49 protein-coding genes and 8 tRNA genes (2 of these 57 cut by a window edge) are annotated in these 57,671 nt (G+C 39.8%); 12 read left to right on the top strand and 45 right to left on the bottom strand.

What is annotated here, in order from left to right:
* Nucleotides 1-841 carry the 5' end (the start) of a penicillin acylase family protein gene (locus ACOB80_RS13065; RefSeq protein ID WP_473166274.1) on the bottom strand. The gene continues 1,607 nt to the left of window position 1, outside the view, so 841 of the gene's 2,448 nt are visible here — the first part of the coding sequence; its start codon is at nucleotides 839-841; its stop codon lies off the left edge, out of view.
* 1,008 nt (nucleotides 842-1,849) lie between these two features.
* Here ACOB80_RS13065 and ACOB80_RS13060 point away from each other — a divergent pair.
* Both ACOB80_RS13060 and ACOB80_RS13055 read left to right on the top strand, forming a co-directional pair.
* Nucleotides 1,850-3,106: an AAA family ATPase gene (locus tag ACOB80_RS13060; protein WP_473166273.1), complete on the top strand. Its 1,257-nt coding sequence runs from the start codon at nucleotides 1,850-1,852 to the stop codon at nucleotides 3,104-3,106.
* A complete protein-coding gene (locus ACOB80_RS13055; RefSeq protein ID WP_473166272.1) occupies nucleotides 3,099-3,941 on the top strand; it encodes a DUF4435 domain-containing protein in 843 nt (280 codons plus the stop codon). Before ACOB80_RS13060 ends, ACOB80_RS13055 begins: the two co-directional genes overlap by 8 nt.
* A gap of 197 nt (nucleotides 3,942-4,138) precedes the next feature.
* Here the strand turns inward: ACOB80_RS13055 and ACOB80_RS13050 are convergent, their stop codons facing one another.
* The 18 genes from ACOB80_RS13050 to ACOB80_RS12965 all read right to left on the bottom strand — a co-directional run bounded on the left by ACOB80_RS13050 (nucleotide 4,139) and on the right by ACOB80_RS12965 (nucleotide 20,235).
* Entirely contained in the window at nucleotides 4,139-4,468 is a 330-nt protein-coding gene (locus ACOB80_RS13050) for a hypothetical protein (RefSeq protein ID WP_473166271.1), read from the bottom strand.
* A gap of 605 nt (nucleotides 4,469-5,073) precedes the next feature.
* Nucleotides 5,074-5,161: transfer RNA gene (locus tag ACOB80_RS13045), tRNA-Ser, on the bottom strand.
* A gap of 280 nt (nucleotides 5,162-5,441) precedes the next feature.
* Nucleotides 5,442-6,482 carry a quinolinate synthase NadA gene (gene nadA, locus ACOB80_RS13040; protein WP_473166270.1) on the bottom strand — a complete coding sequence of 347 codons (1,041 nt, stop codon included), beginning with the start codon at nucleotides 6,480-6,482 and terminating at the stop codon, nucleotides 5,442-5,444.
* A 439-nt stretch (nucleotides 6,483-6,921) separates the two neighbouring features.
* A tRNA-Lys gene (locus ACOB80_RS13035) sits at nucleotides 6,922-6,997 on the bottom strand.
* A gap of 67 nt (nucleotides 6,998-7,064) precedes the next feature.
* Nucleotides 7,065-7,140 (bottom strand) — tRNA-Lys (locus ACOB80_RS13030).
* Nucleotides 7,141-7,190: 50 nt separating this feature from the next.
* Nucleotides 7,191-7,266 (bottom strand) — tRNA-Lys (locus ACOB80_RS13025).
* 145 nt (nucleotides 7,267-7,411) lie between these two features.
* On the bottom strand, nucleotides 7,412-8,194 hold the full coding sequence (gene ybgF / locus ACOB80_RS13020) for a tol-pal system protein YbgF (protein WP_473166269.1): 783 nt from the start codon (nucleotides 8,192-8,194) through the stop codon (nucleotides 7,412-7,414).
* A gap of 12 nt (nucleotides 8,195-8,206) precedes the next feature.
* Complete coding sequence (gene pal, locus ACOB80_RS13015; protein ID WP_473166268.1) at nucleotides 8,207-8,752, bottom strand: peptidoglycan-associated lipoprotein Pal; 546 nt, start codon at nucleotides 8,750-8,752, stop codon at nucleotides 8,207-8,209.
* A gap of 45 nt (nucleotides 8,753-8,797) precedes the next feature.
* Nucleotides 8,798-10,144, bottom strand: a complete 1,347-nt coding sequence (gene tolB / locus ACOB80_RS13010; RefSeq protein WP_473166267.1) for a Tol-Pal system beta propeller repeat protein TolB — start codon at nucleotides 10,142-10,144, stop codon at nucleotides 8,798-8,800.
* Nucleotides 10,145-10,175: 31 nt separating this feature from the next.
* Nucleotides 10,176-11,018 carry a cell envelope integrity protein TolA gene (gene tolA, locus ACOB80_RS13005; protein ID WP_473166266.1) on the bottom strand — a complete coding sequence of 281 codons (843 nt, stop codon included), beginning with the start codon at nucleotides 11,016-11,018 and terminating at the stop codon, nucleotides 10,176-10,178.
* A 7-nt stretch (nucleotides 11,019-11,025) separates the two neighbouring features.
* A complete protein-coding gene (tolR, locus tag ACOB80_RS13000) occupies nucleotides 11,026-11,448 on the bottom strand; it encodes a protein TolR (RefSeq protein WP_473166265.1) in 423 nt (140 codons plus the stop codon).
* Between the two features lie 11 nt (nucleotides 11,449-11,459).
* Entirely contained in the window at nucleotides 11,460-12,143 is a 684-nt protein-coding gene (tolQ, locus tag ACOB80_RS12995) for a protein TolQ (protein ID WP_473166264.1), read from the bottom strand.
* The gene (gene ybgC / locus ACOB80_RS12990) at nucleotides 12,133-12,543 is read right to left on the bottom strand and encodes a tol-pal system-associated acyl-CoA thioesterase (protein ID WP_473166263.1); all 411 of its coding nucleotides are present in this window, start codon (nucleotides 12,541-12,543) and stop codon (nucleotides 12,133-12,135) included. Before ybgC ends, tolQ begins: the two co-directional genes overlap by 11 nt.
* Nucleotides 12,544-13,079: 536 nt before the next feature.
* On the bottom strand, nucleotides 13,080-14,087 hold the full coding sequence (gene ruvB, locus ACOB80_RS12985) for a Holliday junction branch migration DNA helicase RuvB (protein ID WP_473166262.1): 1,008 nt from the start codon (nucleotides 14,085-14,087) through the stop codon (nucleotides 13,080-13,082).
* 10 nt (nucleotides 14,088-14,097) lie between these two features.
* A complete protein-coding gene (gene ruvA / locus ACOB80_RS12980) occupies nucleotides 14,098-14,721 on the bottom strand; it encodes a Holliday junction branch migration protein RuvA (protein WP_473166261.1) in 624 nt (207 codons plus the stop codon).
* Between the two features lie 67 nt (nucleotides 14,722-14,788).
* A complete protein-coding gene (gene ruvC / locus ACOB80_RS12975) occupies nucleotides 14,789-15,316 on the bottom strand; it encodes a crossover junction endodeoxyribonuclease RuvC (protein ID WP_473166260.1) in 528 nt (175 codons plus the stop codon).
* A 114-nt stretch (nucleotides 15,317-15,430) separates the two neighbouring features.
* A complete protein-coding gene (gene aspS / locus ACOB80_RS12970) occupies nucleotides 15,431-17,203 on the bottom strand; it encodes an aspartate--tRNA ligase (RefSeq protein ID WP_473166259.1) in 1,773 nt (590 codons plus the stop codon).
* 179 nt (nucleotides 17,204-17,382) lie between these two features.
* Entirely contained in the window at nucleotides 17,383-20,235 is a 2,853-nt protein-coding gene (locus tag ACOB80_RS12965) for a transporter substrate-binding domain-containing protein (protein WP_473166258.1), read from the bottom strand.
* Nucleotides 20,236-20,379: 144 nt separating this feature from the next.
* Here ACOB80_RS12965 and cmoA point away from each other — a divergent pair, with 144 nt between their 5' ends.
* Both cmoA and cmoB read left to right on the top strand, forming a co-directional pair.
* Nucleotides 20,380-21,108: a carboxy-S-adenosyl-L-methionine synthase CmoA gene (gene cmoA / locus ACOB80_RS12960; protein ID WP_473166257.1), complete on the top strand. Its 729-nt coding sequence runs from the start codon at nucleotides 20,380-20,382 to the stop codon at nucleotides 21,106-21,108.
* A gap of 4 nt (nucleotides 21,109-21,112) precedes the next feature.
* On the top strand, nucleotides 21,113-22,078 hold the full coding sequence (gene cmoB, locus ACOB80_RS12955; RefSeq protein ID WP_473166256.1) for a tRNA 5-methoxyuridine(34)/uridine 5-oxyacetic acid(34) synthase CmoB: 966 nt from the start codon (nucleotides 21,113-21,115) through the stop codon (nucleotides 22,076-22,078).
* Nucleotides 22,079-22,089: 11 nt separating this feature from the next.
* Here the strand turns inward: cmoB and ACOB80_RS12950 are convergent, their stop codons facing one another.
* Nucleotides 22,090-22,854: a substrate-binding periplasmic protein gene (locus ACOB80_RS12950; protein ID WP_473166255.1), complete on the bottom strand. Its 765-nt coding sequence runs from the start codon at nucleotides 22,852-22,854 to the stop codon at nucleotides 22,090-22,092.
* 127 nt (nucleotides 22,855-22,981) lie between these two features.
* Here ACOB80_RS12950 and ACOB80_RS12945 point away from each other — a divergent pair, with 127 nt between their 5' ends.
* Together ACOB80_RS12945 and ACOB80_RS12940 are read left to right on the top strand one after the other, a co-directional pair.
* Nucleotides 22,982-24,304 carry an anti-phage deoxyguanosine triphosphatase gene (locus ACOB80_RS12945; protein ID WP_473166254.1) on the top strand — a complete coding sequence of 441 codons (1,323 nt, stop codon included), beginning with the start codon at nucleotides 22,982-22,984 and terminating at the stop codon, nucleotides 24,302-24,304.
* 103 nt (nucleotides 24,305-24,407) lie between these two features.
* Nucleotides 24,408-25,484, top strand: coding sequence for a patatin-like phospholipase family protein (locus tag ACOB80_RS12940; RefSeq protein ID WP_473166253.1), 1,077 nt, complete (start codon nucleotides 24,408-24,410; stop codon nucleotides 25,482-25,484).
* Between the two features lies 1 nt (nucleotide 25,485).
* On the opposite strand, the gene ACOB80_RS12935 is transcribed toward ACOB80_RS12940, so the two are convergent.
* The 7 genes from ACOB80_RS12935 to ACOB80_RS12905 form a co-directional block, all read right to left on the bottom strand.
* On the bottom strand, nucleotides 25,486-25,863 hold the full coding sequence (locus tag ACOB80_RS12935) for a VOC family protein (protein WP_473166252.1): 378 nt from the start codon (nucleotides 25,861-25,863) through the stop codon (nucleotides 25,486-25,488).
* Nucleotides 25,860-27,710 carry a protein kinase domain-containing protein gene (locus tag ACOB80_RS12930; RefSeq protein ID WP_473166251.1) on the bottom strand — a complete coding sequence of 617 codons (1,851 nt, stop codon included), beginning with the start codon at nucleotides 27,708-27,710 and terminating at the stop codon, nucleotides 25,860-25,862. Before ACOB80_RS12930 ends, ACOB80_RS12935 begins: the two co-directional genes overlap by 4 nt.
* A gap of 203 nt (nucleotides 27,711-27,913) precedes the next feature.
* On the bottom strand, nucleotides 27,914-29,284 hold the full coding sequence (locus ACOB80_RS12925) for an SLC13 family permease (RefSeq protein ID WP_473166250.1): 1,371 nt from the start codon (nucleotides 29,282-29,284) through the stop codon (nucleotides 27,914-27,916).
* A 40-nt stretch (nucleotides 29,285-29,324) separates the two neighbouring features.
* Nucleotides 29,325-30,338: a beta-N-acetylhexosaminidase gene (gene nagZ / locus ACOB80_RS12920; RefSeq protein WP_473166249.1), complete on the bottom strand. Its 1,014-nt coding sequence runs from the start codon at nucleotides 30,336-30,338 to the stop codon at nucleotides 29,325-29,327.
* A 94-nt stretch (nucleotides 30,339-30,432) separates the two neighbouring features.
* Nucleotides 30,433-31,059: a TetR family transcriptional repressor PsrA gene (gene psrA / locus ACOB80_RS12915; RefSeq protein ID WP_473166248.1), complete on the bottom strand. Its 627-nt coding sequence runs from the start codon at nucleotides 31,057-31,059 to the stop codon at nucleotides 30,433-30,435.
* A 1,025-nt stretch (nucleotides 31,060-32,084) separates the two neighbouring features.
* Nucleotides 32,085-33,050: a sensor domain-containing diguanylate cyclase gene (locus ACOB80_RS12910; protein WP_473166247.1), complete on the bottom strand. Its 966-nt coding sequence runs from the start codon at nucleotides 33,048-33,050 to the stop codon at nucleotides 32,085-32,087.
* A gap of 3 nt (nucleotides 33,051-33,053) precedes the next feature.
* On the bottom strand, nucleotides 33,054-34,178 hold the full coding sequence (locus ACOB80_RS12905; RefSeq protein WP_473166246.1) for a response regulator: 1,125 nt from the start codon (nucleotides 34,176-34,178) through the stop codon (nucleotides 33,054-33,056).
* A gap of 167 nt (nucleotides 34,179-34,345) precedes the next feature.
* On the opposite strand from ACOB80_RS12905, the gene tpx reads away from it, so the two are divergent.
* Together tpx and ACOB80_RS12895 are read left to right on the top strand one after the other, a co-directional pair.
* On the top strand, nucleotides 34,346-34,969 hold the full coding sequence (gene tpx / locus ACOB80_RS12900; protein ID WP_473166245.1) for a thiol peroxidase: 624 nt from the start codon (nucleotides 34,346-34,348) through the stop codon (nucleotides 34,967-34,969).
* Nucleotides 34,970-35,172: 203 nt separating this feature from the next.
* Entirely contained in the window at nucleotides 35,173-35,631 is a 459-nt protein-coding gene (locus ACOB80_RS12895; RefSeq protein ID WP_473166244.1) for an Hsp20 family protein, read from the top strand.
* A gap of 61 nt (nucleotides 35,632-35,692) precedes the next feature.
* Here ACOB80_RS12895 and ACOB80_RS12890 read toward each other — a convergent pair whose 3' ends face one another.
* The gene (locus ACOB80_RS12890; protein ID WP_473166243.1) at nucleotides 35,693-36,493 is read right to left on the bottom strand and encodes an alpha/beta fold hydrolase; all 801 of its coding nucleotides are present in this window, start codon (nucleotides 36,491-36,493) and stop codon (nucleotides 35,693-35,695) included.
* Nucleotides 36,494-36,589: 96 nt separating this feature from the next.
* Between ACOB80_RS12890 and ACOB80_RS12885 the strand changes: the two genes are divergently transcribed.
* On the top strand, nucleotides 36,590-37,378 hold the full coding sequence (locus ACOB80_RS12885) for an SDR family oxidoreductase (protein WP_473166242.1): 789 nt from the start codon (nucleotides 36,590-36,592) through the stop codon (nucleotides 37,376-37,378).
* A 10-nt stretch (nucleotides 37,379-37,388) separates the two neighbouring features.
* Here the strand turns inward: ACOB80_RS12885 and ACOB80_RS12880 are convergent, their stop codons facing one another.
* The 14 genes from ACOB80_RS12880 to ACOB80_RS12815 all read right to left on the bottom strand — a co-directional run bounded on the left by ACOB80_RS12880 (nucleotide 37,389) and on the right by ACOB80_RS12815 (nucleotide 49,664).
* Nucleotides 37,389-37,745, bottom strand: coding sequence for an MGMT family protein (locus tag ACOB80_RS12880; RefSeq protein ID WP_473166241.1), 357 nt, complete (start codon nucleotides 37,743-37,745; stop codon nucleotides 37,389-37,391).
* Between the two features lie 31 nt (nucleotides 37,746-37,776).
* Nucleotides 37,777-38,436 (bottom strand): SDR family oxidoreductase, encoded by a 660-nt coding sequence (locus tag ACOB80_RS12875; RefSeq protein WP_473166240.1) that lies wholly within the window; start codon nucleotides 38,434-38,436, stop codon nucleotides 37,777-37,779.
* Between the two features lie 116 nt (nucleotides 38,437-38,552).
* Nucleotides 38,553-39,272 carry an SIMPL domain-containing protein gene (locus tag ACOB80_RS12870; protein ID WP_473166239.1) on the bottom strand — a complete coding sequence of 240 codons (720 nt, stop codon included), beginning with the start codon at nucleotides 39,270-39,272 and terminating at the stop codon, nucleotides 38,553-38,555.
* Between the two features lie 96 nt (nucleotides 39,273-39,368).
* Nucleotides 39,369-39,683 carry a cupin domain-containing protein gene (locus ACOB80_RS12865; RefSeq protein WP_473166238.1) on the bottom strand — a complete coding sequence of 105 codons (315 nt, stop codon included), beginning with the start codon at nucleotides 39,681-39,683 and terminating at the stop codon, nucleotides 39,369-39,371.
* 133 nt (nucleotides 39,684-39,816) lie between these two features.
* On the bottom strand, nucleotides 39,817-41,721 hold the full coding sequence (locus ACOB80_RS12860) for a SurA N-terminal domain-containing protein (RefSeq protein ID WP_473166237.1): 1,905 nt from the start codon (nucleotides 41,719-41,721) through the stop codon (nucleotides 39,817-39,819).
* Between the two features lie 186 nt (nucleotides 41,722-41,907).
* Nucleotides 41,908-42,180 carry a nucleoid-associated protein HU-beta gene (gene hupB / locus ACOB80_RS12855; protein ID WP_044832489.1) on the bottom strand — a complete coding sequence of 91 codons (273 nt, stop codon included), beginning with the start codon at nucleotides 42,178-42,180 and terminating at the stop codon, nucleotides 41,908-41,910.
* Between the two features lie 293 nt (nucleotides 42,181-42,473).
* On the bottom strand, nucleotides 42,474-44,831 hold the full coding sequence (lon, locus tag ACOB80_RS12850; RefSeq protein WP_473166236.1) for an endopeptidase La: 2,358 nt from the start codon (nucleotides 44,829-44,831) through the stop codon (nucleotides 42,474-42,476).
* A gap of 169 nt (nucleotides 44,832-45,000) precedes the next feature.
* Nucleotides 45,001-46,281, bottom strand: coding sequence for an ATP-dependent protease ATP-binding subunit ClpX (gene clpX, locus ACOB80_RS12845; protein WP_473166235.1), 1,281 nt, complete (start codon nucleotides 46,279-46,281; stop codon nucleotides 45,001-45,003).
* A gap of 83 nt (nucleotides 46,282-46,364) precedes the next feature.
* Nucleotides 46,365-47,000 carry an ATP-dependent Clp endopeptidase proteolytic subunit ClpP gene (gene clpP, locus ACOB80_RS12840; protein WP_473166293.1) on the bottom strand — a complete coding sequence of 212 codons (636 nt, stop codon included), beginning with the start codon at nucleotides 46,998-47,000 and terminating at the stop codon, nucleotides 46,365-46,367.
* Nucleotides 47,001-47,085: 85 nt separating this feature from the next.
* Nucleotides 47,086-48,393, bottom strand: a complete 1,308-nt coding sequence (gene tig / locus ACOB80_RS12835) for a trigger factor (protein ID WP_473166234.1) — start codon at nucleotides 48,391-48,393, stop codon at nucleotides 47,086-47,088.
* Between the two features lie 381 nt (nucleotides 48,394-48,774).
* Nucleotides 48,775-48,851 (bottom strand) — tRNA-Pro (locus tag ACOB80_RS12830).
* Between the two features lie 9 nt (nucleotides 48,852-48,860).
* Nucleotides 48,861-48,936: transfer RNA gene (locus ACOB80_RS12825), tRNA-His, on the bottom strand.
* A gap of 533 nt (nucleotides 48,937-49,469) precedes the next feature.
* A tRNA-Arg gene (locus ACOB80_RS12820) sits at nucleotides 49,470-49,546 on the bottom strand.
* 41 nt (nucleotides 49,547-49,587) lie between these two features.
* Nucleotides 49,588-49,664: transfer RNA gene (locus tag ACOB80_RS12815), tRNA-Pro, on the bottom strand.
* A gap of 292 nt (nucleotides 49,665-49,956) precedes the next feature.
* Here ACOB80_RS12815 and folD point away from each other — a divergent pair.
* Entirely contained in the window at nucleotides 49,957-50,814 is an 858-nt protein-coding gene (gene folD, locus ACOB80_RS12810; RefSeq protein ID WP_473166233.1) for a bifunctional methylenetetrahydrofolate dehydrogenase/methenyltetrahydrofolate cyclohydrolase FolD, read from the top strand.
* Between the two features lie 91 nt (nucleotides 50,815-50,905).
* On the opposite strand, the gene ACOB80_RS12805 is transcribed toward folD, so the two are convergent.
* Both ACOB80_RS12805 and cysS read right to left on the bottom strand, forming a co-directional pair.
* Entirely contained in the window at nucleotides 50,906-51,745 is an 840-nt protein-coding gene (locus ACOB80_RS12805; protein ID WP_473166232.1) for a PEP-CTERM sorting domain-containing protein, read from the bottom strand.
* Between the two features lie 240 nt (nucleotides 51,746-51,985).
* Nucleotides 51,986-53,371, bottom strand: coding sequence for a cysteine--tRNA ligase (cysS, locus tag ACOB80_RS12800; protein WP_473166231.1), 1,386 nt, complete (start codon nucleotides 53,369-53,371; stop codon nucleotides 51,986-51,988).
* 136 nt (nucleotides 53,372-53,507) lie between these two features.
* Here cysS and ACOB80_RS12795 point away from each other — a divergent pair, with 136 nt between their 5' ends.
* Nucleotides 53,508-53,999, top strand: a complete 492-nt coding sequence (locus tag ACOB80_RS12795) for a peptidylprolyl isomerase (protein ID WP_473166230.1) — start codon at nucleotides 53,508-53,510, stop codon at nucleotides 53,997-53,999.
* Between the two features lie 37 nt (nucleotides 54,000-54,036).
* On the top strand, nucleotides 54,037-54,768 hold the full coding sequence (locus tag ACOB80_RS12790) for a UDP-2,3-diacylglucosamine diphosphatase (protein ID WP_473166229.1): 732 nt from the start codon (nucleotides 54,037-54,039) through the stop codon (nucleotides 54,766-54,768).
* Nucleotides 54,769-55,065: 297 nt separating this feature from the next.
* Here ACOB80_RS12790 and ACOB80_RS12785 read toward each other — a convergent pair whose 3' ends face one another.
* Nucleotides 55,066-57,671, bottom strand: partial view of a TonB-dependent receptor gene (locus tag ACOB80_RS12785; RefSeq protein ID WP_473166228.1) — the 3' portion only. It continues 370 nt past the right edge of the window; only the last 2,606 of its 2,976 coding nucleotides appear in the window; its start codon lies off the right edge, out of view; the stop codon is at nucleotides 55,066-55,068.

Below are 57,671 nucleotides of genomic sequence, written 5' to 3'. Positions count from 1 at the left end.
GCGTTGATAAATGAGGATCGCTGGCTAGTATCGGCATGCCTGTTTTCGTGTGTTCACCAGAGACAACCCAGGCGTTGCTTCCTACACCTTTTATGCCTGTACCAAATTCTCGTTGTAACTGTTGGTCTTGGCGTAGTAAACCGTTGATAACATCTGAGTCAACCATGTTTGCTAATTGTGTATCAGGCTTGTTTGTAGCGTTTAGATTCGGGATAAGCTCATTTGCCTTTGCAACCCCTAACTCTTTCACCAGCATATCCAACATCAACTCTTGGTTAAAACCCGAACCTAAGTTAAATGCAGATAACTTCATTAACAACAGAGAGTCTTGAGGTCTCCATTTTTCTGGCCGAGTATCGAGTAAGTAAAATTCAACCGGTAAAACATGTGATTGTTCAAGCCATGCATTAACACCATTGGCGTAAGCCACAAGGCTTTCATAAGATGCCTCATCTAAGGCTTTAAGGTCATTCTCAACTGCGCGATATAGTCCTATTGTTCTCATCAATTGATCAACACTTAACGAGCTTTTTCCAAGTATTTCACTCAGCCGCCCTTGTGCTAAACGCCGATAATAGTTCATTTGCCACAGCCGATCTTGCGCATGAACATACCCCAATGAAAACAAAGCGTCATGGTCAGTTGAAGCGACAATATGTGGTATCGAATGTTCATCATGGGTGATAGTGACTACGCTTTTTAGCCCATTTACCTCCAAAACACCTTCTTTTTTTGGAAGGCTTTGCCGTAAATAGAAAAAGGCAACCATTAACAAAACGACGACAGGCAAAACGACCCAAATAAGCAGCCGAGCCAGTATTGGATGGGAGCGCATTAACATTTGAGAAAATTCCTAAAACTGATCCAATTCATATAACTAATCCATTTGTTGTCTAGTAAGGACTAAAAGTTATGATTAACAAATTCCATACTAAGTACGGAATCAAAAAATAACGGTAATTCCAAAAGTGAATTACTTTTAGAATAATTTAGAAGATCGACTATCCTCTATCTCTTTTTAGACACGGTGAAACCATGTGCGTAAAACTATTTTATTATTTTTGTCTCACACGTGAGATTTTTAACATCTGGTCACATGATCCTATTAAACACGTGACAAAGTTTTTTGAGTTGATGTTGAGTAGCGATTTTCAACATATTTTTAACATAGTCAGTTTGCGATTGTCCATGACTCGTTAAAAATTTACTCCCTCTATTGCATGATTATAAAATCTGATTTTGTACATATTTCCATACAAACTGAAATAAAAAAACACACTTAATACTTTGTTTTTTATAACCTTAACGAATATGAGATTTTATATTAACAGCACATTAACACAATAAAGTTACGACATAATGACGTAAACCAATATGTTTGCTAACGTTCACAAAACCATCATCTAATTAGTTATTTGCGACAGCTTTCACTTATTAAATCACGTTTATTATAATTGAAATTTTACTTAGTGGCGCCCAAATAAAGGCTCAAACGACATTGCTCAATCACCTAAGTATTACCAATTAACCCTTATCTAGTTAGAAAAGCACCAGTCAAAAAGAATTGAGTAAATAAAGTAAGCACAATTAAAGGTCATATAGAAAAATAAAAAAATAGCGCCGAAAAACGCAAAAAACTGACAATGCAGGTTTTTAGATGGCGGTGACGGAGAGCTCTTCCGCCACAAACCACAAAGTCACATAAAGTTTTTGAATGTATAGATATTATACTACCATCCTTAAAAATCCTGTGATTGGGCTATGTGAAAGAAACTATTAAATTCACAAAAGTGAACTGATAGTTTAGAATATTAACCAGCCTAACAAATTGAAGAGAAAAGGAATTTCAGTGTTTCGAATAGATGAAATTATAATTGATGACTTTTGGCATAGAGCTAACGCAAAATGCAAATTTAAGCGTGATGTAAATATAATTATCGGTAAAAACGGCTCTGGTAAAACTACTTTTATGAATATAGTTCAAGCAGCGCTAACCGTTGATTTAGATGGAATTGTAGAAAATGATTTCAAATCAATAATAATTAAGCTCTCTAATAAAGGCACAAAACGAACGGTTCAGCTAACTAAAGTTGAAACTGACAAACCACCATTCCAGTTCATTAAATATAGAATTTCACAGAAAACATACAATTTACGGGCATTTACTTCGGACGATAGAGTACCGCCGAGCTATAGAAGAAGGTTAATAGAAGAGGCAAATGAAGTAAAAATAAAACTTTCTGAAATTGTTAATATATCTACCCTATCTGTTAACCGGTTGAGAAGCGGTGAAGATTACGAAATCAAAGATAGATCCGGCAAACGGTTAATGTCTCCTATCGATTTTCGACTGGATCAATTAATGAATGATTTTACTCAATACCAATATGAATTATCAGAAAAAATTAACCAAATATCTTCTGCTTTGCAAAAACAGGTACTTTCCTCACTTCTATATTCAGGCTCTCAAATAGAGGATATAAGAGTTCCAAGTAACTTTAATCGTATCAGAGACCGAAGACAGCTCGTATCTGCATATCAAAGATTAAAAGCATATGATGGTGATATTAGAAGCAGTATTAGTAAGCACATAGATGCAATAGACTCTGGTGTCAATAAGTTGAAAGAAGGTCAAGAGCTATCTGAGAATGACTGGGCTGCATTCCAATCATATTATAGAACACAAGAAGTTATCGAAATGTCTCTAAAGGCAGAAAAAGAGATTAGAGAAATTAATGCGCCCATTTATAATTTTTTTGACAGGCTAAATGATTTTATGCCCGAAAAAGAATTCTATTTAGAATCAGGAAAAATTATCGCATATAGTTTTGAAGCTGACGATATTCCAGTAGAGCGACTTTCTTCTGGGGAAAAACAGCTACTAATTCTGTTAATCGAAACATTGTTACAGAAAAATAAGAATTGTATTTATTTAACAGACGAACCAGAGCTATCTCTGCATATCGAGTGGCAAAGAAAAATATTACCATCTATTAAAAAACTTAATCCTAATGCTCAGATAATTGCTGCAACACACTCACCAGAAGTAGCTTCAAAATATAAAGACAACATAATTAATATGAAGCAGGTGATCACTAATGGATAGTATTGATTATTCTGACGGCGCTCTTAATGTATATAGCCAATTTTTTGATGCCGAAAAAATGCTCTATGTTGAAGGAGACGACGACAGAGCATTCTGGGAAATAATTCTAAATAAGTTTGGCGTTAATAATATTGAAATACAAGAAGTTGGTGGAATCCAGGAATTAAAAAAACTTATTGAAAAAATTAAAAATCAAGAAGTAAACGCGATAGCGGCAAAAGACATAGACTTCTCTACTTTGGAGGACGATTTTCAGGAAGATGTTAATGTAATAACAACATACGGTCATTCTATTGAAAACACATTAATATGCCCTGTTGTCCTAAGAAAAGTAATAAGATCTCACGGTCGAGTCGCTTTGAGTCCAGAAGAACAACAAGAGTGTATAGATTGGTTAGAAAATTTCTCTACAGCTATTTCACCTTTGGTCATATTCGATGCAATAAACGAGCTTACGGAAGCAGGTATAAAAGTCCTTTATAAAGATTGTACGAGTCTCATGAGATCACGCACTTCGCCTCAATTATGTGAAAATAAAATTAACGACCATATTGACTCAAAAGAGCTTGAAGCTAATTTCGCTAATTATGTTGAAGAAACCGAAAGTAAAATAATGGATATTAATAGAACCGTACAAGATTTTATTAGGGGACACTTTCTATTCTCAGCAGCGGTTAAATTTGTGAATCAAATGATTAAAAATAAAGGCTCCAGTAAAACAGCTTCGAATGATGCCTTTTTTAGCAGTTCAACGTTAGCATTTGAAGGTATTTTTAATGAGCATCATCCACATTATCAGCATTATCAAAGTGAGGTTAATCGACTTCAAATATAAAGCTCAGATTGTAAGATGCTCTCATCATTTGTGGGGTTTTAATTTATTGTGCAAATAGTATTTGTTCTTCCCTTTACAAGTTTAGGCTTGTAGAGGGAACAAAGGATATTCAGTAGGACTGACGTTAAATAGCCCTCCATGAAAACAAGTTTACACTTTATTTTGTACTCAAAAACAAAAAATAAAACGTCATAAGATTAATAGCCTAATACCAAGTATTCTCTCAGACCATAATCTTTTATTTCATCAATATCTTCGCTTGGATTTAGATTTAGCTTCAATTCGTAAAACTTAGATTCTTCTTTCTCGTAAATGAAGAAGGAAATGGCAGCAGCTAATGGCAATAGAGGACAGTTATCCTTAATGTGATACAACAATTCAGAGCCACATTCTTGAGCAAATAAGCCAAGCTCATTAATCAAATCAATAGGTAAATGCCCTTTGTTTAATAAAAACTTATAACCTACCGCCCAAACAGCCCTTGCTGGTGCTTTATAATGACAAGATAGCCATTGGGCGTCGTTCATTACAAATTGTGTTTTCTATATCTTTTACAAGCTGTTTCTGTTTATTTAATGAAAAGAAAGAGATCGGTGACACCTCCGTATCATTGATATTTGATGAAACCTAGAAAGTTAGGTGTACCAAAACACAAAAACCTGCTTACGCAGGTTTCTTTAAATGGCGGTGACGGAGAGATTATAAAATACCTCCTTGTATTTTACCCTGCGGGTCGCTGAAGCGCTCAACTTGGTTCCAGACCAAGTTGTCGAACTCTCTCGTTCTCATCTCTCCTTAACGCAAAAAACCTGCTTACGCAGGTTTCTTTAAATGGCGGTGACGGAGAGATTATAAAATACTTCCTTGTATTTTACCCTGCGGGTCGCTTACGCGTTCAACTTGGTTCCAGACCAAGTTGTCGAACTCTCTCTTTCTCTTCTCTCCTTAACGCAAAAAACCTGCTTACGCAGGTTTCTTTAAATGGCGGTGACGGAGAGATTATAAAATACTTCCTTGTATTTTACCCTGCGGGTCGCTTGCGCGTTCAACTTGGTTCCAGACCAAGTTGTCGAACTCTCTCGTTCTCATCTATCCTTAACGCAAAAAACCTGCTTACGCAGGTTTCTTTAAATGGCGGTGACGGAGAGATTCGAACTCTCGAAAGGTTTCCCTTTACACACTTTCCAGGCGTGCTCCTTCAGCCACTCGGACACGTCACCTTATAACTTTTCAATTCTCTACTTGGCATAAACACATCCATGATGATCGGCACCCAAGCCATTCTTCCATGAATGTCTGCCCTTACCTGAAAAAGCAGCGCTTTTTCCTGGCGGTAACGCCCCACTCGGACACGTCACCTTTTAACTTTTCAATTCTCTACTTGGCATTAGCTAATTATCGCTAAAACAGCCAAGTCGAAAAGCTGCGCTATGGTAGAAAAAAAGCCCTGCATTGGCAAGGCTTTCTTGGGATTTATTAATAGTTTGGCGGATTTTTAGCTTATCGCTTCATTGCCGCAGTAAACTCAAGCATCTTGTTTGTTGATTTAAGCGCGCCGATACGTACTTCTTCATCTACAAATACTTCTTTGCCTGTTGGGTCGATTAACGCTTCTTCAATAGCTTTAAGACCGTTCATCGCCATCCAAGGGCAATGTGCACAGCTTCTACATGTAGCACCTTCGCCAGCAGTAGGTGCTTCGAAGAATTCTTTGTCTGGGCAAAGTTGCTGCATCTTGTAGAAAATACCGCGGTCTGTTGCAACAACAAACTTTTTATTTGGCATTTCTTGGGCTGCTTTAATAAGTTGGCTGGTTGAGCCAACTGCATCTGCTAATTCAACGATTTCAGCTGGAGATTCAGGATGAACCAAGATTGCCGCATCTGGGTGCAACGCTTTCATGTCTTTAAGCGCTTTAGTTTTAAATTCGTCATGAACAATACAAGCACCCTGCCACATTAGCATATCAGCACCTGTTTGCTTCTGAATATAGTTACCTAAATGACGATCTGGACCCCAAAGGATTTTTTCATCGTTGTCATCTAAGTGCTCAACAATTTCTAGTGCACAAGAAGACGTTACAATCCAGTCTGCGCGAGCTTTAACCGCAGGAGACGTGTTTGCGTAAACTACCACTGTGCGATCTGGGTGTTGTTCACAAAACGCATTGAACTCTTCGATTGGGCAACCAAGGTCTAACGAACAGGTTGCTTCAAGCGTAGGCATAACCACTGTTTTTTCAGGCGTTAGTACTTTTGCTGTTTCACCCATAAACTTAACACCAGCAATAATTAACGTATCTGCTGGGTGCTCATTACCAAAACGCGCCATTTCAAGCGAGTCTGCTACACAGCCGCCGGTTTCTTCGGCTAGCGCTTGGATTTCTGGGTCACAGTAGTAATGTGCAATTAATACAGCATTTTTTTCAACAAGAAGCTTTTTGATCCTTTCTTTGTATTCCACTTTCTCGTCTGCAGAAAGCTTCGCCGGCTTTGCCGGAAAGGTAAAATCAAATTCAACTGCTAAATTGCTCTGTACCATATTAAAAACTACCACTTAAAAATTTGGGCGGGAATTATACGTGAAAACGCAATAAAAGTGTACTAGCGCAAATTACGGTAGTAAGTCTTTCTTGTGATTAGCTAAAACCAAAATAGCTATTAACTTAGAGCAAGCAATGTAAAGCGAGAAAGAAATTAAGATAATTCTAAATTTTGATAATGAAGATAAAAGGAACTTGAAAAGGTGGTCGGTCGTGAAGGAATTACTACGTACATCGTGTACTTCGCCCTTCGGGTCGCTTCGCGTTCAAAATTGTTCCAGACAATTTTGTATTCCATAAATCCCTTTATTCCATCCTTCGGATCGCTTCGCGTTCAAAATTGTTCCAGACAATTTTGTGAACCTTCGACGGTTAAAATCGCCATAGCAAATTCTAATAACAGGATTAAATTATTTAGATAAAAGGAACTTGAAAAGGTGGTCGGTCGTGAAGGATTTGAACCTTCGACAAATTGGTTAAAAGCCAACTGCTCTACCAACTGAGCTAACGACCGATATATAGATTGTAACCGTAATTTTAAAAGTTTGCTTTGTTAGCAATTAACTCACACCTTAAAAAGGTGGTCGGTCGTGAAGGATTTGAACCTTCGACAAATTGGTTAAAAGCCAACTGCTCTACCAACTGAGCTAACGACCGATATATAAAATTACTAGGTAAATGCCGAACCACTACTGTTGGAAAGAAAGTGGTCGGTCGTGAAGGATTTGAACCTTCGACAAATTGGTTAAAAGCCAACTGCTCTACCAACTGAGCTAACGACCGACATTTACCGCGCGTTGAGCGTGTCGTTCAACGCGCCGCATATAATACTCATAATTTTTATGAGTGCAACAACTAAATGAAGTTTTTTTGATATCTTTGTTCGTTTGCTCAAAAAGACCACACAATGAACAAGATATCTACAAAACTATTGCATTGAGTCTAGACGTGACTGCGCTAACCGTGCCGCGCTAGAGTCTGGGTACTCACTAATAAGCTGTTGGAACAAAGTTCTTGCTTGCGAAGCGTTATTTTGTTTCTGCTCAACGGTTGCTAATTTTAGCATAGCATCGCTGCGTTTGCTCGAATCAGGGTAGTTAGCCACTACCACGTTAAACGCTTGCTTCGCTTCGGCAAGGCTACCTTTGTTAAACAATAACTGCCCTAACCAATAATTCGCGTTCGCAATGTAACCCGATTGAGGGTATTGCTGAATGAAGCGACGAAACTCTGGAATAGCTTCATCATACTTCTTCTCTTTTAATACAAGGTTAACCGCTTTATCGTACGCTTCGTTTTCTGATAGGGAAACCGTAGGCGTAGTGTTAATTTGATTAACAGGAGCCTGAATGGTTGCTGGTACAGATTTCTTGCTAGACGATAATGCTTGATTAACTCGGCGATCTAACTCTTGGTATAGTTCGCGTTGTCGTTCGAGTATTTGCGTTAATTGGTGAGTATGTAGCTCAGTAACACCACGTAACTCATCAACTTCAGTTTGAAGTTCATCAAGTTGTGTTTGAACTTTTACTTGGTTTTTATTTTGAACGCTTAAGCGACGCTCAAGATTGGCAATTTGATCTTGAATGGATTGACCAGATGCCGTGCTGGCACCTGCACGAGAAATATCTACTACAGGTGCAGCATCTGCCGCTATCGCTAGTTGGCTAACAGCGGCAAAAACACCTAAAACCGTAAGTTTTAGTTTCATCTAATCACCTGATTAGTAAACTAATACTGCGCGACGGTTTTTAGCAAATGCAGCTTCAGTGCGATCTTTAACTTGAGGCTTTTCTTCACCGTAGCTTACGATTGAGATTTGAGAAGAAGAAACACCCATGTTTTCTAAGTAAGTAGCAACTGCTTTTGCACGACGCTCGCCTAATGCGATGTTGTAATCAGGAGTACCACGCTCATCGGCATGACCTTCGATTAACACTGACTTGTCGCTATTGCTGTTAAGGAATTTAGCATGCATGTCTAATACGTTAGAGAACTGAGAGCTTACTGTAGACTTGTCGAAGTCGAAGTAAACGATATGTTGTGAACGAACGTACTCTTCAACTTTACGCGCTTCTTGCTCAGCGATTTCAGCAGCACGTTCTGCAGCAGAAACTTGAACATTTTCGCTTGACGTTTCAGTAGTTTGCGTTTGAGCATTAGTGTCAACTTGTGATTCTGAGTCAGTTTCAGAGTTTGAACTACAAGCTGCTAAAGCCATCATAGGTAATGCGACTGCTAGTGCCTTCACAGTTTTATTCAAGCGCATGGTGTTTTCCTTATATGTTTCAATAAATTTTAAATTCTATAATTGTTATAAAAATGGTGACCAAGCAGGTGATTTAACCTCGCCATCTAAGGCAGGTAATCTTGCTTTAAATCGACCATCCAATGAGACTAAACTCAAAACTTGTCTATTATTATGTAATGTACTGTAAATAATCATACCCCCATTTGGCGCTATACTCGGTGATTCATCGAGTCTTGTGCGTGTTAACACTTGAAACACGCCTGACTTTAAGTCTTGCTTCGCCAAGTGGTATTTACCACGGGTTCTATTTACCATTACTAATTGGCGTCCGTCTGGTGTTAACGTACCACCTAAATTCATTTCGCCATCAAAAGTAAGTCGCCTTACTCTTCCATCCACTAAATTTACGCGATATAGCTGAGCTTTTCCACCCCGTTCTGAACTAAATATCAATGAATTACCATCAGGAGACCAACTTGGCTCTGTATCTATTGCACGATGACGTGTAATTCGGCGTAATTTTTTGCTTTGTAAGTTCATTACGTATAGTTCTGGGTTACCATCTTTAGACAAGACCATCGCTAGACTCTTGCCATCTGGTGACCACTTAGGTGCACTATTAATGCCATCAAATGAACTAATTAACGTACGCTTACCAGTGTAGATATCGATAACAAAAATCTGCGCTTGATGATTCTCGAAAGTAACATAAGCCAATTTATTTCCTGTTGGATCCCAAGAAGGAGACATTAACGGCTCTTTAGAGCTCAACAATACATGCTCGTTATAACCGTCATAATCAGCGATAACTAATTGATATGGGAAACTGCCATTGTCGCGAACGATAACGTAGGCAATTTTAGTTAAGAACGCACCGCGAGTACCCGTAAGCGTTTCATAAACTTTATCACTGATACGATGCGCGTAACGGCGAAATTGATTACTTGATATTTCAACGCTGCTACCGTCAAGCACGTGATCAGAAGTTTTCACTAACTGACCATTACTTAACATTTGTGATTGACCGCCAGTAATCTGACCACGTACGACATCAATCAGTTGATAGCTCACTTTGAAACGACCTATACCGACCTCTTCGATTTTACCGACAACGATATTTTCAACACCTTCACTTGCCCAAGCCGCATAATCTACTTCGCCATCTTGTGTAGGTTGCTGTGGAAAGCGCACTGGGCTAATAGGACTAAACTTGCCACTTCTTAGCAAATCTTCGCTAATTATATGCGCAATGTTTTCCGGTAATTGGCTAGTACCTGTGTAGGCAAACGGTACGACAGCAATTGGCCGCGCTCCATCAATACCTTCAGTAATTACTATTTCAAGAGAAGCAAATACACGTGTTGTAACAAGCATTACCAACAAGGTAAGCAATAGTTTAAATTTGGTCATATATCTCGTACTTGTATTTTTAAAGGTCATTTTAAAACTCTGGTGCCACAGTTAAATCGATCGAACGCATTTTTTCAAATACTTCTGGGTCTTCCGACACTGGTAACTTCCCTGCTTTTGTTACTGCATTTCTCGCTGCATCACACACCACTCTATCGCCACCAACAATATCAAGACTAATAACATAGCCAGATGGTGACAGAGAAATGTTTAATTTACATGACTTTCCTTCCATTGTCGCCTGATCGCTGATTAAATTACTTTTAATAATATGTGTAATTAATGCAGTGTATTTTCCTAGCTCAGACATTACCTGTTGTTGTCTTACTTGTTGTCTGGCTTCCATTTCTTTTGCCATTTGTTCAGCCATTAAACGTTCTTGCTCAGCTTTGGCTTTTGCTTCGCGCTCTTTACGTTTCTTTTCTTCTTCTTTACGCTTGCGCTCAGCTTCTTTTTTCTTGCGTTTGTCGTCTTCTAATTTTTTACGACGTTTCGCTTCACGTTCTTTACGCGCTTTTTCTTCAGCGGCTTTTTTACGGCGCTTTTCTTCGGCAATTTTGCGCTCTCGTTCCTTTTTGCGTTTTAATGCAGCGGCAGCTTTGCGACGTTTCTCGTCTGCAGCCTTTCTCGCTTTATCACGCTTGGCTTTTTCCTTTGCCGCTTTATCATCTTTGATTTTTTGGATTTGCTGTTCAACGACTTTACGTTCAACAACAACGGCTTTAATCGGCTCCATAGGTTTAGGCGTCGATATTGCAACTGCTGTTGGCGTAGGTTTAGGTGGCGACGAAAAGTTGCCGACAATAAGCGCTACCAGTAAGGCAATGTGTAAACCAAGACTAATCAACAAGGCTTTCACAAAAGGGGTTTGCACAGTAATACTACTCCGGGTTATCCGTCATTAGGCCTACAGAAGGTACGCCTGCTTCTTTTTGTAATAACACCATTAATTGAATAACTGCATCATAAGAAACACCACCATCACCATTGACTACCACAGGAGTATCTGGCGCTTTTGCCAAGTGTGCTTTAACCAATGAAGCAACTTCTTCACCTGAAAGCTGCTGGTTTTTATTCGCGCCAACAGCGAGATAATAGTTACCATCTTTATCAACAGAAGCTACTAATGGCGGCTTAGTATCTTTCGATAGTGGTTCAGCATCGGCTTTTGGTAAGTCTACCTTTACCCCTTGAGTGATCAGCGGAGCAGTTACCATAAAGATAATCAAGAGTACCAACATGACATCGATGTATGGTACTACGTTAATTTCTGCCACTTTTTTGCGTCTAGCACGATTATACATAGACGATACTCCTATGCTTGTTGAGCCGCACTCGATTGACGATGCAAGATAGAAGAAAATTCTTCCATAAAGTTACCGTAACTATTTTCAAGTTTTTCTACACTGTAGCTAAAGCGGTTAAACGCCATAACAGCAGGAATAGCGGCAAATAAACCCATCGCGGTTGCAACTAATGCTTCGGCAATACCTGGTGCTACCATGGCAAGAGTCGCTTGTTCAACAGCACCTAATGCGATAAAAGAATTCATGATCCCCCAAACCGTACCAAATAATCCGATATATGGGCTAATCGAGCCTACCGTTGCGAGAAAAGGTAAATGGGTTTCAAGGCTGTCGACTTCACGGGACAAAGCAACGCGCATCGCTCTATGTGTACCATCAACAACCGCTTGCGGTGAGTTAACATTACTTTTTCTTAAACGAGCGAATTCTTTAAAGCCGGCAACAAACAAGCTTTCTATACCTTGAATATGCTCACGCGCACTCACTTCACCATACAGTTTACTAAGATCGGCACCACTCCAAAATCTATCTTCGAACTCCTGAAGTTGGTTTTGAGCTTCAACGAGTGTTTTACGACGCTGAAAAATCATCGCCCATGAGGCGATTGAAAAACCGAGTAAAATTAACATCACGGTTTTTACCAGAATACTGGCTTGTAAAAATAAATCTAAAATGGAAAGTTCAGCATGCACGTTGAAATGCTCCTATTATTTGTTCTGGTATTTTACAAGGTTTCGCTTGCTGCAAGTTGACGTATGCTATCACGACATCTAACTGACACAATACCTTTCCCTGCTCATTTACGATGACTTGTTCAAAACACACGGTTGCTCGCTTCAATTGCGTAATTGTGGTCGTAACTGTAAGTAAGTCATCAAGTTTCGCTGGTGCTTTGCAATCCAGCTCAAGCTTTCTGACCACAAAGCCCGAATTTTGTTCTAAAAAAAATGACTGACTTATACCTAATTTTCTTAACCACTCTGTACGCGCACGTTCGCAAAACTTTACATAGTTAGCGTGATAAACATTACCGCCTGCATCGGTGTCTTCGTAAAAGACTCTCACTTGATAGGAATCAGAATGAAATTGCATAAATTAAAGTATGGTGAATTAGTGAATATTTATAACAGCGTATACTAATAGAAAATCTAGTTGAGTAACAAGCCTTCAAGCCCTTATATTGTAAGAAATTGCAATTTTATTACATCCGATAAAAATACAATTTTATCCAATAAAAAAACACCGCAACTCATCTATCAAGCATTCATTAGTTTTTCTAATGCGAAACATTAAATTAACTCGTTTGTTCTAGATCAAAGAACCCCCTACAATACACTTGTTTTCTGAGCTAGCGCACCGATAAACCTCTAACTCCCCTAGAGTTTATCATTAGCCAGTTAATTTAAGGTTAAGATAGTTTTTGTCTATCTTTTCTCTCTGACATGTTTCCTGGAATACCAGATTCCTTCTAGCAACTTGAGAAATTAAGTTGAGCCCGCTCCCTTAAGCGGGCTTTTTTTTATCCTAAATTTACACTTAGCAACAAAAAACGGCCCGAAAGCCGCTTTTTATAAACTAATTGTTGTGGTTCAACTCAGCTTAGTTTATACGCACACACGGCCAAGCAGCTACTTTTCAGGTTTGATAAGCGAAAAGTGATGATAGGCTTTTTCTGTCACAACTCTACCGCGAGGCGTTCGCTGCAAAAAGCCTTGTTGGATCAAAAATGGTTCTAGTACATCTTCTATCGTATCGCGCTCTTCACCGATTGCTGCCGCTACATTGTCTAAGCCTACGGGGCCACCATCAAATTTTTCGATAATCGCCTGTAGCAGCTTTCTGTCCATAATGTCGAAACCTTCATTATCTACTTCAAGCATAGTCAGGGCGTTATGAGCCGTTTCTTGGTTCACATGTCCTTGGGTTTTAACATCGGCATAATCTCTTACTCGACGTAATAACCTATTAGCAATTCTAGGGGTGCCGCGAGAGCGTCTTGCAACTTCGAACGAGCCCTCTTGTTCGATATCCAAATTTAAGTAATGGGCGGAGCGATTAACAATGTCAGTTAAATCTTGATTGTTGTAAAACTCTAGCCGCTGAACAATGCCAAAACGATCGCGCAGTGGTGACGTTAATGCGCCAGCGCGCGTAGTAGCACCAATCAAGGTAAAAGGAGGTAAATCAAGTTTAATAGAGCGCGCCGCTGGCCCCTCACCTATCATAATATCTAGCTGGTAATCTTCCATTGCCGGATATAGTACTTCTTCAACCACAGGGCTCAATCGATGGATCTCGTCGATAAACAGAACGTCGTTTTCTTCTAAGTTAGTCAATAGCGCGGCCAAGTCACCCGCTTTTTCTAACACAGGGCCAGACGTTGTTCGAATATTAACGCCCATTTCATTTGCCACTATATTAGCAAGGGTTGTTTTACCTAAGCCTGGCGGTCCAAAGATCAATAAATGATCTAATGCTTCTTGTCTGTTTTTCGCTGCTTGAATAAAGATTTCCATCTGGGCTTTTACATGCGATTGCCCAGTGTAATCACTCAGCATTTTTGGACGAATAGCCCTATCGATACTCTCGTCTTCTCTAGTGGCAACAGGTTGAATTAAACGATCTGCTTCTATCATGTACTTTCTCTTAGATCATCGACTTTAAGGCATCGCGAATAAGCGCTTCGCTGTCCATACCGTCTTGGTAAATCGCTTTAACCGCTTTGCTTGCTTGATTTGCAGTATAACCTAAAGACACTAATGCGTTAATCGCGTCACCTTTAGCATCAGCAATAGGGCTTTCTATAACACCAGCGCCCGTTGGCGCAGAGGTTAAAGTAAAGCTAGACGCATCTGGGTCAGCATGCCAGTCCTTTAGCTTATCACGCATTTCTATCAATAAGCGCTCAGCCGTTTTCTTACCAACGCCAGGAATTTTAACAATCGTTGTTAAATCATCATGTGCGACACAACTGACAAACTGCTCTGCCGACATGCCCGACAAAATCGCTAGCGCTAATTTAGGGCCGACACCGTTTATTTTGATAAGCAATCTAAAGAGCTTTCGTTCAGTTTTATTGGCAAAACCATAAAGAAGCTGCGCATCTTCGCGAACAACAAAGTGAGTAAAAATGGTCGCTTCTTGGTTTAATTCAGGAAGCGCATAAATGCTGGTCATTGGCATAGTCACTTCATATCCTACGCCTTGGCATTCAACTACAATTTCAGGAGGGAGTTTTTCTATTATTAACCCGCGTAAACGACCTATCACAAACGAACCTAGTGTTTATTAAAACAATGGTGCAAACCTTAACACTAGATATTTATACAGTAAAGTATTATCTGAGGCGACCACGCACTGTTTTACTTACTTGCCCCGACATTTTACTAATAGAGTCATAACTATGGGCATGGCACAGTGCAACGGCTAGCGCATCGGCCGCATCGGCTTGAGGTGTTGCTGGTAGTTTTAAGATGGATTTAACCATGTGTTGAACTTGGCTTTTGTCAGCACCACCGGTACCAACCACTGATTGTTTAATTTGACGAGCAGAATACTCGGCAATTTTTAACCCTTTATTTGTCGCAGCAACAATTGCCGCACCACGAGCCTGTCCTAGCTTTAATGCCGAATCAGGGTTTTTGGCCATAAACACTTGTTCAATGGCAAACATATCTGGTTTAAATTGGGTAATAATTTCTGAAACACCTGCAAATATCGTTTGTAGGCGAGCACCCAAATCGTCACCAGCAGCAATTGCTTTAATACAGCCGCTTCCTAAATAAGTGAAGTGCCGCCCGTTTTGCTCGATGACGCCATAGCCCGTTAATCGTGAACCGGGATCAATACCAAGAATTATCGCCAAAAATCTAACCCAAAGTCATTTGTTTATTAAAGTATCAGCATAAAAAAATGCAGTTAAAGGATCACTTTAACTGCATCTCTCTTTAGAGTCGATGGCTATTTAGCGCCAGACTTATCAGTCGTTGCTTTTTTCTTCAACAATCGATTGAATACCAAGCTCAACCAATTGCTCTGGGTTCGCTTGACCAGGCGCGTTCGTTAATGGACATGCCGCTGTTGTTGTTTTCGGGAACGCCATTACGTCACGAATTGAGCTTGCGCCTGTCATTAGCATCACTAAGCGATCTAAACCAAACGCTAAACCTGCATGTGGTGGAGCACCGTATTGAAGAGCGTCTAATAAGAAGCCAAACTTCTCTTGCGCTTCTTCATCGCTAATACCTAGAATTCTAAATACTGCTGCTTGCATTGCTTGATCGTGAATACGAACAGAGCCACCGCCTAATTCACAGCCGTTTAATACCATATCATAAGCATTTGACAGTGCACCAATAGGGTTAGCTTCTAACTCTTCAGGTGTCATATCAGTAGGCGCAGTGAATGGGTGGTGAAGTGCGTGTAAGTGACCATCCACCTCTTCAAACATTGGGAAGTCAACAACCCAAAGTGGCTTCCACTCATCAGAAGTAATACCTAAATCTTCACCTAACTTAAGACGAAGCGCACCTAGCGACTCGCTTACTGTCGTGTAGTTGTCAGCACCGAAGAAAATAATATCGCCCGTTTCTGCATTCACGCGATCTAATAGAGTGTTAACAGCGTCTTCAGATAAGAACTTCAAGATTGGTGATTGAAGGCCTTCCATACCAGCAGCTTTGTCGTTAACCTTTAACCAAGGCATGCCTTTCGCGCCATAAATACCAACAAACTTAGTTAATTCATCTAAGTTCTTACGTGAGAATTTCGCAGCACCTTGTGGCACGTTAATCACAGCAACGCGACCTTTTTCATCGTTCGCAGGGCCAGAGAATACTTTAAATTCTACATCTTTAACGATATCTGCTACGTCAACGATTTCTAGAGGGTTACGCAGATCTGGCTTGTCTGAACCGTAACGAGTCATCGCTTCTGCGTAAGACATACGCGGGAAGTCACCTAAATCTACATTAAGCAGTAATTGGAACAATTCGCGGATCATCGTTTCCGTTACTTCCATCACTTGCTCAGCTGTCATAAATGATGTTTCGATATCTATTTGCGTGAATTCTGGCTGACGGTCAGCGCGTAAATCTTCATCGCGGAAACATTTTACGATTTGGTAGTAACGCTCCATACCCGACATCATTAACAACTGTTTAAATAGTTGTGGTGATTGCGGCAATGCAAAGAAGCTGCCTTTGTGTGTGCGACTAGGTACTAAGTAGTCACGCGCACCTTCTGGCGTTGCAGCTGTTAGGATAGGAGTTTCAATATCCATAAAACCCTGGCCTTCAAGTGACTGGCGAACTGCAGCAGTTACTTTTGCACGAAAACGTAAGCGCTCAGTCATTTCAGGACGGCGTAAATCTAAGTAACGATATTTAAGACGATTTTCTTCTGAGTTCTCTTGGTTAAAGTCAATTGGTAAAGGCGCTGACTTATTCAAGATAGTTACGTCTAAACCTAGTACTTCAATAGCACCTGTTGCCATGTCTTTGTTTACTTGGCCTTCAGGACGCGCACGAACCTTACCTTTAACTTGAATACAAAACTCATTACGAAGTGTGTTCGCTTTTTCTAATACTTCAGGTAAATCTGGATCGTAAACCACTTGCACTAACCCTTCACGATCACGTAAATCTAAGAAGATTACTGCACCTAAGTCACGACGACGGTTAACCCAACCGCAAAGTGTAATTTCTTGACCGATATGAGATTCATTCACCTCACCACAATAAAGGGTTCGCATATACTTTATTCCTGATATGTATTCGATTTTAACTCTACATAATCGCGTAGAGATTTATCACGAGAAAAATTGCCGCCAATTATATAGCAATGGAATGGAAAGTCACTAGCTGAAAAGTGACTTAGGCTAACTTAAATTAAGTAAAGTTAGCCTAATAAGTTTAGGTTCAGGATAGAAGGTTAACTATTAAATACGTAATGGTTTTTACCGGCAGCTTTTACTTTGTACATCAAGGTATCTGCAACTTTAAGTAAATCAGTCTCGCTTTCGCCATCAAAGGGGTACATGGCAATACCAATACTACAGCCAACATTTGCTGGGCCTATAGATAATTCAAAAGGTTGTTGAACGAGTTTTAATACTTTTTCTGCGATAAATGCGGCTTCATTGCGATTATGTAAACCGTTAAGCAATAACACAAATTCATCACCGCCAAAACGAACGACAGTATCAGATTTTCGCACACAGCCTTTTAGTCGCTCTGCTACATCGATTAACATCTCATCGCCAACATTATGACCATATGTATCATTTATCGATTTAAAACCATCTAAATCAATAAATAACACGGCCATCAACCTATCTTGACGTTGATGAGTATGAATCGACTGGTTAATTCTGTCTCTCAGAAGCACACGGTTAGCAAGCCCAGTTAACTCGTCATGGGTTGCCATGTGTTTCATTTTTTCTTCAAGCAGTTTTCGCGTTTTTATTTCTTTGTATAGACGGCGGTTCCAGATGACGATAATCACAATGATGCCAACAATAACGATACTGGCTTGAGCAGCAACTCTCATGACAATGCTGCGATCAAACCCAGTTTCTAAATTAATCTCAAACCAGCGCTGATAAATACTTTTACGTTCAGACGCTGATATTGTCAGCAATGCTTTATCAATTATTGATTTAAGCTCAGGCCAGTCTTTACGTATCGCATAGCTATTTTTATCAATATTAAAATCGTCTATAACTGACATTGATAAATTCACCAAACTTTCACGGCGAATAAGTTCCGCTGAAGAAGCAATATTCTCAATAAAGCCATCTACACCACCAAGCTGCACCAGTTGCACACCTTGTTGGTGGTTTTCCACTGGTCGTAATGTAATATTTGGAAAACGTTCTCTTAACTGCTCAACTAAGTGGTAGCCTTTTACTATCGCTAACTCTTTTCCGTAGAAGGATTCAACGCTAAGGTTATGGCCCCTATCTCGTTGGTGGATAACAACCCATGGCATATCCCAATATGAATTTGAGAAGAGTAAGTGCTTTGAACGCTCTTCTGTTTTAGTAGCACTGCCTAATATGTCGATATCGCCTTTCATTAAAGCACCAAACATTTCAGACCAATTATCAAACTCTTTGTATGTAAATTTTAAGCCCGTTCGTTGCTCCACCAACAAATTAATATCGGCATTTATGCCTTTGATTTGACCTTTGTCGTCGACAAACTCAACAGGCGCCCATTGACGATTAATACCTATGGTAATGATAGGGTTGGCTGATAACCACTGATCTTCGTTGTCTGTTAACGTAACGTGTTTAGATTTTAAATAAAAATAGCCATCACTGTTATTTGAGAGCCACCGTCTTTCTAAATCAATCAGCTCTTCAGGTGGGATCAAATTAAACCCACTTTTAATTAACTCAGCGAGTTTTTTATTTTTCTTATTAGTAACACTGACAATATCAGTTAAAAATTGCAAATGCTCAAGTTGATAAAAAGCAGGCTGCAAGTCAGCTTTGATTAATAACGCGTCGATAATTTCAGTTGGACCAACAATAGCGTCAACTTCACCTTGTACCGCAGCATCGATCATTGTCTTAAAGTTGCTAAAAGGCACAAAAGTGATATCAGGGTAAACATCTTTAATTTTAGGTTGGTGGTCTGCGACCGTAAAATACCCCAGTTTTCTCCCGTTTAGCTGTGATAGTTGACTAAATGAACCTGACTGAGTCCTAACAAATACGTTTGAGCGCACTCGATACATATCATTAGCTAGGTGAAGGTTATCAGCAAGATTATCGTTATTTGGGTGAGCTATGAGGACATCTGCACCATCTGATTCAATCATTTCATAGGCGGTTTGATAGTCTTGCGGAACGAACTCTACGGCTAAACCTGTATTTTCAGACCACTTTTTCCAGATATCGATAAACAGCCCCTGCGCCTGCCCTGTTGATGACTCTGACATAAACGGCGGGAAAAATGGCGAATATAACAAAGTTAACGTATCGGTTTTCTTGTCAAACCCTAACCAACGTTTTTCTATTGCTGACTTTTCATCCGTCGATATTTTTCTAAAACCCTCTTCAACAAAAGCAATTAGCTCACGTGCGCTATCTTTAGGCAACGCCGCACCGTATTCGCTTTTGTAAAACATTAAGCGTTGATAAGGTGGGAACAACTGATGCAGCTCTTTGTGACGAGGGTAATTATAAGAAAGCTTGTCTAAATGAGTAAACGCTGCGATCTCTCCATTTAATGCGGCTTGGTACATCGCAAAACGGTTTTCATATGGCTTAATCGTTAGATAAGGAAAATCACGTTTTAGCACTTCATTGTGGCTAGATCCTTTGACTACGCCTAACGTTAATGTTTGGACTTCTTCCATAGAATTGATATGCCTAAAATCTCGATGGATAAAGACATAATTGTTCTGGTTAAAGAAAGGAGTTAGAAAAGACATAAACTTTTCGCGATCCTCATTTGCCGAAAGTCCGGCATGAATATCGACTTCACCAGAAATGACTTGAGCTAACGTTTCTTTCCAAGTTAAAACTTTAAATTCAACCTGTACTTTTTGCTTTTCCGCCCACAGTTTCCATAAGTCGACAGTAAGGCCTTCAGCTTGGCCATTGTCTCCTTGATAATGATAAGGGTATGAAGTTTTATTAATCGCAACAGTAAAAACGTCAGGCAACTTAGTATATTTTGTTGAGCCTGATACACCGTCATAATTTTCTTGCGCTGCTACGTTAAAGAAAGCAAAGACGAATAAACTAGTTAATAATAAATTTCGAAAAAGCAATCATTGCCCCTTGTTACTTTTAATTACGCTGCTCGATAGCTAAAGAGTATTCCCCCATTATTTATTGTTTGATTTCATTGATTGGGGGATTAAGTTAAAATACCAACAGCTAACGATTTTTCAACTTAAATTTTTACCATTATCATGTCACATAAAGATATTATTTTTTCTAATAAACAAAGTCAGATCAAAGACTTTACCTTTGATGCTCAAGTTGTCGAAGTTTTTCCTGACATGATTTCTCGTTCTGTACCTGGCTATAATACCATTATTGACGCCATAGGCCGAATGAGTCGTCATTACGCACAAAATAACACTAATATTTACGACTTAGGTTGCTCCCTTGGCGCAGCGACTATTGCCATGAAGCAAGCGATTGAAGCAGATAACTGCCAAATTATTGGTGTTGATAATTCCTCTGCTATGGTGGAGCGTTGTAAAGTACACGTAAATGCCTTCAAAGGAAAAACCCCTGTAGATATTATCGAAGGTGACATTTTACAAACCAACATTAGTAACGCTTCAATGGTAGTGCTCAATTTTACACTACAGTTTATTGAACCAGAGTTGCGCCAGCAAATCATCGACAATATATATCAAGGGTTAAAACCGGGCGGCATTTTAGTGCTATCTGACAAATTAGTTGATGAAGATGCTACCTGCAATGAGTTGCTTATTGATTTACATCACGACTTTAAACGCGCAAATGGTTACAGCGATTTAGAAATTGCCCAAAAGCGCACAGCATTAGAAAATGTGATGAAACCTGATTCGATTTCCGGTCACTATCAACGACTAAAACAGAGTGGCTTTGCTCATTACACCACTTGGTTCAACTGTTATAACTTTTTCTCACTGGTCGCAATTAAGTAATTCCATGCAATATTTTCAACAATTTTACCATCAAATAGCGTTAAATCGGTTATCCCCTTGGCTAAATGAAATTCCAGCAAAGTTAACAGCTTGGCAAAAAAACGATTTGCACGGGGAATTTAAGCATTGGCAAAAAACACTCGAAGCATTGCCTAAGACAACACCTAGCTTAATAGAAACAGCTCAAGAAGTTATAGCAGGTCAGGCGTCTGACATTAATGAAGGCGAAGCGAAACGCATCGAACATTTGCTTAAAAAGTTAAAACCTTGGCGCAAAGGCCCATTTAATATTCACGGCATTCACGTTGATACCGAATGGCGAAGTGATTTTAAATGGGATCGATTAGCACCACATATTAGCGACTTGAATAACCGATACGTACTTGATATCGGTTGTGGCAGTGGCTATCACTTATGGCGCATGCAAGGAGCTAACGCAAAATTTGTCGTTGGTATCGACCCCACACAATTGTTTTTTATGCAATTTCAAGCAATTCAACACTTTATCAATAAAGATAGCGTTCACCTATTACCCATTGGTGTTGAAGATCTACCTGAGCAAGCCTGTTTCGATACGGTATTTGCTATGGGCGTTTTGTATCACAGACGCTCGCCTATCGATTTTATTTACCAACTCAAATCTCAATTGGTCAAAGGTGGTGAATTAGTGTTAGAAACACTGATTGTAGATGGCGATGAAAATACCGTATTAGTGCCGGGTGAACGCTACGCTAAAATGCGTAATGTCTGGTTTTTGCCTAGCGCAGACGCCATGTGTGCATGGTTAGAGCGTTGCGGCTTTACTAATGTTCGTTTAGCTAATATCGATGTAACCACCACAGACGAACAACGTAAAACCGATTGGATAGATACAGAGTCTCTCACTGACTTCTTAGACCCTAACGATCCAAGTAAAACAATTGAAGGCTACCCAGCACCTAAGCGTGCGATATTTATCGCCAACAAGTAGCCCGATAGTCACTACTCATTCAGGTAGTTATCTTCAATATGTTGATAACTACCTGATGCCTTTAACGACTCGATGTTATGATCGAACTCATCGCGAAGCGCTTTGCTTCGAAACCCAATAGAATAAGGTCTTTCAGGGAAAATGTAATGGAGCTTAAACGGCTTCTTATAAATAGGCCCTTGATTGTGTTTAACAAAATACTTAAATATATTAATATCCAACACAATCACTTCCGCTCTTCTTAAAAACAACATTTCAATTTGCTTTTGTTGATCATGCACTTCACGATAGTCCATCAAATACGCAATAGTATTGCCGTATTCTTCTCCTAAAAATTTGCGAGCATTTTGAAAAGCCACCAAGTTTTTGCCTGAGAGGTCTTTTATCTCACTAATATTAAAGCTGTTTTCGGCAAGGCTAACCGCAACATTCTGATAAATAATATAAGGTTTTGATAAGTGCATGGCTGGATGTTCGTAATCATGAGGTAAAGTAATTACGCCATCAGCATTTATCCGTTGATAGCCCGTAATATTGCGACCAAGTGGCATACCTGTGAATTTTACACTTTTATTGGTAAGCGCTAGCGCTTCACGAATAATATCTAGCTGCAACCCTGTATTTTCTTCCTCCATGATAAAAGGAGGTTTTGGCAAACCTGTCACCAATTCAACGACATCTTTTTGTTGGTTAGATAGGGCTGCACTTTCAGCACTAACGAAATGACTCAGTAAGCTCAGGTGCAATCCTAGTAAAAAAGTGGTCAGTTTTTTCATTAATTCCTCATTGTCAAAGATATACGCTTGCTTAGTGGTGTATTTATTCGCTAAGGTGAAACTAATCCATGCGTATACTTCAGTCTAGCGTCTAGTTTATAAAGATGTAAAACAAAAAAGGATAACTATGAGTAATATTTGGTTCGAACGTCAGTTAGCATCAGTCGCCCAAAGGAGGTACGACCATAGAAATCCATTTCAACGTGACCGCGCTCGAATCTTACATTCTGCTGCCTTTCGTCGTTTGCAGTGTAAAACGCAAGTCATGGGTAGCGGGCAAGACGACTTTTACCGTACACGCTTAACACACTCACTTGAAGCAGCTCAAATTGGCTCAGGGATTAGTGCACAGCTAAGAAACAAGTATCCTGAACTAACCGAGCAGTTATTTCCAAACGATGACAGTTTGTTTGAGGCACTTTGCTTAGCTCATGATATCGGCCACCCTCCTTTTGGCCACGGTGGAGAAGTCGCACTGCACTACATGATGCGACACCACGGCGGTTTTGAAGGCAACGGTCATACCTTTCGAATTGTCTCTAGACTTGAACCTTTCAGTGATGGCGCAGGAATGAACTTGGCTAGGCGTACTTTATTGGGTCTAGTAAAATACCCACAAACCTTAGATGCATTGGCCTGTTCAGATGTTACTGCAACACTTGATAACTTTAGGCAACTCAAGGCCTGTGAATGGCACCCGCCTAAAGGACTTTTTTCTGATGACCAAAGCACGATAGACTGGTTACTTTCGCCTTTATCTGACAAAGACAGAGCCTTGTTTCAATCAAGTAACACACCTACTTCAGGTGCACACCGTAAAACACAATTTAAGTCGCTAGATTGCTCCATTATGGAGTTGGCTGACGATATTGCTTACGGTATTCACGATTTAGAAGATGCTATTGCCACAGGCTCTATCAGGCAAAGAGATTTCGAAGAGCATGTCGCCCAGCAACTCGCTAAATTAGACGATGACTGGATTGTTTCAATCGCCCAAACGTTAACCGAACGTTTATTTAGCGACAAAATTCATCTGCAAAAAGAAGCCATTGGCGGTTTGGTCAATTACTTAATCACCGCCATTGAATTAGTCGATTTAAATACTGTTTCAGGCACAGAGTTTGACGAACTTTTACTAAGATACAATGCCAAACACCCCAAAATAGCCAATCAAGCGCTGAATATTTTTAAACGCTTTGTTTTTACGTTTGTTATAAAGCAAACAGAAATACAGCATATAGAATATCGCGGCCAGCAAATTGTTATGGCATTATTCGAAGCACTCGAGTCAGATCCTGAGCGCTTGCTACCTAAACAAGCAAAAGCAGCATGGTTACAAGCAAGTGAAAAAGGCGATAGCGGCAAACGCGTGATCGCAGATTTTGTCGCTAACATGACAGACAACAGCGCCACTCAGTTATATCAGAATTTGTTTATACCGAGTAATTAACTAGGGCGGTTGATTGCGGCCTCTTGGATAATGTGTAAAATGCTGACAGTCATAGCTTTTTGTTTTTCAAAAGGCCTTTTGTAAATCGAACGGCAAGGTTACTTTGAGCGATATCCAAATTTTTGCGGGCAGCACAGCCCTATCCCAGATAAAAAAACACGGGTTAACTGCAGATCTATTTACCACAATGCTAGGCGCTAGTGGCGGACCTAAATGGTTTACCCTATTCGGTTTAGATAAGTATTTGTTTGGCGAGTTTTTCAAAGGAAGAACTGAGCCTTTGGATATGTTGGGAACTTCAGCTGGCGCTTTTCGATTCGGCGCCCTTAGTCAATCCAACCCTGTTACTGCTATTTCTAAACTTGCCGATATCTATAGCCATACTGTTTATTCAGCTAATGCTGATGCCAACGAAGTCTCTGATAAAGCGATTGAACTGTTAGACGCTGTTTATACGCCATCGGGCATTGCCGAAAGTGTCAATAACCCTGTTTTTCGGCCACATTTTATCGTGGCAAAATGTCATGGTTTAACCAGCTTTGACAATAAAATACTGCAAACACTTGGATTAGTTGCAAGTTTAGCGTTAAACCGCATCGACCGTGGATTACTAAAACACCAATATCAGCGCTTTTTATTTCGCCCACTAGCAAGTAAGTTACACGTGTCAGACGAATATGACTTCGCCACTCAATATAAAGAATTAACGTCCAATAATTTTTATCACGCTTTACTCGCCTCTGGTTCTATTCCATTAGTCATGCGGGGGATTAAAAGCATTGCGGGTTGCCCTAACGGAATGTATCGCGACGGCGGCATCATTGATTACCATTTTGATTTAGCATTACACACATCTCAATCAAAAAGCAACGATGGTCTAACTTTATATCCACACTTTAACCAACAACCTAAAGCGGGCTGGTTTGATAAAAACCTGACTCGCACAGTTCATGACAAACATTACGATAAGGTTGTTATGATCAATCCGTCCGAACAATTTATTAATTCGTTACCGTTTGGAAAAATACCTGATAGAAAAGATTTTACTGATATGGACGCCAGCACTCGAATTAAGTACTGGCAAAAAGTACTGTCAGAAACAGAGCGCTTAGCTGACAGCTTTCATCAACTCATTGAGCAGCAAGATATCAGCCAAATAAAGCAATTTAAAGCGAGTTAGTCTAAGCCTGCGCTTTTTGATACAAGGCACAATAAGCACCGGCGGGATCTTGAATAACAGCATATTTATCGTCACCCATAGATTTAATTTCTGTAGTCATTTTGCCGCCTTGTTCAACCACTTGTGCTGCCGCCTGCTCAATATCAGCCACTAAAAAATACGGTAGCCATGTAGGTGGTAAATCAATATTACACCCTTTAGCATGGCATATACCGGCCACTGCATCGCCATTTTCGGCAATCATAGCAAAGTCTTCATAATCCCCCATTGGCACACCGCTTGATGTCCAGCCAACAACGCTTTGATAAAAGTCTTTAACTTGGCTTGCGTTTTGGCACGAAATGTCGAGCCATGCCATTTCACCTATTCCTGTCTTCATATTGTCTCCGTTTGTCGTTGCTGCATTTTCTTAGGGTTAATAGGATAATAATGCTCAGGAAGCGTTGAAATATGCTCAAAGAAGCGAGTATCTTTATACGGTAGCTTCATAAATCCTGAAATTCCTTGCCCGTCAATAGTCGGTAGTAGCGTTAAGAGCTGGTTAAGTAAATCTGAAAACTCTTGCTTTTTATTGCTGTCTAGCAGCATTAAATAGCTGTGAATTTTCAAGTGCTCGGGTAATACTTCAAAAATAATACATCCAGTATGGTGGATAAGATTTAACTTAGCCAACACTGACATCATTTTGCCCGGCAAATAGAGATATTCATCAGGATCTTTACCATCCTCAAAGTAGGAATGTAGCTTAGAGTCATCTTCTACTTCCGGAACTTCACTCACCTCAAAAGGTATACTCACTCCTTCAGGGGCGACAAATGGTTGTAAAGGATCTTCCCGCTCTACATGCACTGTATCACGAGCATTAAACAAGCAACTTTTGAATACCCCTGTTCGAAATATCCCTTGTGCTAGCCGGATCATATTATTAACAGCGCTCTGAAAAGAAGTTTTTAGACTGTTGTCATATAAAGTAAGGTTTGAATCTATATATACTCCGTCCTTTTCCCAACGTACCGCTAGGCCGCCAACAACGGGAAAATTACCTAGCCTGCTCACGGCAGCAACAAATGCTTTTTCGGTATCGCCCATGCCCATCAAATAGTTCTTATAATATTTTTCCAGTTGCGCATCGTTAATGCCGGACAAAGAGTCAGCCTCAGCTTCTTCTCGTAAAAAGGATTTCCGAGAGCCATAAACAACTGTGTCTATTTCTTGCTTTCCTTGTCTAATCCAAACAGGAATAAGCGGCTTTATCTCAGCTATGGTCGGTGAACTAGCCATTACCGTTTGTTTGAGCACTTTTAAATGGCGAAAGAAGTAGTCACCCGCAGCATTTCTCGTTTGTCTATCTTCACTGAGCATTCCTTCTAAAATATTTGCTAGCATTTTGGGTAAACCTAGCGCTTTTGGCGATATAACTTTATGACCGTAGCGACACGATTGGCCTGAAGCTAGCGCGTAAATAGTGGCAGCCATGCCTTGCTCATCAAACCTTGGTGAAGACATTTCTCCTGTTATTTGTTCTGGCCCAATAAAATAAACATCCCCTAGCCGAGCATTAGAGTTTTGTAGATCACTGCTCATTAAGTCCATAATGTTATTAGCAGTTGTTTGACCGTGAATATCAAGTTGTGCTTCAACAGCCGATCCCCAATCAATCAAATACAGTTTTTTCACTGTTTCGTCATACACCAAATTTGACGGTTTTATATCACCATGCACATAAGGCTTTCCTTTCAGATGTAATGACGTATCTCGCAAATAACAAAGGATATCGGCTAACTGAAGTGTGATATCCATCACCATTTCTGGAGGCAAAGGGCCATATTTGTGAGAAAGCTGTTCTAGATCTACCCCTGGCGCACGCTCCATATGCACGATAGATTGCCGCTTAATTTTATAATACTCGATAATTTTTGGAATGCGCGGGTGAGATAACTCTCGTTGAATTTGCGCTTCATCAGCAAGTCTGTCTTGGACGTGTTGCGGTAAGGTTATACGGGAAAACTTAAAAACTTCAGGTAGCAAAGATTCATTAAGGCCTGAAAATACGAAGCCAAATGCCCCTTTACCAATTAGACTTATTTCTTGAAAACCAAGCAATGAGAGTTGCTGTTGACACAGTTCTACCCATTGCTTTAATTTTTCCGCATCTTTATGACTCAGCAAATATATAGATTGTTCTTCGGCTATATAAAAATGCTGTAGTTTTTTATCTTTCAACAATAATCCTTTAGCCCATGTGCAAAGCCATAACCATTACATATTAAAAAAACCTTTTTAATAACCCGAGAAGGAATTTTTGTCATAATACTGTCACATAAAAGGATTATTCTACGCCCGCTTATGTGACAACAGGCTCGCTGTTATTGGGCAATCTCTCTAGATTCAAATTTTTAGCCTTAGCTTCGCTAAGGCTTTTTTTATCTCTAATAAAGTAAAAAGTAGCACATCAAACCAACGGTGGTTGCGATGACAAAGCTTAACACCGCACCTTCTTTCACCATTTGCTGAATCGTGACTTCACCTGTGGCATAGGCTATGGCATTCGGTGCTGTAGATACAGGCAACATAAAAGCACAACTCGCACAAATTGCGGCAGGTATCATCAATACGCTAGGATCTAATCCCGTTGCAATAGCTGCTGCGGCTAAAATTGGCATGAGTAAAGTCGCCGTTGCCGTATTACTGGTAATTTCTGTTAGATAGGTTACTGATAAACAAATAATTAACACCATCAGTAAAGCAGGAAGCTGAGCTAGAGAGGTTAACCACTGCCCCATCATTTCACTTAAACCAGAAGCGGCAAACCCTTTAGCGATAGCAATACCGCCAGCAAACAGTAATAACATCCCCCAAGGAATGTCCTTTGCAGTTTCCCAATCTAACAATCGACCACCTTTGCCATTTGGCACAAGAAACATGAGTACAACACCGAATAATGCTACCGTACTATCTCCAGCCATGGTGACACCGAATAATTCCTGCCAGCCACCAAAAGGTTCTTTGCGCGTTACCCACGCGAGAACAACGAGTCCGAACACCCACAAGGTACGCTTTTCTTCCGCCCGGATAGGTTCAAGAGTAGGCAATTCGATTGCCTTGTCTAACTTAATACTGCGAGTTAACCATAAAGCAATGATTGGAATGGCAACTAAAACAATAGGCACACCAATTTTCATCCAAGAAAAGAAACTAAATTCTTGGCCAACTTGCTCTTCATAAACCGCCATGAATATCAAGTTAGGTGGAGTCCCCATTGGGGTACCAACACCGCCAACACTAGCAGCATAGGCAATACCTAAAATTAGCGCGACAGATAGCTTGGGATTTTTTACATGGGCAAGTATCGCTAATGCAATAGGTAGCATAATCAACGTTGTGGCAGTATTAGAAATCCACATACTTAAAAAGGCAGCGGCCAACATAAAGCCCAGCACTAACCTTTTCGCACTAGAAGCGCCGACTAGGCGTACCATTAATACTGCGAGCCGTTCATGAGCACCACTTTTTTCAATGGCCTTTGATAACATGAATCCGCCCATTAAAAGGACAATAACATGGTGACCAATAGCAGAAGCTGCTTGTTTGTGATCTAAGACCCCAAACAACGGAAATAAAGCAAATGGTATTAATGAAGCCGCAGGAATAGGAATCGCTTCTGTTACCCAAAAAGTAACCGTTAACAAGGTGATACTCGCAGCCACTGCTGGTAAATGGTCAACGCCTATAGCAACCAACATCCAGTATGTGATTAAAGCGACTAATGGCGCTACCAAAATGATTTTTGATTTTGTCATAATACTTCTTCTAGTTTTTATTATTTTTTTGATGGCTAAATTAATTAAGTTGCTTATTTAATTCACTTAACTGCTGCCATTGCGGCATATTCATCATCGCTTGCCAATCAAACTGTTGCTTGCTTAACATGGCTGATAATCGTTTAGAGCTCTCAGCATTTATATGGATATTTGCACCATCTAATACTTGCTCACAAGCAGAACGATTATTGCAAACCAATAACATGTCACAACCTGCAGCCTGAGCAGCTTCAGTACGTTCGATATATCCCCCAATAGATGAAGCTGCTTCCATTGATAAATCGTCACTGAAAATAACGCCATCAAAGCCTAATTTTTGGCGTAATATATCTTTCAACCATATTGATGAAAAGCCTACTGATTTGTCGTCTACTGCTGGATAAATAACGTGTGCAGGCATAATTGCGTGTACTTTATCTTGCTGAATTAATCGTGCAAATGGTTGAATGTCTTGCGCAAATATGAGTTCTTTACTTCGCTCGTCAACGGGAATGTGAAAGTGAGAATCAGCAGCAACATTTCCGTGGCCTGGAAAGTGTTTTCCTGTCGCTTTCATGCCAACCGAGCCCATGCCGTCAATAAATGCTGAAGCCAATGGAATAATTTCTGCAGGATCTTGGGCAAAACTTCGATGACCAATAACTTCACTAATGCCGTTTATATCGAGAACAGGGGCGAAACTAATATCGATTCCTAACGCCTTAACCTCTAATGCCATTAGTGCGCCCGCATTGGCGGCAAGTTTTATTGCCTGTGATAAGTCGTTATTAGCGAGAGGCAGGAGCTGCCCCATCGCTGGGATCTGATTGAATCCGTCCCTGAAACGTTGCACACGCCCACCTTCATGGTCGACAGCAATCAACAGCGGCTTTTTAGCCGCGGCTCTTATATTTGCAACTAGCTCAGTTACTTGAGAGATAGATTCAAAATTACGAGAGAATAGAATTAAACCACCAACTAGGGGGTGTTGAAGAATTTCTTTATCTTCTTGGGTTACAGACGTACCTTCTACGTCCATCATGACTGGGCCCATAAACTTCACTTTTTGAGGGTAATAGCTTAACTGTACCTAATAAAGTGAAGCCGCAAAAGCGTTTTATTTATCTGTTACGGTTAGTGTTCTATGTTTAGTGATCTAGTGGCGCACCAACACCTGCAGAGACAAATGGGATAACTTTCCGAATAACATCACCAATATCTAACTGTTGGTTAAAATCGTTTTGGGCAATATCGAGTAGAGCGTCACTGGAAGACATGGTAAAAACTACTGTGCCCATCGTTAAATGTAAACGCCAGAAAATATCTTCAGCGGTTAATTCAGGGTACGCACGCTGCACTGCACTAACAAAATTAGTGATAACACCAGGGTATTGAGTGGTTAAAAACCAACGGAGAAAGCCTTGGCTATCAGTATACCCTCGTCCCAATAATTGTAAGAAGTTACTTGTACCATTCTCTCTAAACACATTCAGTGATAATAAAGGTTCAATGAAAGCAGAGAATACTTCAATAAGTTTCGGCGGTGTTTCTTGTTCACAAACAACAGCAAGCGATGACTCTAAATTAGGCGATAACTCATTCATATAGCGCGACATCACTGCCTTAATAAGCTCTTTCTTTGAACCAAAGTGGTAATTTACCGCCGCAAGGTTTACATCGGCCAAACTAGTAATTTCACGTAGAGATGTGCCATTAAAGCCTTTATCTGCAAAAAGTGTTTCTGCTGCATCTAATATTTTATTTTTGGTGCTCATCTTACTACGCCCCCTAAACTAAGCTGTCAAAGACAGTTTAAACAAGCGTTTTAAATAACGCAACTCTCGAATACCCTCTATAGAGTTACAATTAATCACCAAATGCATACAGTAATAAACGAGGAATGCTTCTAATATGAACTCACTGTTTAGGCAAAGCTTGAATAGTGACTTTGTTATACTCTCCCTTATCTTTTTGATAGTAGCTCAATCAACGTTGATTGAGCTTTTTTTTATCCAAGAGAAAGACCGAATAACCCAACCAGTTTATGCGTTACAAACTTTCACTGTTTTCCAACAGTAAGATACAAGCCGACAGAGTATGATGAACTCACTGTTTAGGCAAAGCTTGAATAGTGACTTTGTTATACTCTCCCTTATCTTTTGATAGTAGCTCAATCAACATTGATTGAGTTTTTTTTTGTCCAAGAGAAAGAACCAATCAAACAAGCAGTTTATGCGTTACAAACTTTCACTTTTTACCAACAGTAAGATACAAGGCGACAAAGTAAGATGTATTCACTGTTTAGGCAAAGCTTGAATAGTGACTTTGTTATACTCTCCCTTATCTTTTTGATAGTAGCTCAATCAGCGTTGATTGAGCTTTTTTTTGCCCAAATTAAAAACCTTTAAAAAATAATACATTATAAATATTTTCAAATTTACTAAAGACTCACCACCAAAAATAGATTAATATTCGCACAATTCTTAAGGGAATTTTCGTCAAGATTTTAGTTTTATTCTTGATTAAGAGTATTCTAAGTTTCATGAATTTTTTATATAGCCCGGCGATATGCTGGGCTTTTTTTTACTCGAAATATTGCATTGGTCTTTTGCCGCAAGGTTAAAAAGTAACGACAATGAACTTTAGGTGGGTTACAAACTTTCACGGTTTTCCAACAGTAAAATACAAGGCAGCAGATTATGATGTATTCACTGTTTAGGCAAAGCTTGAATAGTGACTTTGTTATACTCTCCCTTATCTTTTTTGATAGCAGCTCAATCAGCGTTGATTGAGCTTTTTTTTACCCTTGTTTAGGGTGCAAAGATACTTTATTCCTACCACCTTCTTTTGATCGGTACAAAGCAGCGTCTGCACATTCGATCCAAGCTTCGTAACTTTTAATGGTGCTATCCACTTCGGCAATTCCCATGCTAACGGTATATGTTAAATCAATATCATTATGTTTAACGACGGCCGCTTCTACTTCTTTTCTCAACCTTTCGGCGAATACTTGCGCATTTTCAATCGCAGTATCAGCAAGTAAAATAGCAAACTCTTCTCCGCCATAACGACCCGAAATATCTGTTTCCCTAACATGTTCTCGAATAAGGCCAGAAATATGGCGAATAACTTCATCACCAACCAAATGTCCATAGTTGTCATTGACTAACTTAAAATGATCAATATCTAGCATCACTAAGCAACTTGGATGGTTGCTTCGAGTCCAACGTTTGTACTCCGCTCGTAAGCAGCGCTCCCAATGACTGCGGTTAAACAGTTTAGTCAAGCCGTCAGTTTGGCTTAAAACAGCAAGCTCTTCATTGGCTTTTTCCAAGTCCTTTTTATGAACGGCGCTGTCAGTAACGTCATACACTATCAAACATAAATGCGTAACTTCTCCGCTCGCAGATATCAAAGGAATAAAGGTGGTGTTTTGATACATGTAATCAGCGGTACCAGTGATTGGTCTATAGTTTTGGAACTTAAATAAGTAGGGCCTTTGCTCCCAAATAGTAAATGCTTTATTTTTCAGCATAAATACTGATTCAGACTTACGAATAAACCATTCCTGTGGAATTTCCTCAAAAAGGCTAAACAGGTTCTTACCTTTAACCTCTCTTGGCAGTAACCCACTATGGTTTTCCATGAAGCCATTCCAAATTTGGACATTGTACTCTCTGTCTAATACCACCAGACCTACATCTATGGTATGTAGCATTTCCATCAACCAATGTAATTCATTTATTTGTTCAGTTTCTAATGACATGCTTTATTCCAATAGATAGGCAATTTTGTTGTTCAGAGTATTCATTGAGTCTTCTGTAAACAATAATAATAAATCGCACTTAATAGGATAATTTTCGATACCGTAGCTAATTTCTATGGCAAGCGTACGCTTCCACTTGGTGGAGTTAGTTGCTATTAGTTCAGAGATATTGCGGTGTTGACCTAAAACCACAGGGTGACCTTGACTAAAAGGCATATCGAGTTGCTCTGAGATACCTTTCAAACAAGCACCAATTAGCAAATTGGTTAAATCCATTAGCAGCTCTAACTCTGTCGTTTCGTCAATTTCACATTGATAATTCATTAGTGAAGCAACGTCTTTAAAGCTTGAATCGTTTAAAATAAGTAACGCTTCGCCCGAAACGCCTGCGCCAATAAACCCTTGGCATACACCTGAAGTGCTCTCAGTCGCTTCAACAGCCGATAACGCCATTGATAGCTCACTTACTTCAATTAAATTCACATTTGGAATAGGTAAAACAACGAAAACATCTAAAAGTCGTGCGAGTAAGTCACCAGCTTGACCCATAGCGACATTTGCAATTTCTTGATAGCAGTCGCGGATATCATTTTCCAACGGCTTTAATTCAATGGCCGTTTCTGCTTTTGTTTCTTCTGCTGGTTTAACAGGCTCAGTAACAGGTGACAATTTAACCGCAGATGTGCTGCTATTAGAACTTACTTTAGCTGTTGGTGTCGGCGTATGAACTTCTTTCTGCGCCGTTTGCTCAGGTTCATCTTTAGTGACGATGCCGTATGCAGTAAGGATCTCTGTTAATTTATCTTTGTTAACAGGTTTCTGAATAAAATCTAGTGCCCCCATGCTTGTAACACGTTGATGCGCTTCTGGTTGAATATCGCCAGAAATCACTATTACCATGGTAGGTAGGTCTTGTTTGACTATTGTTTCAAGTACTTGATAGCCATCCATTTCTGGCATGTTTAAATCAAGTAACAGTACATCGCCCTTTCCTTGTTTAATTAAATCTATGGCTTCCAATCCATTTGTGGCAAAACTAATGTCTACGTCCCAACCATCAGGTAAAGAACGTGCGACTTGTTTTCGTGCCATATTGGAATCATCGCAGATCAGTAGGGGTGTTGTCATAGTTGACCACTCATTTAATTTAGCAAACTTCTTCTAAATAACCTTACTAATCATAATGATTAATAAAGTTATCTCAATAGTAGGGTGTTAAAAAAGCGGAAAAATTCGCTATTTTTCAACTCTAAGGTTAAGCTTGGCATTCTATTTATTCGGTTATAAATGACACCATGATCCTTAAACCAAAACACTTTCTCCTTTCTTTATTATTGACAGTTTCTTACGCGAATGCCAATCAATTACCTGAAACATCTGATTTAGTTAAGGCCGGCGACAAATACGTCACCTTAATTGGCCACCAAACAAAGCTAAATACAGCAGCGCCTAACTTTAAGGTCGTTGACAAAGATTTTGCTCCGGTGATGCTTTCAGATTTCGCAGGCAAGAAAGTACTACTTTCGATTGTACCTAGCATAGATACAGGCGTTTGTTCTCTACAAACAAAACGATTCAATGAAGAAGTTGCTAACATTAGTGACGACACAGTAATTCTTACTATTAGTAACGACTTACCTTTTGCACAAAAACGATTTTGTAAAACTGAAAACGTTAATCAAATTCAAGTATTGTCAGATGCAGTTTGGCGAGACCTTGGTGAGAAGTATGGCTTGTTAATTAAGGATATGGGGCTTTTAACCCGCTCTATATTTATCGTCGACGCTAACGGGTCGCTTGTGTATAAAGAAATTGTGGCAAACATTTCTTCTCATCCTGATTACGATGCCGCTTTAAAGGCATTAAAGTCACTTCCTAGCGAAGCCGACACTAACCAAAACTTAACCACAGAAAATTAAATAATAATTTTTTTTCAATTTTCACTTGAAAGCTTAATAATCATCCTCATCTTATAGGTGTAGTCGCTGAAAAGGGCTACACCTTAAACCGCTCGTTCGTAAGAAGAGCACTTAATTTGTTGGTTAATAGCTTTATTTTTAGACCGAGGCGTCTAACCCGCATTGCCAACGTTAAACCATATTGCTTTATGAGGATATGTATTATGCGTACATCTACAGATTTTAGTCCACTTTACCGTTCATTCATTGGTTTTGACCACTTAGCAAATATGCTAGACAAAGCGTCTCGTGCCGATAAGCAGTCATCTTACCCTCCGTATAACATTGAGTTACTAGCGGAAGATAAATATCGCATTACTATGGCTGTTGCAGGCTTTGCCGAGAGCGAGCTATCAATCGAGTCAGCCAATAACAACTTGATTATCACAGGAAATAAAGCTGCGGCTGATACAAAAGCAGAAAGAAAATTTCTACACCAAGGTATCGCAGAACGCAACTTTGAACGAAAATTCCAACTAGGTGACCACGTAAAAGTTGTTGGAGCTTTTATGGAAAATGGTCTTCTAAACATTGATTTACAAAGAGAAATACCAGAGGCCCTTAAGCCAAGAAAAATTGCTATTAACGGCAAGAGCCTATTGACAAGTGAAGACGAAAATTAACCTTCACACTGTGTAAAATCTCTCCCTTGTTTCTTTTGCCCGAGCTTATGCTCGGGCTTTTTTATTCTGTTAATAAAAACTCTAGCAAGCATTCATTAACAGCTTTTGCATTTGCGATAGGTGCCATATGCCCACCTTGCAAAGAAAGCAGGTTAGCATTGGGCATAGCAGCGTGAATGATTGAACTCAACAAGTGACTCACAGGCTGAGATTCTTCCCCGACCATTATTAAGCATGGTTGTGAACATGTAGAGAGAAAATCTAACGTATAGGTCTCTGACAAAATGCCATTGAAGTCGATAAGCACTTTTTCAAACTTTAATGCCATATCTTGCTTAATGGTGTCAGGTAGTCGTTGAAAATACCCTTCCCCATTCCAATAGTTTATAAACTCTTGCGCACCTTCAATTGAAGGTAACTGACTTAATCTAGCACTAAAGTCTGAAATAAAATTCAATTGGTCATCATGCTGTTTAGCGAGTAAATGGAAGCTAACAGGCTCAAACAATGCTAATCGCGAGATTAGTTTAGGGTTGCGTGCAAGCAGTGCCAAACCGATAGCACCGCCACAGGAATGACCGACTAGAGTAACGCTTGACGTAATTTTTAACGCCGCTAGAACATCGACAATCCTATCAATTTCTTGTTGAAACGTAGAGTTTTCTTTTGCTAAAGGCGCCCCACCATAACTGAGTAAGTCAATATTAATACACAAGAACTGGCTACGTAATTGACTGGTTAGGCTATACCATTGCTTTCTTGAGCTAAGAGAGCTGTGTAGGAAAACAATTACGGGTAAATGCTTATCACCACTTATTTCAACGCCTTGTAAATTAGATTCCATATATTCAAAAAAACTCATAAAACAACTAAAAAAAAGAATGATTAAAACTGTCGCCAATTTAGTCACACTTGTGATTAAATGCCAAGAGGCTAAGTCAATAAAAATGAAAACATCATGGATATAAATTTGTCAGGCAAAACCGCCTTAGTGTGCGGGAGCAGTCAAGGTATAGGTAAAGCATGCGCACAAGAACTCGCGCTTCTAGGTGCGAGTGTCACCCTATTTGCACGTAACCAAGAAACATTAAATGAAGTTCTTGATACGTTAGATACAAGTAAAGGGCAGCAGCACCAAACACTTATCGCTGACTTTTCAGATAGCGAACAAGTAAAAACCGCTATCCACCAACATATAGGCGCTGGTAACAGCTACAACATATTAATTAATAATACAGGCGGTCCTGCTCCAGGCCCTGCAAATGCAGCTAATCCAGAAGCATTTACTGACGCATTTTCTCTGCACCTGATCAATAACCACCATTTAGTTCAAGCGCTATTACCTAGTATGAAAACGAGTGGCTATGGTCGGATAGTCAACGTTATTTCAACGTCCGTTAAACAACCGCTACCCAATTTAGGTGTTTCTAATACAATTCGAGGTGCCGTTGCTAGTTGGGCAAAAACCTTAGCTAATGAGCTTGGCGAATTTGGCATTACCGTCAATAACGTTTTGCCCGGTGCTACAGCAACAGCAAGGTTAGATGCCATCATTTCGAATAAAGCGAAAAAACAGGGTATTAGCTTTGAACAAGCTGAAGAGATTGAAAAATCACATATTCCAATGAGACGCTTTGCAAAACCGGAAGAGTTTGCTGCGGCAGCGGCATTTCTCTGCTCTCCTGCAGCAGGGTATATCACAGGCATTAACTTGCCGGTGGATGGTGGACGAACGAGTAGTTTGTAATGCTAAGTGCTTAAAACTCTAATTTATAGAGCAATTCAGCAAGGTCAGGTTGCCACTGAAATTCTTTTAACCTGACTCTTGCACCAATAGTAACCACTTGCTCGTCCTGCAGAAAGCCCTTTTGCCGTTTGAAGTGTTCACTTTCTGGCGAAAAACTTATTTTGCCTTGCGAATTAATCACTCTAAACCAAGGAACGTGATTCCCCTGCCATCCGTTCTCTGGCACTTTACCCAACGCCTTACCTACCAACCTAGCCCTTCCTGGGAGTCCTGCTAGATCCGCAATTTGACCATAAGTAGCAACATGCCCTTTGGGGATAAGTTGAACCGTTTGCCAAATGCGTTGGTATTTTTCAATTGTGTCCATGGTTACGTACGTATAGTTTTAGAGGTAGCCTTTACCAAGGCAAGCTTTGACCATTAGAATGCTTGAATTCGCCAGTATTCGCCATCGATTGCGCTGAAATTAAACCGACTAAACGCGACGCTGCTTCAGTAGCACTAATATCACCGCCCATATTGACCATATCCGTTTGCACATAACCTGGATGGTAAATGCCTACAGAAACCTCCTTCGGCGCAAGATCTTTCGACAAAGACATAGATGCAGCATTAAGGGCTGCTTTTGACATACGGTAACCATAGCGACCGCCAGAACCATTATCCGCAATAGATCCCATTCTAGAGGTGATCATTGCTATTTTCCCGCCACGTGCTATTTGCGACTCTAATGTATCAACCACTAACAACGGCGCGAGTGCATTGACTTCAAATTGTTCACGAATAGTTTGCGTGTTGATATTGCCAAGTTGCTCATCTCGCAAAATGCCCGCATTGCAAATTAATACGTCAATTGAAACACCAGAAAGCGCTTCCTTCATATTCTGTAAACCTTGTTCTGTTGCTACGTCTATCCCTGTAACAACGCTAACATCCATACTTGCCAACTCTGGTGAAGCGCTTCGACATAAACCGTAAACAGTATCGCCATTCGCAGCAAATAATTTAGTCATGGCTAAACCAATACCACGGTTTGCTCCAGTAATAACAACATTCATTTTATTAATCCCAATCTTTTATTTGTTTAAGCTGATAGTAGATATGAATCGCAAAAAGGCAAAATTCAAGAGTACGCAGGTAATAAGTTAAAAGCAGAGATAAATAAACCACTGTTTTAGTCTGACAGATAGTACTCAATCGTTGAAACTACCCTTACTTTCTTAATATGCGGATTATTCTTGTCCCGTGCTCTAATGCTAAATTGCCCTTGAGAAGCACGTTTAATTTTACCCAATGTACTGTTTGAGTCTTGAGCGAATTTTTCAGCGACTTCACGGGCTTTTGTCGTCGCTTCTTGTATCATGTCAGGTTTAACTTCATTGAGCCGAGTAAACAAATATTCGGTTTGACTCTGATAGTTGTCGCCGGTAAATACAATACCTTCTTTACCTAGGGCTGAGAGTAGATTTTTAACTTTGCGAACGCCATCGATATTTGAAGAATAAACTGTAACGGTTTGCGTAGCACTGTAACGAAACTCCGCCCGAGAGCCACTACCATATTGTTGAGCAACTTTATCGGTTATCGCAGGTGCTGCGAAAGAGATTGCTTGGTCTTCGATGCCACTTTCGATTAAAAATGTTTTAATTTTTTCACTATTGGTATCAATCGTTTCATAAAGAGATGTCAAATCATTATTCGCGGCAATAAATTGAATCGGCCATAACACAATATCAGCTTTATACTCTCGCTCCGACAGCCCTTTAACCGTGATGCTTCTATCTAGCTTTTTATAATCTATAGCTGCTTGTCCTAATAACAACCCAAGTGCAATCAACCCGAAAAAGATCGAGAGTCCTAAACCATTAAAAGATTTCCCAAGAGTTTCTTTCAAACCCACCTCCGTTCAGACATTAATTTTATCTATGATTATGATGACAATACCATCGAAAAAACAAGCTCATTTACTCAGGGTCGAATAAAATGAGGGCTATTGGTAAAAAATTGCCAGCCACACGGTGACTTCCTCTTGACTAGTTTCAACAACTTTATGCTTTTCATGCGCTTTAATGTGTAAATAACTGCCAGGTAATAACTTTTCAATACGCCCACCTTCAAATTCAATAACCCCGTAGCCAGACAGAAGAATTACCCACTCATGCTCATCCTGATCATACCAACCTTCCTCAGGTGAACTTTGGCCAAAAGACAATATTTTTTCCACTCGCAGCTTATCGGTTATCAATAAATCTTCAAAGATTTCCTCTTTAAAATTATCAGGAATACCATTAAATATATTTTTCATGATCTAGTCCACTTGTTGTTTGTTAGGCAAATACCTTTTAAAGACAACGGGTTTATAAAGCACAACATTTTGACGAAAAAAAAGGGCTGCCTTTAAGCAACCCTTTTTAACATCTAACTTATGTTAAAAAATCTTAGTTAGCAGCCGTTAAGTTACGGCGCGTAATTTTCGCATCAGCTTTTAATGCTTCAATATATCCTGACATAGCATTTTGCGCTAACATCTGAGTTAATTGCTGGTCGAAGCCCGCAGGTACTGTCGCTTCTTCGTCATTAATTACTGCTGTTACTTCAACGATAGCTAAATCACCATTCATAAGACTTACTGTATTCGCAGACACTTGACCTTCACTAGGGTGCGGCAATGCAAATGCGTCCTTAACCAAAGCACCATCTAATCCACCACCAAAACGAGGGACAGCTTTATGCTCCTCAAATGAAGCACTTGCTTCTGTTAACTGTTGGTCAATACTTTCGCCACCAGTAAACGCAGTCAATAATTCGTCAGCTACCGTTTGTGCTTTTTCGCTCGCACGAGTCGCAACTAAGCTAGCTTTAATTTGCTCACTTACTTCAGCTAAAGGCTTAGCATTAGCTTCCTGGTACTCATTGATGCGCACCACGATTGCTAAACCATTATTAACTTCAATGATATCTGAATTTAATTGCTCAGAAATAACCATATCAGAGAACGCAGCATCTAATACTTTTGCATTGTCAAATGGCGGTGTACTGCCATTGCGTGAAATCCAGTCAGACGTTTGCACTGATTCACCAATTGCATTTGCAGCATCTTCTAAGCTATCAGGTACTTCGAAACTTAACTCAGCAACTTGCTGTTGAAGCTCGAAGAATTTATCTTGCGCTTTTTCATTACTTACAGTCGTTTTAAGTTGCTCTTTCACTTCATCAAGAGTTTGAACTTGTTCTTTTGTAAGCTCAGTTAATTTAATTAAATGAAGACCGAATTCTGTTTCAACTATGTCCGATACATCACCAACATTTGCTAAAGCAAAAGCAGCATCATCAAAAGCATCGTCTTCCATTGCACCACGCTCTAACCAATCTAGGTCGCCGCCATTTTCACCACTAAAGGTATCGTCAGAAAGTTCTTGAGCTAAAGCAGCAAAATCTTCTCCTGCCGCTAAACGTGTTTGAATAGCCGTAATTTTAGCTTTAGCTGCATCAACATCATCACCGGCTTCAATAAGGATGTGTGAAACACGGCGCTGCTCTTCTCGCTTATAGTTAGCAATATTCTCGTTGTAGTAAGTTTCAATATCGGCATCACTTACTTCAATTCCCGCAGCAATTTTAGCAACATCAATCGTGACATAATCGAGCTTAACTTTTTCTTCGTTTTGGTAACGAGATAAGTTTTCTTGGTAGTAAGACTTGATATCCTCTTCAGAAACTTCAATGCCTGCTTCGAACTGTTTCGCAGAAATAGTTGCAAAACGTAAATCTCGTTTTTGGCTTTGTAATTGTGCCAACTGCTGAGTTTGATATGGAAGCGTGAACTCTGTTCCAACCACTCCATTTATCAACTGTTGACGCACAAGTTGAGTTCGTAAGTAATCGCGAAAGTCCGTCGATTGATAAAAACCAGCTTGATTAATTAGCGCCAAGTACCTGTTATTGTCGAATTTACCATCTACTTGAAATTCACCCATCTCACGGATAGTTTTTTTGATTAGTTCATCGCTAATTCTTAACCCTGCACCGTCCGTAGCCTGCAACAATAATTCTTGATCTATTAACCCGTTTACCACGCTTTCACGCATATTGGCCATATATGTTGGGTCAGCAGCTAACGTCTCGAACATCTCACCGAATTGCTGTGCCATGCGGTTACGTTGGTTTTGAAGCGCCTTTTCAAAATCAGCTTGGGTAATTTTAACACCATTCACTTCAGCTACCGACGTATCAGCACTATTGGTATAACTACCGATACCTGCAACAGCAAAGGTCAATATAATAAAACCAAGAATGATTTTAGCGACCAATCCCTGAGAGCTTTCTCTAATATTTTCTAACATCGTATTCTCTTAACACTCGGTGTTTACTTTGTATATTTTTTATTTCGTGCGCGCGATTTTACCAGAAGCAAATGCAAGCTTGAAGCATAATTAATAGATTTTACCATTCTATCCATTAACTAATTGTTCACAAAACAAAAGACCACCCTAAGGTGGTCTTTCTAAATTCAATATAGTAACTAATGATTAGTTACAAGCATCTTTTAACGCTTTACCAGCTTTAAATGATGGGATTTTAGCTGCAGCGATTTCGATTGTTGCACCAGTTTGTGGGTTACGGCCTGTGCGTGCTGCACGGTCACGTACTGAGAAAGTACCAAAACCAACTAAAGCAACTTGCTCACCACTTTTTAACTCTTCAGTCACAGCATCAATAAATGAATCTAACGCACGACCAGCAGCAGCTTTAGAAATGTCAGCACCAGCAGCGATTTTCTCGATTAATTGAGATTTGTTCACAGTAATATTCCCCTTCAATTGTTATTATTCAGCGCTATCTTTGTATTTTTAGCGTCCTGCAGAAGCTTTTATAGCAAGCTTCTTTTTGAACATCAAGCACTGAGTTAAAGAAATTTAAAATTTAAGATAAATGCATTTACCTTTAGCTCACCCCTTGTTAATAGTGGGGTACAGCGCTTTTAGCCCCCTTAACTTACCACAACCTGAGAGTTTGGAAAGCCCTAAATGCATTTTTTTCTATTTTTTTTTAACTTTTACGTATATTTAGTCAATATTTCGTCAGAATTTCTCTGTTATTTGGGCAACTGTACACTTTCAACAGGGTTCTCTAACGCGATTTCAAGCACTTCTTCGATCCATTTAACACAATGAATACTTAAGTCTGCTTTAACATTTTCTGGAATTTCCTTCAGATCACGCTCGTTATCTTTTGGAATTACTACAGTTTTAATGCCACCACGATGCGCTGCTAACAGTTTTTCTTTTAAACCACCAATAGGGAGTACTTCACCTCTTAGCGTGATTTCACCTGTCATTGCAACATCTGCTTTTACAGGGTTCCCTGTTAAGCTAGACACTAATGCAGTGCACATACCAATACCAGCACTTGGACCGTCTTTAGGCGTGGCACCCTCAGGAACATGGACGTGAATATCGCGTTTTTCGTTAAAGTCTTCGTTGATACGTAAACTATCTGTTCGGCTTCTAACGACAGTCAAAGCTGCCTGAATAGACTCTTGCATCACATCGCCTAATGAACCTGTGTAAGTTAGTTTACCTTTACCTGGCACAGACGCAGTTTCAATTGTTAATAATTCACCACCAACCGATGTCCACGCTAAGCCAGTAACTAAACCAACTCGGTTTTGATCGTCCGCTTTACCATAGTCATGACGTTGAACACCTAAAAACTCTTCTAAATTATCTTGAGAGATGGTGACCGTTTTAAGAGATTTATCAAGTAATATCGCTTTTACTACTTTGCGACACAGTTTTGAAATTTCTCTTTCTAAATTACGAACGCCAGCTTCACGAGTGTAGTAACGAATAATGCCGATAATTGCACTGTCTTCAACAGTAATTTCACTTTCTTTTAAACCATTTCGCTTGATTTGCTTGGTTAATAAGTGACGTTTAGCAATGTTAAGCTTTTCGTCTTCGGTATAGCCAGATAGACGGATAACTTCCATTCTATCAAGAAGTGGTCCAGGAATATTCATGCTATTAGATGTAGCAACAAACATTACATCAGATAAATCGTAATCAACCTCTAAGTAGTGATCGTTAAAACTGGTGTTCTGCTCAGGATCTAGCACTTCAAGTAATGCTGATGCTGGGTCACCACGCATATCCGATGCCATTTTGTCGATTTCATCTAATAGGAACAGCGGGTTTTTTACACCAACCTTGGAGATCTTTTGAATAAGCTTACCTGGCAACGAACCTATATAGGTACGACGATGACCACGAATTTCTGCTTCATCTCTTACGCCACCTAGCGCCATACGCACGTATTTTCGACCTGTCGCCTTTGCAATAGATTGACCCAACGAGGTTTTACCAACACCAGGAGGACCAACTAAACACAAAATAGGACCTTTTAATTGCGAAACGCGATGTTGAACCGCTAGATACTCAATAATTCGTTCTTTTACTTTTTCTAAGCCATAGTGATCAGACTCTAACACCTCTTCAGCTAAGGCTAAGTTCTTTTTCAACTTGCTACGCTTTTTCCAAGGTACATTAGTCATCCAATCAATATAGCTGCGCACTACCGTTGCTTCTGCAGACATTGATGACATCATTTTTAGTTTCTGCAATTCAGCCATTGTTTTCTCTTTGGCTTCTTTAGGCATTTGTGCGTCGTCAATTTTCTTGGTGATTTGCTCTATCTCATCAGGCACATCATCCATATCGCCAAGTTCTTTTTGAATTGCTTTCATTTGCTCATTCAAATAATACTCACGTTGGCTCTTTTCCATTTGCTTTTTAACGCGAGAACGAATTTTTTTCTCAACTTGTAATAAGTCAATTTCCCCTTCCATTAAAGCCATCAAATGCTCTAATCGTTTTGCAATATCTTTGATTTCAAGAACATTTTGCTTTTCGATTAGCTTAAGTGGCATGTGGGCAGCCATGGTGTCGGCTAGTTGCTCAGCGTCATCAATACCTGAAATTGAGGTTAACACTTCAGGTGGAATTTTCTTGTTAAGCTTTACGTAACCTTCAAATTGAGAGATTGCGCTTCGTACAAGAATATCAATGCTGTCTGAGGCACTATTTTCTATTTCAAGGTACTTAATATCTGCGGTAAAGAATTGCTCTGTTTCGACAAACTTAGTGATTTCTGCACGCTTAGCACCTTCAACAAGCACTTTAACAGTACCGTCTGGCAGCTTTAGCATTTGTAAGATGGTGGCGACAGTACCCGTTTCATAAACATCATTTTCTGTCGGGTCATCAATTGAAGCGTCTTTTTGTGCCACTAAAAATACTTGCTTGTCCGCTTCCATAGCAATATCTAAACAGCGAATAGATTTTTCACGACCAACAAATAACGGAATTACCATCTGCGGATAAACGACAACATCACGCAACGCAAGAACAGGAATTTCTGCGATGGTATTTACAGGGGCTAATTCTTCAGACATTAGACTCTCTCTTTTAAGGTAAATGACAACCTTATCTATTAGGAATTAAAAACTATATGGGGATAATAGGTTAGCTTTCAATATCGAGATGAAAAAAAGCAAACGTTCGGCTATTTTTTCGCCAAAAAAAAGAGCACTTCAAGTGCTCTTTAATCTATCTATTAAAAAATTAGTTATCAGAAGCTGCTTTATCAGTAGGCGTCTCATAAATCACAATTGGTTTAGATTCGCCCTTAATAACGGTTTCATCAACAACCACTTTTGCTGCATTTTCCATAGAAGGTAACTCGTACATAGTATCAAGTAACACACCTTCAACAATTGAACGCAGTCCTCGAGCACCCGTTTTGCGTACCATAGCTTTATTAGCAATCGCAGTTAATGCATCTTTTCTAAACTCTAATTCAACACCTTCCATATCAAATAGTGCTGAGTATTGTTTAGTTAAGGCGTTCTTAGGCTCTTGTAAAATTTGAATCAAAGCACTTTCGTCAAGCTCACTTAACGTAGCAACGACAGGTAAACGACCGATAAACTCAGGAATCAAACCATATTTAACTAAATCTTCAGGCTCAACTTCTTGGAATCGTTCAGTTAACGACTTGTTTTCGTCTTTAGCTTTAACTTCAGCACCAAAACCAATGCCAGTGCCAGTTTCGCTGCGTTGCTCAATAACTTTGTCTAAACCAGCAAAGGCTCCACCACAAATAAACAAGATCTTAGAGGTATCTACTTGTAAGAACTCTTGTTGCGGGTGCTTACGACCACCTTGAGGCGGCACCGAAGCAATTGTACCTTCAATAAGCTTCAATAGCGCTTGTTGTACACCTTCGCCTGATACATCTCGTGTAATAGATGGGTTATCAGACTTTCTAGAAATTTTATCAATTTCATCGATGTAAACGATACCACGTTGCGCCTTTTCAACATCGTAGTCACATTTTTGTAGAAGCTTCTGGATTATGTTTTCTACGTCTTCACCAACATAACCAGCTTCAGTTAATGTTGTTGCATCAGCCATAGTAAATGGAACGTCTAACAAACGCGCTAGCGTTTCAGCAAGTAAGGTTTTACCACTACCTGTAGGACCGATAAGTAAGATATTACTCTTACCGAGTTCTACGCCGTTATGAGAGTCGCCATTGCGCAAACGTTTATAGTGGTTATAAACAGCAACAGCTAAAACTTTCTTGGCATGGTCTTGACCAATAACATAGTCATCAAGGCTTTCTCTGATCTCGACAGGAGAAGGTAAAGACTCTTTATCTTGTTTAGGCGCTATTTCTTTAATTTCTTCGCGAATAATGTCGTTACACAGCTCGACACACTCATCACATATAAATACCGATGGACCCGCAATTAACTTACGTACTTCATGTTGGCTTTTGCCACAAAATGAACAATATAATAACTTGCCGTTATCACCGTCACCTTTTTTTATATCGGTCATTCGGTACCTCTAAACATTTTCAAACATCGTAATACTAAGTATTTCACAAAATTAGCAGATAACAATACAAATTTACCGCTAAGTTACGATTCACTTCTTTGTTCTAATATGGAGTCAACTAATCCATATTCAACTGCTTCGTCTGCACTAAGGAAATTATCGCGATCTGTATCTTGTGCGACTTTTTCAAATGGCTGGCCAGTGTGGTCAGCCATTAAGCGATTCATCTTCTCTTTAATGTGCAAAATTTCTTTGGCATGTATTTCAAAATCTGACGCCTGACCTTGGAAGCCACCTAACGGCTGATGAATCATGACACGAGAGTTAGGTAAGCAATAACGCTTGCCCTTAGCGCCACCTGATAATAAAAAGGCCCCCATACTTGCTGCTTGACCTACACAAACAGTGCTTACGTCAGGACGAATAAACTTCATCGTATCGTAAATTGCCATACCTGCAGTAACAGAGCCACCTGGAGAATTAATATAAAGAAAGATATCTTTTTCAGAGCTTTCAGATTCTAAGAAAAGTAACTGTGCAACGATTAAGTTAGCCATGTGATCTTCAACTTGACCACATAAGAAAATAACACGCTCTTTTAATAAACGAGAATAGATATCATATGAACGCTCCCCTTTTGCTGTTTGTTCAACAACCATTGGGACTAATGCGCTTTCGATTGGATTTGTTGTAGATGAATTTTTAAGAGAATTAAACAACACGATTTCCTTGATAAAAAAATGGCTTATATGTTTCCATATAAGCCATTTAAGCTATTGCTTTAAACAATGTCAACCAAAAAGGTTATTTACCTTCTGGGTTCATAATGTCTTTGAAGTTTGCTTTCTTGTCTGAAACTTTCGCACCTTCAACTAGAACGTCAACAGCTTGCTCTTCTAAAGCAACATTTTGCATTTGTTGATACATTTCTTTGTTGTTTTTGTAGTACTCGATCACTTCTTTTGGATCTTCGTATGCAGACGCTGCTGATTCGATTAACTCGTCAACTTTAGCGTTGTCTACTTTAAGTTCGTTTTGCTTGATAACTTCACCAAGTAATAAACCTACTTTAACACGACGCTCTGCTTGCTCTTTGAACATATCTGCTGGAAGTTCAGGTAAGTTCTTAGGGTCAACTTGACCACCAAAACGTTGTAGTGCTTGTTGACGAAGAACGTCAATCTCTTGATTGATTAAAGACTGTGGAAGTTCAACATCGTTAGCTTCAACTAAGCCATTTAACGTTTGCTCTTTAACTTTAGCTTTTACTGCTTGAGTTAATTCACGCGTCATATTCTTTTGAACTTCAGCGCGTAATGCTTCAACACCACCTTCTTCGATGCCGAATAGTTTAGCGAACTCGTCATCTACGTCAGGTAAAATTGGGCCTTCAGTTTTATGAACTTTAATGTCGAATTCTGCGTCTTTACCTTTAAGGTTTTCTGCATGGTAATCTTCAGGGAAAGTTACAGAGATAGTTTTCTCTTCACCTACTTTCATACCTGTGATTTCTTTTTCAAAACCAGGGATCATACGACCAGCGCCAAGCTCTAATTCGAAACCTTCAGCTTTACCGCCTTCAAATTCTTCACCGTCAACACGACCTAAGAAGTCGATTGTTAACTTATCGCCTTTCTTAGTTTTACGCTTGTTTTCTTTCCACGTTTGGTGCTGCTTTTGAAGCGTAACAAACATTTCGTCAACGTCTTTTTCAGTAACTTCTACTGCTGGACGCTCAACTTTAATCTTGTCTAAGTCTTTTAACTCAACTTCTGGGTAGATTTCGAATACTGCTTCGAATTCTAAGTCTTGACCGTCAACGTTGCTTTTCTCGTTGAAAGCAGGACGACCAGCTGGGTTAATTTTCTCTGCAATAATAGCTTCAACGAAGTTGCGCTGCATTACTTCACCAGCAATTTCTTCGCGTACTGCTTTGCCGTAACGCTTTTGGATTACTGATGGTGGAACTTTACCAGGACGGAAACCGTTGATTTTTTGAGTTTTCGCGATTTGGCGAAGACGGTTCTTAACTTCTACGTCAACTGTTTCTGCTGGAACAGTAATCGTTAATTTGCGCTCCAAACCTTGAGTTGTCTCAACTGAAACTTGCATTTATTTACCTCAATAATTAGTACAGGTGTACTTCATTTTTGCATCTAGTCATGAACACGCAATCATTGCCATGTACACCAACTTAACTGTTAGATAACTACTTTCAGTTAAGTCCTTAGATGAACCTATTTAAAAATAATGACGCGAAATTATAGCGGCGCTTTCTACAAGAGTCGATAGGGAAAAGCAATTAATTTTTAACCTATTAGTTAAGAATTCGCTAATCACCTTAAAAACAAGGTAATTATTTCGCTACAAGCCAATAAAAATAAGAGGTTAAACGTCGAGAAAAAATAAATATTTTGCTGAAAAATATCTGACGGACTCATGCAAAGTGACGATAAATAAAAAAATAGTGAAATAAAACAATAAAGAGAAGAGTGGTCGGTGATGCAAGATTCGAACTTGCGACCCCTTGGACCCAAACCAAGTGCGCTACCAAGCTGCGCTAATCACCGACTGAAAAGTGGGGTGGCATATGGGACTTGAACCCACGACAACTGGAATCACAATCCAGGGCTCTACCAACTGAGCTAATGCCACCATAGCAAAAATGCTTACATTCCAACAAGTTATACAGAAATAGCAGTAAATGTTTACCACCCTTGTTCGGAACGGGGCGTATACTAATGACAATTAGATGCCAAGTCAACAATATTTCGCAGTTATTTTTGCAAAAAAGTTTAGTCGTTCATTTTTTAGCTAAAACGTTCAAAAACACCGCATCAAAGGCTATTTAGACAGCAGACTGGCCAGTATTAATTTTAGAATAATTAGCGCGAGTGTTGCCGTAACTTTCCCAACGTACTCGTTCTCCATTTATCACTCTATTTAACCTTAACTTACATTAAGCCTATATACGATACGCAGAATAACTAAAGCATGTTTATTTGATTCAAGTAGCTATCGTTTTGCTTATCGTTATTAGTCATTAAAGATTAAATACCAAGTAAGTAAAAAGATAAGCTGGAAATTAAACAAGAACAAAAAATTAAATAAAAATACCCACGCTAAACACGCAATCTATCTTAATGGTAATTAAAAAGGAGCAGAATTAAAAAGGAAATAAAGAGAAATGGCACGCCCTAAAGGATTCGAACCTTTGACCCACGCCTTAGAAGGGCGTTGCTCTATCCAGCTGAGCTAAGGGCGCACGATACCTACTAGCGGCACTTCCTAATTGAAAATAGAAAGTGGTCGGTGATGTAGGATTTGAACCTACGACCCCTTGGACCCAAACCAAGTGCGCTACCAAGCTGCGCTAATCACCGACATATAGTTTTGTTAAAAGCTTGCTGCCTTCAACGGGAGCGGATATTACCGAGTTGCACGATTCTCGTCAAACCTTTTTTTCACAAAAAAAAGCGTTCGCTCACTTTTGCAACAACATCTAGCAAAAATAGCACTAATTGATGACGATGTAATCAGTAACTATGCATACCACTACGTAATCAAAACAGATTCAGATTAAGGTATACAATATAACAATAAAAGTAGGCTACACTCGTTAGATAAAGTATGCGAAAATAGCGGCGATTTTTACTTGTGAACATTTCAGGAACTATGACGGCATCTCTTATTGATGGCAAAGCCATTGCACAGCAACTTCGAACTTCAGTTAAAGAAAAGGTTCAGCAACGCCTAGACAAAGGGCTACGCGCACCCGGCTTGGCCGTGATTTTAGTTGGCAATGATCCAGCTTCAGAAGTATATGTTGGCAGCAAACGCCGCGCATGCGAAGAAGTGGGTTTTGTTTCGCGTTCATTTGATCTTCCTGAAACCACAACACAAGATGAACTGTTAGGCCTAATTCGTGAATTGAATCACGATGACTCAATTGATGGTATCCTTGTTCAGCTTCCTTTACCTGAGGGCTTAGATGCCAATTTAGTGATAGAAACTATTTCACCGAATAAAGATGTTGATGGTTTCCATCCTTCAAACGTAGGTAAGCTTGCTTTACGTCAACCGGGTCTTCGTCCATGTACACCTAAAGGCATTATGACCTTGTTTGATTCGACAGGCGTTAATCCACATGGATTAGACGCATTAGTTGTTGGCGCCTCAAATATTGTAGGCCGCCCTATGACGTTAGAGTTATTACTTGCAGGGTGTACTGTAACGACTACTCATAGATTTACTAAGAACCTAGAACAAAAAGTTCGTAATGCTGATCTTCTTGTTGTTGCTGTTGGTAAACCAGCCTTTATTCCAGGTGACTGGATTAAAGAAGGCGCTATCGTGATTGATGTTGGTATCAACCGTTTAGACAATGGCACCTTAGTGGGTGATGTTGAATATGACGTCGCCAAAGAAAAAGCTAGCTTTATTACGCCTGTTCCCGGCGGCGTAGGCCCTATGACAGTGGCAAGCTTAATCGAAAATACCTTAATCGCTTGTGAAGACTACAACGACAAGTAATGACTCAGGTAAAGCATTAGTTTAATTCAATAAAAAAGCTCGCATTTAGCGAGCTTTTTTATTATCGGGTTATTTTAGGCAAAGAATTTTATCACTCAACCTGTTTTCTTCTGGCAGCTAAAGCTAAACCGGCAAAGAGAAACAGTATCAACATATGTGGCTCAGGCACTGCATAAGTATGACTTGCATCGCCTAAATAGCCGCGATAGTTTTCAGAAAAAAAATCGACACTACTTTCAGCGGCACCAAACCCTTCATCGAACCACATGCTTGTAAAGCCTTGTGGTGCCGCCAAGAAATTATTGAGCTCAGCGTTAGTAAACTTTTTGGCTTTTTTCGACAGAAAATCTTTTTCCATCCCCATAAAAACCGTTATGTTATGAAAATAGTCTTTCTGCTTAGTTATATTTGATATTTGTAATTGGTTAATAACTCTAAAACCTTGCCTTGAATCATCAAACAAGATCTCTCCTGTTGTAGCATCACTAACTACCCTACTTTCAAAGACCAACTCGAAATAGCGATCAAATATTTCTACGTGATCATTACCAAAGTCATTTGGGAATGCCATCAAGCTATTACTAAAAGGTGTAAATGCGGAGATAGGCGTTATATTAAACGCATTGATATACAAAGAGTAATGTTTATTATCGCGAGTATATTCATAATAGTCCCCCCCAACTGATCCTCTTTCAAATTCGGTTGCCAAATTTACATCATATGAGATAGAAAACGATGTTGAAGGAATTGGCGTTAAAGGCCAATCAAAAGACCTTTCACCCGTCAAATAATCTACTTCAGAATGGTAGGTGTATTCATGAGTTGTAGTAAGCTCGAACGTTAGCAAGTTTGCTACGGCAGATGGTGCCTGAACAGATAAAACAAAAAAGATAACCGATATTATGTTTTTTAAAAGTCCTTTGCTGCGCATTGTTTTTATTCCATTTATTATTTTTTGATGGCGAATTATACAGAAATATTACAATTTTAAAACAGTACGCCCTCATTAAAGTATAATGTATACTAAAAAAGGGTAGATTGTTTTTGAATAGCTACAAATAAAGTGGTTAAGAAAACTAATACTGAAAGTAACCAATAAAAAAGCTCGCATTTAGCGAGCTTTTTTATTGTCCTTTACAATGTAAAGTTAAGAGCTAATTGTTGGTAGCTCTTATCCTTTGCGCCATGTGGTTTTGCCTGCGCTATCTTCAAGGATGATATTCATTGCTTTTAGCTTATCGCGAGCTTCATCAGCAAGTGCCCAGTTTTTGTCGGCACGCGCTTGATTGCGTTGCGCAATAAGAGCTTCAATTTCAGCCACTTCGTCGTCGCTGTCGTTGCCTTGCAAGAAACTAGCTGGGTCTAACTGCAATAAGCCTAGAATGCCACCAAGCGTTTTCAATGTTCCCGCTATTTGACTTGCTTCATCACTGCCCTGCTGTTTTGCAACGTTTAGTGATTTTGCTAATTCAAACAATACAGATAAAGCTTGAGGGGTATTAAAGTCATCGTCCATTGCTTGACGAAACTCAACCACGGCTTCATGCTCATTGTCTAAAGAAAAGTCGGATGCTATTTCTACATCTCTCAACGCCGTATAAATACGCTCAACAGAGGCTCTTGCTTGTTCTAGGTTTTCCGTAGAGTAATTTAATTGGCTACGATAGTGACCTGTCGTTAAGAAAAAGCGTGTAGTTTCCGCGTCATATTTAGCTAGTACATCACGAATAGTGAAGAAGTTGCCTAGTGATTTAGACATTTTCTCCTGGTCTACTTGCACCATACCTGTGTGCATCCAATAGTTCACGTATGGCGTGTCTAATGCACAGCAGCTCTGCGCAATTTCATTTTCATGATGTGGGAACTGAAGATCTGAACCACCACCGTGAATATCAAAGTGCTTACCTAGCTCTTTCGCATTCATCGCCGAACACTCGATGTGCCATCCAGGGCGACCCGGCCCCCATGGCGAATCCCAGCTAGGCTCTTCAGGTTTTGCAGACTTCCATAAAACAAAATCTAATGGATTACGTTTAGTTTCATCAACATCTACGCGAGAGCCTGCTTGCAGTTGCTCAAGGTTTTGTCCACTTAACTTGCCGTAATCTTCGAAACTAGACACATCAAACAATACATCGCCAGAGCCAGCTACGTAGGCATGTTCTTTTGCAACCAAGGTTTCAATCATCTCAACGATTTCAGCCATGTGAGTGGTTACACGAGGCTCTAAGTCAGGGCGTAGCAAGTTTAATGCATCGAAATCTTCATGCATATAGCCGATTGTGCGCTCTGTGAGTTCTTCTGGCGTTTCACCGTTTTCAATCGCACGGTTAATAATTTTGTCTTCAACATCGGTAATGTTACGTACGTAGTTAACGTCGTAACCAGAAAAGCGCATGTAACGAACAATGTTGTCGAAACTAATGTAAGTTCTCGCATGACCGATATGACACAAATCGTAAACAGTACAACCACATACATACAATCCCACTTTACCATCGTTAATTGGGGTAAACTGCTCTTTCTCGCGCGTTAGGGTGTTATACATGTGTAGCATGATTTGTGTCTTCTCCTCACATTAATAAAATTAATCGGCGGCATTGTAGCCGAAGTTCCTAATATAATCATCACTTCTCTTTACAGATTTAGCCATTAGGTTACAATCGCTGCAACATTTATTTAGAGAAATTTTTATGATCACGTTCAAAACAAGTTTAGGCGATATTAAAATCGCGTTAGATTTCGACAAAGCACCTGTTACAGCTGAAAACTTTGCGCAATACGCAAAAGACGGCTTTTACAATGGCACTATCTTCCACCGTGTAATTAAAGGTTTTATGGCACAAGGTGGTGGATTTGCTTCAGGTATGGAAGAAAAAGACACTCGTGCTAGCATCGAGAACGAAGCTAACAACGGTTTATCAAACAAGCGTGGCACATTAGCCATGGCCCGTACACAAGATCCACATTCAGCGTCTGCTCAATTTTTTATTAACTTAGTAGACAACGACTTCCTAGACTTTAAAAATGAGTCTGTTCAAGGCTGGGGCTACTGTGTATTTGGTGAAGTAGTTGAAGGCATGGACATTGTTGACAAAATGACAGTGGTTGAAACGGGTCGTTTTGGCTTCCATGATGATGTGCCAAAAGAAGAGATCATTATCAACGAAACTATCGTTGAATAACTAGCACTCATCACTATTAAGAGCCGTTAGTTAGCGCATGTCAGAAACGACTTATTTTATTGCTGATTTGCATTTATCAGAAAGCAGGCCCGATATAACGGCCTGCTTTTTGTCATTTTTGCAACAAGAAGCACCTCACGCTAAAGCCCTTTACATATTGGGTGACCTATTTGAATACTGGATTGGTGACGACGACAAGTCGGAATTAACCAATACCATCGCCGCCGGTATAAAAGCGTTAAGTGATTCAGGTACACAGGTATTTTTTATCCACGGAAATCGCGACTTCTTATTAGGTAAGAAATATGCAGTTCGTGCCGGAATGACCTTACTTCCTGAGGTGGCATTAGTTGAACTAAACAACCAGCCTGTCGTTATCATGCATGGCGATACCTTATGCACATTGGATGTTGATTACCAAGCGTTTAGAAAAAAGTCTCGCACTTGGTGGTGGCAAACCATGATCAAAAGCTTACCGCTTTTTGTTCGTAGAAAAATAGCAGAAAATTATCGCAAACGCAGCGCAGAATCTACCGCGATGAAATCGCAAGATATTATGGATGTAACACCAGAAGAAGTGTTGAACTGCTTCACTAAAAACGCCAGCCAGCTCATTATTCACGGGCATACTCATCGCCCGGCAGATCATCAATGGCAAGAAAATGGACAGTCATATAGAAGAATCGTATTAGGTGACTGGTACGAGCAAGGCTCTTGGTTAAAAATAGATGAAACAGGTTTTCATTTACTTAATCGGCCTCTAGATTAACTCACAAACAACTGTAATAGCTATTGCCCTAGAGATTCCATACTGCTTGATTGAATAACAGTTAAGTAGTAATGAGCAATACAATACTCAAATAGCACACCATAATCCCTTAATTTCTCTTACAATATGATGTGGTAGATTCAGCAACCAGTAACGTTAAAGCAAAACTGAAGGTAATGTAATAAGACTTTTAGTTGGTTTTTAGCTTTATATACGTTTACTTGTTTGTCTCCCTCAAACAAAAAAGCCGAATACATAAGTATTCGGCTTTTAAATTTACGAATCGTTTATTTCAAATTAAAACGTAAATTCAGCAATTAAGCTTACGTAACGTGCGCCTAAACGACCTGTAGTCATGCCCCAGTTAGGGTCAGTTTCTAGGCCATTAGCTCCATCACGAGCAACTTCTTGGTATACTGATGTTTGCGTATCCCAGTTAAATACGTTGTAAACAGTTGCTTTTAAACGCAATTGGCTATCGCCGATGTCTGTAATGTATTGAATACTTGCATCAAACTCTTTCAACCAGTCTGTTTCACCGAATGAACCACGTGGTGCTGGGTTACCATTTTCATCGTAGAAAGACACGAAGTCGTAACCACGGCTACTACAGCTTTCCCATACTGAACCAGGAGCACAGCTATCTACGCCTTCAGGGTGACGGTTAAACTTACTAATTGGTGTACCAGATGTTACACGTAAGTTAAGACCAAGAGTCCAATCATCATTGATGTTATAAACACCCCATGCTTTGAATGAATGGCGACGGTCATTCGGTAAGTTACCGTAAGAATGGTCCATCAAATCAGCGTAGTCGTAAGACGTTGTCCAACCTGGATCGTCCTGGCCGTTATCTGTACGAACTAAACCTTCAGTGTAACCCCAACCGTGTGACCAAGTATAAGAAGCATTGAAACGGAAGTTGTCACCAACTCTACCTTCGATAACGTTTTCGATAGCTGCGTACTTACGAGTAGGCGTTGGAAGCTGTGTATATTCACCAGGGATTAAAACTCGTTCAGCAGTTCCATCTTTATCAAAGTCGTAAGTAATGTCTAAGTCAGAACCAGGGTTGTTTACTATGTAATGATAGTTACCAGCACCTGTCATACCATTTTCTGCAAACCACTTTTTAAGTACTGGCGCATAGTTAGTATCTTCGATTGAATTACCTAGTTCGCGGTAAATACCACGTACGTGATAAACCAAGTCAGTATCTTCAATCTCAGTTTGGTAACCAATAGTGAACTCATCAGTATACATTGGTTCTAAGTCTTGACTTGCGATTAATGTTGGGTCTACTTCATCTGGTGTACCACGAGAAACTACATCTTCACCTAAGTAAGCACCAACATTTGGCGCACCGTCAGCGTCAAGTGTAATTTCACCGTTAGCGTCAAGTTGACCTAGTTCGTAGTACAAACTTCTATCTGCACGAGAACCACCTTGTGTGATATTCATGTTAGCAGATACAGGTTGGAAGTAACGACCGTAAGTTGCGTATACTTTTGAAGTACCATCGCCAGTTAAATCGTAGTTTGCTTGTAAACGAGGAGCGATTTGACCAGAAATGTCAATATATTTACGACCATCTGTTACTGTGTTGTAAACATTAGAAATACGGACGCCTAAGTTTAATACTAACTGGTCGTTAACAGTCCAAGTATCACTAATGTAAATTGCTGTAGAATTCGTTTCTGAGTCAGTAAAGTCAGTTCTTATACGCTGCTCGATAAAGCCTGTACCTGTAGGGTAGTCTACTGGGTTTCCGTCATATGCGTAGTAAGCATACCACCAACCAGCTCTGTCACCTTCACCTGTTGGGCCATTGGTGTAATCTACTTTGATGTTAGTGTAGTCAAAACCAATTTTGATATCGTGATCGTCTAAAATCCAGTTAAAGTCAGCACGGAATTGATCACGAATAAACTCTGCTTCAGTAAATGTAGATGATTGATACGGGAAAACGTAGCGACCGTTACCTAACAACCAAGAAGCTACATATGGGCTGTTGTCATCGATAGTATTAAACGTTTCATCAACTGTGCGACCAGCTACCACTTCGATCGACATATCATCATTTAAAATACCTGAGTATGTTAAACCGAAGATATCACCACCAGTCTTAGTGCGGAATGAACCGCGCTCAGTGCCAACTTCTTGCGTTTCCCAATCGTTGTTGTAAGTTTTACCTTTTGATTTAGATTCGAAGCCAATTGCTGTAGCAGTTAAAGAGTGATCATCTGTAATGTACCAATCAAGTGTTGCTAGGTATCGATCAGATGTAAACTCACCAATATCAATTGTTGTGCGCCCTGCGGCGTCGTATTCATTTTTCTGAGGAGCGTAAACACCATAGAAGAATAATTTATCTTCAATTAAAGCACCACCACCAGAAATAGCTAAGCGCGTGAACTGGCTCTCATCTTGCTCACTGTTTGAGTAATAGTTACCTTCATTGTCTAAAAGGTTATTGTGCTGCTCTTGCAGTGCAGAAGGGTCAATGCGACCGTAAACACCAAGTTCCCATTCGTTAGTACCTGATTTTGATACCGCATTAACAATACCACCTAATGAACCACCAAATTCAGGTGAAACACCGCCAGTCATAACCTCAGTTTGTGCAATACCTTCCCAAGGCATGTCAATCGAACCAATACCAGTTTTAATGTGAGTTACATTTAAACCGTTAAGGTAGTATGAGTTTTCAGCTGATGAACTACCGCCAACACTTGCTGCACCAAAAACACCGTTACTAACAACACCTGGCGCTAGTTCAGCGATTGATTCGAAACCAGATTCTACAGGAAGAAAGTCTAGTTCTTCTTGAGTGATAACGATACCACCAGTTGAAGATTCAACATTCACTTTAGCGATTGCACTACCTGTTACTTGAATTTTTT

The organism is Thalassotalea coralli, from assembly GCF_055786205.1.
This window is presented reverse-complemented; position numbering and strand designations above follow the sequence as displayed.

Excerpts from the sequence above, each read along its gene's own strand:
- ACOB80_RS13055 (WP_473166272.1), top strand. The coding sequence starts at position 3,099 with ATGGATAGTATTGATTATTCTGACGGCGCTCTTAATGTATATAGCCAA.
- ACOB80_RS13050 (WP_473166271.1), bottom strand. The coding sequence starts at position 4,468 with ATGAACGACGCCCAATGGCTATCTTGTCATTATAAAGCACCAGCAAGG.
- nadA (WP_473166270.1), bottom strand. The coding sequence starts at position 6,482 with ATGGTACAGAGCAATTTAGCAGTTGAATTTGATTTTACCTTTCCGGCA.
- ybgF (WP_473166269.1), bottom strand. The coding sequence starts at position 8,194 with ATGAAACTAAAACTTACGGTTTTAGGTGTTTTTGCCGCTGTTAGCCAA.
- pal (WP_473166268.1), bottom strand. The coding sequence starts at position 8,752 with ATGCGCTTGAATAAAACTGTGAAGGCACTAGCAGTCGCATTACCTATG.
- tolB (WP_473166267.1), bottom strand. The coding sequence starts at position 10,144 with ATGACCAAATTTAAACTATTGCTTACCTTGTTGGTAATGCTTGTTACA.
- tolR (WP_473166265.1), bottom strand. The coding sequence starts at position 11,448 with ATGTATAATCGTGCTAGACGCAAAAAAGTGGCAGAAATTAACGTAGTA.
- ybgC (WP_473166263.1), bottom strand. The coding sequence starts at position 12,543 with ATGCAATTTCATTCTGATTCCTATCAAGTGAGAGTCTTTTACGAAGAC.
- ruvB (WP_473166262.1), bottom strand. The coding sequence starts at position 14,087 with ATGATAGAAGCAGATCGTTTAATTCAACCTGTTGCCACTAGAGAAGAC.
- aspS (WP_473166259.1), bottom strand. The coding sequence starts at position 17,203 with ATGCGAACCCTTTATTGTGGTGAGGTGAATGAATCTCATATCGGTCAA.
- cmoA (WP_473166257.1), top strand. The coding sequence starts at position 20,380 with ATGTCACATAAAGATATTATTTTTTCTAATAAACAAAGTCAGATCAAA.
- cmoB (WP_473166256.1), top strand. The coding sequence starts at position 21,113 with ATGCAATATTTTCAACAATTTTACCATCAAATAGCGTTAAATCGGTTA.
- ACOB80_RS12950 (WP_473166255.1), bottom strand. The coding sequence starts at position 22,854 with ATGAAAAAACTGACCACTTTTTTACTAGGATTGCACCTGAGCTTACTG.
- ACOB80_RS12945 (WP_473166254.1), top strand. The coding sequence starts at position 22,982 with ATGAGTAATATTTGGTTCGAACGTCAGTTAGCATCAGTCGCCCAAAGG.
- ACOB80_RS12935 (WP_473166252.1), bottom strand. The coding sequence starts at position 25,863 with ATGAAGACAGGAATAGGTGAAATGGCATGGCTCGACATTTCGTGCCAA.
- ACOB80_RS12925 (WP_473166250.1), bottom strand. The coding sequence starts at position 29,284 with ATGACAAAATCAAAAATCATTTTGGTAGCGCCATTAGTCGCTTTAATC.
- nagZ (WP_473166249.1), bottom strand. The coding sequence starts at position 30,338 with ATGGGCCCAGTCATGATGGACGTAGAAGGTACGTCTGTAACCCAAGAA.
- psrA (WP_473166248.1), bottom strand. The coding sequence starts at position 31,059 with ATGAGCACCAAAAATAAAATATTAGATGCAGCAGAAACACTTTTTGCA.
- ACOB80_RS12910 (WP_473166247.1), bottom strand. The coding sequence starts at position 33,050 with ATGTCATTAGAAACTGAACAAATAAATGAATTACATTGGTTGATGGAA.
- ACOB80_RS12905 (WP_473166246.1), bottom strand. The coding sequence starts at position 34,178 with ATGACAACACCCCTACTGATCTGCGATGATTCCAATATGGCACGAAAA.
- tpx (WP_473166245.1), top strand. The coding sequence starts at position 34,346 with ATGATCCTTAAACCAAAACACTTTCTCCTTTCTTTATTATTGACAGTT.
- ACOB80_RS12895 (WP_473166244.1), top strand. The coding sequence starts at position 35,173 with ATGCGTACATCTACAGATTTTAGTCCACTTTACCGTTCATTCATTGGT.
- ACOB80_RS12890 (WP_473166243.1), bottom strand. The coding sequence starts at position 36,493 with ATGAGTTTTTTTGAATATATGGAATCTAATTTACAAGGCGTTGAAATA.
- ACOB80_RS12885 (WP_473166242.1), top strand. The coding sequence starts at position 36,590 with ATGGATATAAATTTGTCAGGCAAAACCGCCTTAGTGTGCGGGAGCAGT.
- ACOB80_RS12880 (WP_473166241.1), bottom strand. The coding sequence starts at position 37,745 with ATGGACACAATTGAAAAATACCAACGCATTTGGCAAACGGTTCAACTT.
- ACOB80_RS12875 (WP_473166240.1), bottom strand. The coding sequence starts at position 38,436 with ATGAATGTTGTTATTACTGGAGCAAACCGTGGTATTGGTTTAGCCATG.
- ACOB80_RS12865 (WP_473166238.1), bottom strand. The coding sequence starts at position 39,683 with ATGAAAAATATATTTAATGGTATTCCTGATAATTTTAAAGAGGAAATC.
- ACOB80_RS12860 (WP_473166237.1), bottom strand. The coding sequence starts at position 41,721 with ATGTTAGAAAATATTAGAGAAAGCTCTCAGGGATTGGTCGCTAAAATC.
- lon (WP_473166236.1), bottom strand. The coding sequence starts at position 44,831 with ATGTCTGAAGAATTAGCCCCTGTAAATACCATCGCAGAAATTCCTGTT.
- clpX (WP_473166235.1), bottom strand. The coding sequence starts at position 46,281 with ATGACCGATATAAAAAAAGGTGACGGTGATAACGGCAAGTTATTATAT.
- tig (WP_473166234.1), bottom strand. The coding sequence starts at position 48,393 with ATGCAAGTTTCAGTTGAGACAACTCAAGGTTTGGAGCGCAAATTAACG.
- folD (WP_473166233.1), top strand. The coding sequence starts at position 49,957 with ATGACGGCATCTCTTATTGATGGCAAAGCCATTGCACAGCAACTTCGA.
- ACOB80_RS12805 (WP_473166232.1), bottom strand. The coding sequence starts at position 51,745 with ATGCGCAGCAAAGGACTTTTAAAAAACATAATATCGGTTATCTTTTTT.
- cysS (WP_473166231.1), bottom strand. The coding sequence starts at position 53,371 with ATGCTACACATGTATAACACCCTAACGCGCGAGAAAGAGCAGTTTACC.
- ACOB80_RS12795 (WP_473166230.1), top strand. The coding sequence starts at position 53,508 with ATGATCACGTTCAAAACAAGTTTAGGCGATATTAAAATCGCGTTAGAT.
- ACOB80_RS12790 (WP_473166229.1), top strand. The coding sequence starts at position 54,037 with ATGTCAGAAACGACTTATTTTATTGCTGATTTGCATTTATCAGAAAGC.